Source organism: Pseudomonas sp. NFACC46-3 (genome assembly GCF_900114515.1).
GTDB lineage: Bacteria > Pseudomonadota > Gammaproteobacteria > Pseudomonadales > Pseudomonadaceae > Aquipseudomonas > Aquipseudomonas fluorescens_Q.
This window is the reverse complement of the sequence record NZ_FOTH01000033.1, coordinates 15,448-59,016: the sequence shown is the minus strand read 5'-3', so window position 1 is coordinate 59,016 and position 43,569 is coordinate 15,448. Positions and strand designations below refer to the sequence as shown.

At 61.2% G+C, this 43,569-nt stretch carries 38 protein-coding genes; 20 read left to right on the top strand and 18 right to left on the bottom strand.

Annotation, left to right across the window (positions count from 1 at the left end; all coding sequences use genetic code 11):
• Positions 1 to 233: 233 nt before the first annotated feature.
• Entirely contained in the window at positions 234 to 2,843 is a 2,610-nt protein-coding gene (gene acnB / locus BM300_RS25020) for a bifunctional aconitate hydratase 2/2-methylisocitrate dehydratase (protein ID WP_003202783.1), read from the bottom strand.
• Positions 2,844 to 3,250: 407 nt separating this feature from the next.
• Here acnB and BM300_RS25015 point away from each other — a divergent pair, with 407 nt between their 5' ends.
• A complete protein-coding gene (locus tag BM300_RS25015) occupies positions 3,251 to 3,721 on the top strand; it encodes a DUF1289 domain-containing protein (protein WP_003202781.1) in 471 nt (156 codons plus the stop codon).
• A 186-nt stretch (positions 3,722 to 3,907) separates the two neighbouring features.
• Here BM300_RS25015 and BM300_RS25010 read toward each other — a convergent pair whose 3' ends face one another.
• Positions 3,908 to 4,771 (bottom strand): universal stress protein, encoded by an 864-nt coding sequence (locus BM300_RS25010; protein WP_072341820.1) that lies wholly within the window; start codon positions 4,769 to 4,771, stop codon positions 3,908 to 3,910.
• Between the two features lie 178 nt (positions 4,772 to 4,949).
• Here BM300_RS25010 and BM300_RS25005 point away from each other — a divergent pair, with 178 nt between their 5' ends.
• A complete protein-coding gene (locus tag BM300_RS25005) occupies positions 4,950 to 5,555 on the top strand; it encodes a MiaE family protein (RefSeq protein WP_060741958.1) in 606 nt (201 codons plus the stop codon).
• 148 nt (positions 5,556 to 5,703) lie between these two features.
• Here BM300_RS25005 and BM300_RS25000 read toward each other — a convergent pair whose 3' ends face one another.
• The 3 genes from BM300_RS25000 to BM300_RS24990 all read right to left on the bottom strand — a co-directional run bounded on the left by BM300_RS25000 (position 5,704) and on the right by BM300_RS24990 (position 8,043).
• On the bottom strand, positions 5,704 to 6,192 hold the full coding sequence (locus tag BM300_RS25000) for a GFA family protein (protein ID WP_092145963.1): 489 nt from the start codon (positions 6,190 to 6,192) through the stop codon (positions 5,704 to 5,706).
• Positions 6,193 to 6,319: 127 nt separating this feature from the next.
• On the bottom strand, positions 6,320 to 6,937 hold the full coding sequence (locus BM300_RS24995) for a DNA-3-methyladenine glycosylase family protein (protein ID WP_092464275.1): 618 nt from the start codon (positions 6,935 to 6,937) through the stop codon (positions 6,320 to 6,322).
• A 23-nt stretch (positions 6,938 to 6,960) separates the two neighbouring features.
• Positions 6,961 to 8,043: a bifunctional transcriptional activator/DNA repair enzyme AdaA gene (locus tag BM300_RS24990; RefSeq protein WP_092145961.1), complete on the bottom strand. Its 1,083-nt coding sequence runs from the start codon at positions 8,041 to 8,043 to the stop codon at positions 6,961 to 6,963.
• A 145-nt stretch (positions 8,044 to 8,188) separates the two neighbouring features.
• Here BM300_RS24990 and BM300_RS31095 point away from each other — a divergent pair, with 145 nt between their 5' ends.
• Entirely contained in the window at positions 8,189 to 8,668 is a 480-nt protein-coding gene (locus BM300_RS31095; protein WP_063325047.1) for a hypothetical protein, read from the top strand.
• Positions 8,669 to 8,737: 69 nt separating this feature from the next.
• Here the strand turns inward: BM300_RS31095 and BM300_RS24980 are convergent, their stop codons facing one another.
• Complete coding sequence (locus BM300_RS24980) at positions 8,738 to 10,192, bottom strand: TrkH family potassium uptake protein (RefSeq protein ID WP_092348747.1); 1,455 nt, start codon at positions 10,190 to 10,192, stop codon at positions 8,738 to 8,740.
• A gap of 143 nt (positions 10,193 to 10,335) precedes the next feature.
• On the opposite strand from BM300_RS24980, the gene BM300_RS24975 reads away from it, so the two are divergent.
• The gene (locus tag BM300_RS24975; RefSeq protein ID WP_092464274.1) at positions 10,336 to 10,923 is read left to right on the top strand and encodes a LysE family translocator; all 588 of its coding nucleotides are present in this window, start codon (positions 10,336 to 10,338) and stop codon (positions 10,921 to 10,923) included.
• Positions 10,924 to 11,141: 218 nt separating this feature from the next.
• Here the strand turns inward: BM300_RS24975 and BM300_RS24970 are convergent, their stop codons facing one another.
• Positions 11,142 to 11,966: a helix-turn-helix transcriptional regulator gene (locus tag BM300_RS24970; protein ID WP_072341797.1), complete on the bottom strand. Its 825-nt coding sequence runs from the start codon at positions 11,964 to 11,966 to the stop codon at positions 11,142 to 11,144.
• A gap of 138 nt (positions 11,967 to 12,104) precedes the next feature.
• Between BM300_RS24970 and BM300_RS24965 the strand changes: the two genes are divergently transcribed.
• The gene (locus BM300_RS24965; RefSeq protein WP_063325048.1) at positions 12,105 to 13,067 is read left to right on the top strand and encodes a GGDEF domain-containing protein; all 963 of its coding nucleotides are present in this window, start codon (positions 12,105 to 12,107) and stop codon (positions 13,065 to 13,067) included.
• 733 nt (positions 13,068 to 13,800) lie between these two features.
• On the opposite strand, the gene fabI is transcribed toward BM300_RS24965, so the two are convergent.
• The 8 genes from fabI to gloB form a co-directional block, all read right to left on the bottom strand.
• Positions 13,801 to 14,595, bottom strand: a complete 795-nt coding sequence (gene fabI, locus BM300_RS24955) for an enoyl-ACP reductase FabI (RefSeq protein ID WP_007988438.1) — start codon at positions 14,593 to 14,595, stop codon at positions 13,801 to 13,803.
• Positions 14,596 to 14,614: 19 nt separating this feature from the next.
• On the bottom strand, positions 14,615 to 16,225 hold the full coding sequence (locus BM300_RS24950) for an ABC transporter ATP-binding protein (RefSeq protein ID WP_063320731.1): 1,611 nt from the start codon (positions 16,223 to 16,225) through the stop codon (positions 14,615 to 14,617).
• A gap of 1 nt (position 16,226) precedes the next feature.
• Complete coding sequence (locus BM300_RS24945) at positions 16,227 to 17,246, bottom strand: ABC transporter permease (RefSeq protein ID WP_092145955.1); 1,020 nt, start codon at positions 17,244 to 17,246, stop codon at positions 16,227 to 16,229.
• Position 17,247: 1 nt separating this feature from the next.
• Positions 17,248 to 18,321 carry a microcin C ABC transporter permease YejB gene (locus BM300_RS24940; RefSeq protein WP_063320733.1) on the bottom strand — a complete coding sequence of 358 codons (1,074 nt, stop codon included), beginning with the start codon at positions 18,319 to 18,321 and terminating at the stop codon, positions 17,248 to 17,250.
• Between the two features lie 4 nt (positions 18,322 to 18,325).
• Positions 18,326 to 20,179, bottom strand: a complete 1,854-nt coding sequence (locus BM300_RS24935; protein WP_092464270.1) for an extracellular solute-binding protein — start codon at positions 20,177 to 20,179, stop codon at positions 18,326 to 18,328.
• Positions 20,176 to 22,008, bottom strand: a complete 1,833-nt coding sequence (locus BM300_RS24930; RefSeq protein WP_092145953.1) for an extracellular solute-binding protein — start codon at positions 22,006 to 22,008, stop codon at positions 20,176 to 20,178. The genes BM300_RS24935 and BM300_RS24930 overlap by 4 nt, the downstream gene beginning before the upstream one ends.
• A gap of 275 nt (positions 22,009 to 22,283) precedes the next feature.
• Positions 22,284 to 23,732, bottom strand: a complete 1,449-nt coding sequence (locus BM300_RS24925; protein ID WP_063320736.1) for a transglycosylase SLT domain-containing protein — start codon at positions 23,730 to 23,732, stop codon at positions 22,284 to 22,286.
• Between the two features lie 99 nt (positions 23,733 to 23,831).
• Entirely contained in the window at positions 23,832 to 24,599 is a 768-nt protein-coding gene (gene gloB / locus BM300_RS24920) for a hydroxyacylglutathione hydrolase (RefSeq protein ID WP_092348738.1), read from the bottom strand.
• Between the two features lie 65 nt (positions 24,600 to 24,664).
• On the opposite strand from gloB, the gene BM300_RS24915 reads away from it, so the two are divergent.
• From BM300_RS24915 to BM300_RS24895, 4 genes are all read left to right on the top strand, one after another.
• Positions 24,665 to 25,423: a class I SAM-dependent methyltransferase gene (locus BM300_RS24915; RefSeq protein ID WP_057452232.1), complete on the top strand. Its 759-nt coding sequence runs from the start codon at positions 24,665 to 24,667 to the stop codon at positions 25,421 to 25,423.
• An 89-nt stretch (positions 25,424 to 25,512) separates the two neighbouring features.
• The gene (gene rnhA, locus BM300_RS24910; protein WP_030142629.1) at positions 25,513 to 25,965 is read left to right on the top strand and encodes a ribonuclease HI; all 453 of its coding nucleotides are present in this window, start codon (positions 25,513 to 25,515) and stop codon (positions 25,963 to 25,965) included.
• Positions 25,966 to 26,166: 201 nt separating this feature from the next.
• Positions 26,167 to 26,928: a DNA polymerase III subunit epsilon gene (gene dnaQ, locus BM300_RS24905; protein ID WP_060741972.1), complete on the top strand. Its 762-nt coding sequence runs from the start codon at positions 26,167 to 26,169 to the stop codon at positions 26,926 to 26,928.
• Between the two features lie 326 nt (positions 26,929 to 27,254).
• A complete protein-coding gene (locus tag BM300_RS24895; protein WP_092145943.1) occupies positions 27,255 to 27,869 on the top strand; it encodes a GNAT family N-acetyltransferase in 615 nt (204 codons plus the stop codon).
• Here the strand turns inward: BM300_RS24895 and BM300_RS24890 are convergent.
• Together BM300_RS24890 and BM300_RS24885 are read right to left on the bottom strand one after the other, a co-directional pair.
• Positions 27,835 to 28,728, bottom strand: coding sequence for a LysR family transcriptional regulator (locus tag BM300_RS24890; protein WP_092145941.1), 894 nt, complete (start codon positions 28,726 to 28,728; stop codon positions 27,835 to 27,837). The two genes, BM300_RS24895 and BM300_RS24890, sit on opposite strands and share 35 nt — an antisense overlap.
• A gap of 86 nt (positions 28,729 to 28,814) precedes the next feature.
• Positions 28,815 to 29,078 carry a hypothetical protein gene (locus BM300_RS24885; protein WP_063320740.1) on the bottom strand — a complete coding sequence of 88 codons (264 nt, stop codon included), beginning with the start codon at positions 29,076 to 29,078 and terminating at the stop codon, positions 28,815 to 28,817.
• Positions 29,079 to 29,263: 185 nt separating this feature from the next.
• Here BM300_RS24885 and BM300_RS24880 point away from each other — a divergent pair, with 185 nt between their 5' ends.
• The 3 genes from BM300_RS24880 (at position 29,264) to BM300_RS24870 (ending at position 31,690) form a co-directional block, all read left to right on the top strand.
• Positions 29,264 to 29,821, top strand: coding sequence for an NADPH-dependent FMN reductase (locus tag BM300_RS24880; RefSeq protein ID WP_063320741.1), 558 nt, complete (start codon positions 29,264 to 29,266; stop codon positions 29,819 to 29,821).
• Between the two features lie 197 nt (positions 29,822 to 30,018).
• Complete coding sequence (locus BM300_RS24875; protein WP_063320742.1) at positions 30,019 to 30,369, top strand: metalloregulator ArsR/SmtB family transcription factor; 351 nt, start codon at positions 30,019 to 30,021, stop codon at positions 30,367 to 30,369.
• Between the two features lie 37 nt (positions 30,370 to 30,406).
• Positions 30,407 to 31,690: an arsenic transporter gene (locus BM300_RS24870; protein ID WP_092348732.1), complete on the top strand. Its 1,284-nt coding sequence runs from the start codon at positions 30,407 to 30,409 to the stop codon at positions 31,688 to 31,690.
• A gap of 124 nt (positions 31,691 to 31,814) precedes the next feature.
• On the opposite strand, the gene BM300_RS24865 is transcribed toward BM300_RS24870, so the two are convergent.
• On the bottom strand, positions 31,815 to 32,780 hold the full coding sequence (locus tag BM300_RS24865; protein WP_092464268.1) for a DUF1853 family protein: 966 nt from the start codon (positions 32,778 to 32,780) through the stop codon (positions 31,815 to 31,817).
• Between the two features lie 271 nt (positions 32,781 to 33,051).
• On the opposite strand from BM300_RS24865, the gene BM300_RS24860 reads away from it, so the two are divergent.
• The 8 genes from BM300_RS24860 (at position 33,052) to BM300_RS24825 (ending at position 43,446) form a co-directional block, all read left to right on the top strand.
• Positions 33,052 to 33,942 carry an NAD(+) kinase gene (locus BM300_RS24860; RefSeq protein ID WP_003202709.1) on the top strand — a complete coding sequence of 297 codons (891 nt, stop codon included), beginning with the start codon at positions 33,052 to 33,054 and terminating at the stop codon, positions 33,940 to 33,942.
• The gene (locus tag BM300_RS24855; RefSeq protein WP_170862103.1) at positions 33,939 to 34,913 is read left to right on the top strand and encodes a metallophosphoesterase; all 975 of its coding nucleotides are present in this window, start codon (positions 33,939 to 33,941) and stop codon (positions 34,911 to 34,913) included. The genes BM300_RS24860 and BM300_RS24855 overlap by 4 nt, the downstream gene beginning before the upstream one ends.
• Positions 34,910 to 35,782, top strand: coding sequence for a rhomboid family intramembrane serine protease (locus BM300_RS24850; RefSeq protein ID WP_092145933.1), 873 nt, complete (start codon positions 34,910 to 34,912; stop codon positions 35,780 to 35,782). Before BM300_RS24855 ends, BM300_RS24850 begins: the two co-directional genes overlap by 4 nt.
• A gap of 45 nt (positions 35,783 to 35,827) precedes the next feature.
• Positions 35,828 to 36,088 carry a YeaC family protein gene (locus tag BM300_RS24845; protein WP_063320747.1) on the top strand — a complete coding sequence of 87 codons (261 nt, stop codon included), beginning with the start codon at positions 35,828 to 35,830 and terminating at the stop codon, positions 36,086 to 36,088.
• Positions 36,085 to 36,915: a DUF2797 domain-containing protein gene (locus BM300_RS24840; RefSeq protein ID WP_072341749.1), complete on the top strand. Its 831-nt coding sequence runs from the start codon at positions 36,085 to 36,087 to the stop codon at positions 36,913 to 36,915. Before BM300_RS24845 ends, BM300_RS24840 begins: the two co-directional genes overlap by 4 nt.
• A gap of 13 nt (positions 36,916 to 36,928) precedes the next feature.
• A complete protein-coding gene (gene pepN / locus BM300_RS24835) occupies positions 36,929 to 39,586 on the top strand; it encodes an aminopeptidase N (protein WP_092464266.1) in 2,658 nt (885 codons plus the stop codon).
• A 388-nt stretch (positions 39,587 to 39,974) separates the two neighbouring features.
• Complete coding sequence (locus tag BM300_RS24830) at positions 39,975 to 41,027, top strand: WD40/YVTN/BNR-like repeat-containing protein (protein WP_092145929.1); 1,053 nt, start codon at positions 39,975 to 39,977, stop codon at positions 41,025 to 41,027.
• Between the two features lie 43 nt (positions 41,028 to 41,070).
• On the top strand, positions 41,071 to 43,446 hold the full coding sequence (locus tag BM300_RS24825) for an efflux RND transporter permease subunit (protein ID WP_063320751.1): 2,376 nt from the start codon (positions 41,071 to 41,073) through the stop codon (positions 43,444 to 43,446).
• Positions 43,447 to 43,569 lie beyond the last annotated feature (123 nt).

Sequence of the window (43,569 nt, the reverse complement as noted above, 5' to 3'; positions counted from 1 at the left end):
CTGGGCTGCGCAGCAGCCCCCAACCACTTACCTGACACACCGAGTCGTCAGGACTCAGGGCCGCTTCGCGCCCCAGCGGGAGCAAGCTCCCTCGCCACAGGAGATCGGCCTGTCAGATACACCGACGTTAGTCTGCTCGCGATGGCGGTGATTCGGCTGGCATCGAAATGACAGGCATAAAAAAACGCCGCCCCTCGCAAGAAGGGCGGTGTTTTTTGTCGAGCGTCTAAGCCTTAGGCTTGAACGACCGGGATGTTGGCGTTTGCAGCCGCTTCACGGAACTCGGCGATCTGGTCGAAGCTCAGGTAGCGGTACACGTCCGCTGCCATGCTGTCGATCTTGCCGGCGTATTCCATGTACTCCTCGACGGTCGGCAGGCGACCCAGGATCGAAGCCACGGACGCCAGTTCGGCCGAAGCCAGGTAGACGTTCGCTCCGTCACCCAGGCGGTTCGGGAAGTTACGGGTCGACGTCGACACCACGGTGCTGTTCGGCTCAACGCGTGCCTGGTTACCCATGCACAGCGAGCAGCCTGGCATTTCCATGCGTGCGCCGGCCTTGCCGTAGATGCCGTAGTAGCCTTCTTCGGTGAGCTGGTGAGCGTCCATCTTGGTCGGCGGCGACAGCCACAGACGGGTTGGCAGCTGGCCCTTGACCTGCTCCAGCAACTTGCCGGCAGCGCGGAAGTGACCGATGTTGGTCATGCACGAACCGATGAACACTTCGTCGATCTTCTCGCCAGCCACGCTGGAGAGCAGACGGGCGTCGTCCGGGTCGTTCGGCGCGCAGAGCACCGGCTCGCTGATGTCGGCCAGATCGATTTCGATGACTTCGGCGTATTCGGCGTCGGCATCGGCTTCCATCAGTTGCGGGTTGGCGATCCAGGCTTCCATCGCTTGGGCGCGACGTTCCAGGGTCCGGGCATCACCGTAGCCTTCGCCGATCATCCAGCGCAGCAGGGTGATGTTCGATTGCAGGTACTCGGTGATCGATTCTTTCGACAGCTTGATGGTGCAACCGGCAGCCGAACGTTCGGCCGAGGCGTCGGACAGTTCGAAAGCCTGTTCCAGGGTCAGGCCTTCCAGGCCTTCGATTTCCAGGATGCGGCCGGAGAAGGCGTTTTTCTTGCCTTTCTTCTCGACCGTCAGCAGACCGTTCTGGATGGCGAAGTACGGAATGGCATGAACCAGGTCACGCAGGGTGATGCCAGGTTTCATCTTGCCTTTGAAGCGCACCAGGATCGATTCCGGCATGTCCAGCGGCATGACGCCAGTGGCAGCGGCGAACGCGACCAGGCCAGAACCGGCCGGGAACGAGATGCCCATCGGGAAGCGGGTGTGGGAGTCACCACCGGTACCGACGGTGTCTGGCAGCAGCATGCGGTTCAGCCACGAGTGGATGATGCCGTCGCCCGGACGCAGGGAAACGCCGCCACGGGTCATGATGAAGTCAGGCAGGGTGTGGTGGGTGGTGACGTCGATCGGCTTTGGATAGGCTGCGGTGTGGCAGAAGGACTGCATCACCAGGTCAGCCGAGAAGCCCAGGCACGCCAGGTCTTTCAGTTCGTCACGGGTCATTGGACCGGTGGTGTCCTGGGAGCCCACGGTGGTCATTTTCGGTTCGCAGTAGGTGCCAGGACGTACGCCTTGGCCTTCTGCCAGGCCACAAGCCTTGCCGACCATCTTCTGCGCCAGGGTGAAGCCCTTGGTGCTTTCAGCGGGAGCTTCAGGTTTCTTGAACAGGTCGAACGGTGGCAGGCCCAGCTCGGCGCGAGCCTTCTCGGTCAGGCCACGGCCAATGATCAGCGGAATACGGCCGCCGGCACGGACTTCGTCCAACAGTACGGGGGTCTTCATTTCGAAGGTGGTGATGACTTCGTCGGTACCGTGCTTGCAGACTTTGCCTGCATGTGGGTACAGGTCGATCACGTCGCCCATGTTCATGTTCGAAACGTCGAACTCGATTGGCAGTGCGCCGGCATCTTCCATGGTGTTGTAGAAGATCGGAGCGATTTTGCTGCCGAAGCAGAAACCGCCAGCGCGCTTGTTCGGCACATAAGGAATGTCGTCGCCGAAGAACCACAGCACCGAGTTGGTCGCCGATTTACGCGAGGAACCGGTACCGACCACGTCACCGACGTAGGCGATCGGGAAGCCTTGGCCGCGCATTTCTTCGATCTGCTTCATCGGGCCGGTCTTGCCTTGCTCGTCCGGAACGATGCCGTCACGGGCCATTTTCAGCATGGCCAGGGCGTGCAGCGGGATGTCGGGACGCGACCAGGCGTCTGGAGCAGGGGACAGGTCGTCGGTGTTGGTTTCGCCGGTTACCTTGAACACACGCAGGCTGATCTTGTCGGCCAGCACCGGGCGCTTCTTGAACCATTCGCCGTCAGCCCAGGATTGCAGCACGGCCTTGGCGTGAACGTTGCCGTTCTTGGCTTTTTCAGCCACGTCGTGGAAGGCATCGAACATCAGCAGGGTGTGCTTGAGTTCTTCGGCGGCTACCGGCGCCAGCTCGGCGTCGTCCAGCAGTTCCACCAGGGTCACGATGTTATAGCCGCCCTGCATGGTGCCGAGCAGTTCAACGGCACGCTTCTTGTCCAGCAGAGGGGATTGGGCCTGGCCCTTGGCCAGGGCGGACAGGAAGCCGGCCTTGACGTAGGCAGCCTCGTCGACTCCAGGCGGAACGCGATTGGTGATCAGGTCAACGAGGAAAGCTTCTTCGCCAGCCGGAGGATTTTTCAGCAGCTCGATCAGGCCTGCGGTTTGTTCGGCGTTAAGCGGCTGGGGAACGATACCCAGGGCTGCGCGCTCTTCGATATGTTTGCGGTAGGCTTCAAGCACAGTTATTACCCTCATCAGTGGTCCCAAATGGGTGTCCGGGACGCTCATCCAGGAACCCACGGTACTCATGCGCGTCGACGGCTTTTTGAGCCATCACGCCAGAGTTTCCGCACGTTCCTCACAGAAGCTGCTTTCAAAGTTTTACGCCTGCAGAACGGGAGCTGATGAGGGTTGGCGTTGGGCTTTCCCCGCTGGAAAGACCCTTCGCCAACACCGCTCTGAAGGAACGACTGTGCTCGTGACGCTTTGAAAACAGCTTCTAACGGACATTGGCGCCTTAAAAGGCTGGCTGATTCTACGGGAAAAAAAAATTAAAGGTAAGTTGGGCCTGGAAGTTTGAGGGGTGATCAATCTTAGACAAAGGGCTAACATGCCGGCCTGTCCTGCTTTTGCGTGTGCGTTTCCTTATGCCCAACCAGCTCATCAAGACCCCCTGCGTCGGCCTTTGCTCCACTGTCTACGGTGACCTGGTGTGCCGTGGCTGCAAGCGATTCCACCATGAAGTGATTCACTGGAACGGCTACAACGAGGACGAAAAGCGCGCGGTGTGGATGCGGCTCGAGCAACTGTTGGTGCAGGTGATGGTGGCCAAGTTGGAGGTTTTCGACCCGGTATTGCTGCGCCAGCAACTGGAGTCGCGCAAGATCCGCTTTGTGCCGCACCAGTCGGAATATTGCTGGGCCTATCAGTTGATCGCCAGGGGTGCGCGGGTGATCAACAACCTGGAAGCCTACGGCATGGTGCTGATGCCGGAGTTTCGCGACTGGGACCTGCCAGACCTGCGCGACGCCATTGATCGGGAATTTTTCCTCCTGTCCGAAGCCCACTACCAGCGCTACATCGCGCCGGGGTTCCTGAAGGATGCGATTGGCGGCTGACTCCCCGGCCATTTATGCAAAGGCGCTTTTGTGCCTGGGAGCTTTTGTGGCGAGGGAGCTTGCTCCCGCTCGGCTGCGCAGCAGACGCCTGGATTTTTCAGGCCCGGAAATTTTTAAGATCAAGAGCGAGGGTCGCTTCGCAACCCAGCGGGAGCAAGCTCCCTCGCCACAAAAAGCCCATTCGCTTTATTCCTTGACCGCCAACTCCACCAGATGGTCCTCGACCTCCTGCGGCTTGAGCACCAGCACATCGCTTTCCAGCGTATCGAGCACGGCCTCGGCGGTGTTGCCGATCAGCACCCCGGACAACCCCGAACGGGCCACGGTGCCGATCACCGTCACCGCCGCCTGCAGCTTGCGCGCCATGTACGGAATCAATACGTCCGCTGGGCCTTCTTCGATGTGCAGATGCTGGTCGTCGATGTCGAACTCGGCCTGGAATGCCCGGCATTGTTCGCGATAGCGGGCCTCGATGGTTTCCTTGAGCTGGAACGTCGGGTCGGCGGACGAAAGCATCGGTGTGGGGTGGGCACTGATCACGTGCAAGTGGGCCTTGGCGAGGAGGGCGATGTCATAGCCATGATCGATGATGGTGGAGTGCAGGTGGCGATGCTCGCCGTCGGCATTGCCAACGTCGACGGCGGCCAGGATCACCTTGTCTTTCCAGGAACCGGCGGTTTTCACCAGCAGCACCGGGGTTGGGCAGTGGCGGAGCAGCTTCCAGTCCGCCGGGGTCAGCAGGGCTTTTTTCAGCGGGCTGTCGGGGAAGTGCTGCTTGATCACCAGACCGCAACCTTCCGCCTGCTGCACGTCGATGATGGTGTCGTGGAGGCTTTCGTTCCAGGCCTGCTCGGTGGTGACGCTGTAGCCGTCGGCCAGCAGTGCGGCCTTGAGCACGCTGAGCAGGCCGGCATGGTCATGCTTTTTGTCACACACCAGCAGGTGCAGGTGGGCCTGGGTCACTCCGGCGATCAGTTTGGCGCGCTTGAGCGCCAGGCTTTCCGAATGTTCGGGCTCAATAACCACCAGGATGCTGCGAATGGCTTGCATGATCGGCGTTCTCCTGCAATGAAAAGGCTGGCGTTGCTCAACTATAGTTGTTGTGGGGCAGTCTAGTTGCTGTAGGTGAGTCTTTGACTTGATGCATATCAACGGCGGTGGCTGGTGGTCTGGGGGCAGGCCGGTATAATCGGCGCCCTTCGCTCGACTACCTTTTCCCGTGAGCCCCATGAATCTTCCCGAAATTCACGAATTCCTTGGTTGCCGCACCCCCGATGCCTGGGTCCAGGCCGCGTTGGCTGACCAGGAAACGTTGCTGATCGACCACAAGAATTGCGAGTTCAAGGCGGCCAGCACTGCCCTGAGCCTGATCGCCAAATACCATTCCCACGTCGACCTGATCAATCTGATGTCGCGTCTGGCCCGGGAAGAGCTGGTGCATCACGAGCAGGTCATGCGCTTGATGAAAAAGCGCAAGATCGGTTTGCGTCAGCTCTCCGCCGGGCGTTATGCCTCGGGGCTGCGCAAGGTGGTACGCAGCCACGAACCGGTCAAGCTGGTGGACACCCTGGTGGTTGGCGCCTTCATCGAGGCCCGCAGTTGCGAGCGTTTCGAGGCCTTGGTGCCGCATCTGGATGAAGAACTGGGCAAGTTCTATTTCGGTTTGCTGAAAAGCGAAGCCCGGCATTTCCAGGGCTACCTGAAACTGGCTTACCAGTACGGTGACGCCAAGGACATTGCCCAGGTGATCGACAAGGTTCGTGAGGCCGAGCGGGAGCTGATCGAATCGCCGGATGTGGAGTTTCGTTTCCACAGTGGTGTGCCGGCTCGATAGTTCAAAGGGATAGTTCAGAGGGATAGTGCAGAGAAGATGCCGCTCCTGACGTCCTCGCGAGCAAGCTCGCTCCCACAGGGGATTTGTGAATTTCCCAAGTCCAATGTGGGAGCTTGCTCGCGATGGGGCCTTATGCAGCACTGCATCTCTAAGTGACCAGCCCCAGGCGCTCGTGCCACTGGGCAATGGACTCCTCGGGATAAACCTCGAACTGCCGGTCGTCCGGATGCGCCTCGACTTCCACCCACGACGCCCTGGAACCCAGCATCAGGTGGGTGTGCTCCGGCGGTACCGGCAGCGGTGTGTCGATGGCCGAGGCAAAGGGGTGAACCAGCTCCGGCCATTCGGGGCTGAACAGCCATAGCCCCGAACCGCACAAGGAACAGAAATGCCGTTCGGCACTGCTGCGGTGGGCGCGTTTATCGCCTTCGTCCTTGAGTCGTGCGTGGTAGATCGAGATGTGCTTGCGACCGCGCACCTTCAGGCTCTGGGCATCGCCCCCCAGGTTGATCGCAAAACCGCCGCCGCCCTGGGTCTTGCGGCAGATCGAGCAGTAGCAGCGCTGATAAGGGTAGGGGTGGGCGCTGTCGAGGGTGAACGACACGGCGCCGCAGTGGCAGGATCCTTCGAGCTGCATGGGAACCTCCGATTGGGGACTGTAATGACTCTGGACAGCCTGGGCGGCCCGATGTTCTGGGCAGTGGAACGCATGGCTGACATGCGGACGCTATCGCGAGCAAGCTCGCGATGAACGAAGACACGGTCTAACGACCGGGCACTCGCCACAAATACCACGCCGCCACCGTCCGATAAGGGCTCCACGCCAGGCCGATCTCAATCATCTGCTTGCGGCTGGGCTGTCGTTCCAACCCCTTTAGCCGTCGATAACCTTCGCGTACGCCAAAGTCATCGGCCGGCAGGATGTCGGGGCGTTCCAGGCTGTAGATCAGTAGCATTTCCACGGTCCAACGCCCGACGCCGCGCAAGCTGACCAGGCGTTCGATCAACGCTTCATCCTCCATCGCCCGCGCTGTGGCGTAATCCGGCACGACTCCGTCCAGCGTCGCCTGGGCGATGCCCTGGATCGTCGCGATCTTGCTGGCTGAAAACCCGCAGCCGCGCAACTGCGCAACGTCTGTCGCCAGGATCTGCCCGGGATGGGGGAATGTCTGCGCCGGGAACAACGCCAGCAGCCGACCGAGGATGGCATCGCCTGCCTTGGCGTGCAGTTGCTGGTAGGCAATCGCCCGCACCAAGGCTTCATAGGGATCGCGGGCCGGCTTGGGTTGCAGCAGGCAAGGGCCGATCGCCTCGACGTGACGTCGCCAGTCTTCGTCGAGACTTGCCAGCAACGCGCTGGCGTCGTGGTAGGGCACAGGCATCGGGTATTTGTTCTCCGGGGCGCTCAAAACGCCAGGGGCAGCGAAACCTGCACCGCGGCTTTCTCCAGCCGTAGCAGAAATGCCTTGCGCGGCTGTCCGCCACCATAGCCGGTCAACGAGCCATCCGCACCGATCACTCGATGGCAGGGAATGACGATGGCCAAGCGATTCTGCCCGTTGGCCAGGCCCACGGCGCGGCTGGCGCCCGGGCTGCCCAGCGCCGTGGCGATGCCGCCGTAGCTGCGGGTTTCGCCGTAGGGAATCTTTTGCAGTTCAGCCCAGACCCGTACGGCGAAGGCGCTGCCCGGCATGTGCAGCGGAACGTTGAATGCCGTGAGCTTGCCGGCGAAATATTCGGCCAGTTCGGTTTCGATCTGTTGCAAATGAGCGTTGTGCCCCGGCGCAACCGTGTAGCCGTAGCGTAGCTGCAGCTCTTCCAGCTCCTTGGTCAGGGCCGGGCGGTCGAGGAATTCCAGCAGCACCAGGCCTCGTCGTTCGGCCATGGCCAGCATGGGGCCCAACGGTGTGGTCAGGCGGGTGAACAGCAAAGGTTCGCTGAGGGCTGCGCGGCCCGGCGTGATGTGAAAGGATTTCACGAAGGCGTCACGAAAACCGCTCAATGACTCATAACCGGAGTCGAATGCGGCGTTGTCGATGGAGTTGCCGTCCTTGATGCCGCCCAAGGCGATGCCCAGGCGGCGGGTGCGCAGATAGGCGTGAAAGGTCATGCCGAAATGTTGCTTGAACCAGCGGCGCAATTTCAGTGGCTCGATACCTTGTTCCAGCAACAAGGCATCGGTCCAGCGCAGGTCGGGTTCGGCGTCCACGGTTTTGAGCAGGGCCTGGATCCAGTCTGGCGCGATGGCGGCGGCGTCCAGGGGCTTGCAGCGCAGGCAGGCCCGGTAACCGGCCGACATGGCTTCGTCGGCATGGGCGAAGAACTCCACGTTCTCCGGTTTCGGCTTGCGCGCGGTGCAACTGGGGCGACAGAAAATACCGGTGGTCTTGACCGCAGTGAAGAACACCCCCTCGTAGGCAGTGTCTCGTTCGAGCATGGCGCGGACCATCTCGGCATGGGGCGGGAGCAGCGAGTCGTGTAGGTTCATGGGCCTGAGCATAGAACCGTGCCTGGAACGACTCCACCGAAAAATCGACAGTGAATTTCCGCTCACTTGGTCGGACGGTCACGAACAAAAATTGAACCTGAGAGTCTTAAAGGTTCAACCGTTGTTTTTGTCTTTCGGAGACATCATGTCCAAACATAAGAAATCTCTCATCGCCGTTGCTGTCTGTGCCTTGGCGTTCGGTGCCTCGGCCTTGCTGCCTGCTGAGTTGTCGCCTATCGGTTCGAGCTATGCCGCAGGCAATGGCGGCGGTGGTGGTGGCAATGGTGGGGGTGGCGGTCACGGTGGAGGAAATGGCGGCGGCCACGGTGGTGGCATCGGCGGAGGCCAGGGCCATGACAAGTCTGGTGATTCCAGCGGCCTTGGCAAAGGATTGGCTAGCGACCACACCGGTACCCGTACCCGCGATCATGGTCTGAGCGGCAAGCACACCGGCACCACCCGTACCGATCGCACCAGCAAGTCCTCGCTGACTTCGACCATCGCCAAGGACCGTGATACCCGTGGCCTGACCAAGGCATCGGCGATTTCCACCGCTACACCAGGTACCCACAACACCAAGGGCCTGACCAACGCGACCAGCTCTTCGATCAAGAACGACCGCTGATCGCTTGAAAAAAAAGCCGCGACGCCTGTTCAGGGCATCGCGGTTTTTTTTGTCTTGTGCCCGATGTCTTCAATACTTCCAGAACACCGGCGTGAACAACACCAGTACCGTCAGGATTTCCAGCCGACCTAGCAGCATGCCTATGGTCAGCAGCCACTTCGCCGCATCCGGCAAGGTCGAGAAGTTGCCGGCGGGCCCGATGATCGTGCCCAGCCCGGGCCCCACGTTGCACACGGCGGTGGCCGCGCCGGTCAGGGCGGTGGTCCAGTCCAGACCGATCAGCGCCAGCCCCAGGGCGATAGCGCCAATGGTGATGGTGAAGAAGAACGAGAAGGTCAGCAGCGAGCGGACGATCTCTTCGTCGATGGGGTGATCGTTGTATTTTTTCTGGATCACCGCCCGGGGATGGATCAGTTGTTTCAGGCTGCCCATCAATAACTCGCCGGCTACCTGGAAGCGGAAGATCTTCAGTCCGCCGGCCGTCGATCCCGAGCAACCGCCAACGAACGTCAAATAGAAGAACAGCAGCAAGGCAAAGCTGCCCCATAGGGTGTAGTCGCCCAGCGCCACGCCCGTGGTGGTGACCACCGACGTCACGTTGACGGCCACGATACGGACCGCATCCCACCAGCTGTAGTCGCTGTTCAGGCTCAGCCAGGTCCCCACGATGAGCCAGGTGATGACCAGGAATCCGACGAATCCCTTGACTTGCTGGTCCTTGAGCAACGCGCGTTTGTGGCCGCGCAAGGTGGCGACGTACAAAGTGAAGGGCAGCGCGCCTGCCATCATGACGACCACCGACACCCAGTGAATGGCCGGTTGGGGCCAGTGCGCCAGGGATGAATCCGATGTGGAAAACCCCCCCGTAGAGATCATCGACATTGCATGATTGATCGCCTCGAAAGGCGTCATGCCGGCCAGCCACAAGGCCAGGGCCGCCAGAGCGCTCAATCCTATGTAGATCAACAGGATGTAATTTGCCGCGACATGGGAACGCGGTGTGACTTTTTCCGACCAGTCCGACGACTCGGTCTGGAACAGCCGCATGCCACCGACCCGCAGCAATGGCAGGATCGCCACCGCCATGCCGATGAAGCCGATCCCGCCGAGCCACTGCAACATCGAGCGCCAGATCAACAGGCCGGGAGAGGCCGTGTCCAGGCCGGTAAGGATGGTCGAGCCGGTGGTGGTGATGCCCGACATGGTCTCGAAAAAGGCATCGGTGTAGCTGATGTGCTGGATGAACACCATGGGCAGGGCGGCGAAGCTGCAAACGATGACCCAACTGGCGGTGGTCAACAGGTACATGTCCCGCGGGCGCATCTGGGTGTGTGCTGGCCGACCACGCGCCACTAACGCGATGCCGCAGACGAAGGTGATCAGGCTCGACCACAAAAACGCCGAGAGGTCATCGTTGCGCTCGTATATCACCAGCGTCAAAAGCGGGATTGCCATGCTGGCAGCCAGGGTGATCAGGAAAATACCGAGGATGAAGCCAATAAACCGCACTACCGCAATGGACATAGAACACGCCTGGATGAATGAGCCGCACAGTATTGTTTTTGTGAAGGGCTGATGGGTAGCCCCCTTGGGCAGTTTTGTTCAATACCGCCTGCGATTGGCAATTTACCTTGATCGTCCCCTCACAGATACAAAGAAGGTATGCGATGAGTTTGATTCTTTCCATGGCGGCGTTTGCCCTGGTCGCCTCCATTACACCTGGCCCGGTCAATATCGTCGCCCTCAGCTCCGGGGCGCGGTACGGGTTTCGTACGACGTTGCGCCATGTGGGCGGTGCAACCCTGGGGTTTGTCTTGCTGCTGGTGCTGATGGGGTTGGGATTGCATGAAGTGTTGCAACGCTGGCCTGGCCTCACACGGGTGGTGCAACTGGGCGGTGTGGCGTTCCTGTTGTTCATGGCCTGGAAACTGGTGATGGATAACGGGCACCTGGGAAGCGAGGACGAGGGACGGGCGCCTTCGATGTTCTATGGCGCGTTGATGCAATGGCTCAACCCCAAGGCGTGGCTGGCCTGCGTGGCGGGAATGGGGGCATTCGTGGCCGATGGCGAGGCGCGGCTGGTGTGGCAGTTTGCGGCGATCTACCTGGTGATCTGCTACGTCTCGGTGGGCTGCTGGGCTTACGCCGGGAGTTTTCTGCGCAGCTGGCTGGGTAATCCGGCGACCATGCGCCTGTTCAATCGGACGATGGCGGTGTTATTGGTGGCCAGTGCGGTGTATTTATTGTTGCCGTGAGCAGAAGTGGCGGGCAATCCGGGCTTTTGAGACGAGTGCTATTGTGGCCATAATCCGCATTTTCGAGGCGGGGATGCTGTTGTGGCGAGGGAGCTTGCTCCCGCTCGACTGCGCAGCAGTCGCCCAGAATCGAGGGCTACTGCGTAGCCCAGCGGGAGCAAGCTCCCTCGCCACAGAGGTCCACCTGTTTTTGGTCCAAACAAGGTGGTGGGGCAGTATCAGCCGCGATACTGGCCGGGCGTGGCCGCCAGGTGTTGCTTGAAGGCACGCTGGAAATGCGCCTGGTCGGCAAACCCGCTGTCCAGCGCCACGTCGGCGATCAGCTTGCCTTCGCGCAATTGGCGCCGGGCAAACTGGATTCGGCGGTTGACCAGGAAGGCGTGGGGCGTCATCCCGTAATGGCGCTTGAAGGCTCGGCTCAGGTAGGACGGCGACAGTTGCGCGGCGGTGCAGATGTCTTCCAGCTTCAAGGCTTCACTGCAATGGTCGTGGATAAACTGTGCCGCACGCATCAGGCTCGGATGGCTGCCACGATCCGGGCGACCGGCAGGGTTGAGCCGTTGTTGCAGGTCAATGAAAAATGCCTCGGCGGCGGCGTGCTTGTCGCCAGCGTCGAGTTGCTCGTCTACCAATTGTCCATACAGTTTTTCCAACGCGGTAAACAGTTCCACGTCGCGGCTGTGGGTGGTGGCGAAACCCTGGAAATCCAGGCTTTCGTCAAAGCCGACACGGCGCTGCAAGTCTCTGAGCCATTGGGTGTCGACGTACAACATCACGTAGGACCACGGCTGATCGTCGATTGGGTTGCACGCGTGAACGTCGCCCGGGTTCATCAGCACCACCGTGCCACTTTCCACCTGGAATTTCGATCGTTCGTGAAGGTAGGTGCTGCGCCCAGCGGTGATCGCGCCGATGGAAAAGTGGTCATGGGAGTGGCGCGAATAGCAGACCTTGCGCCCATCGCCGATGGCCCGGGCTTCGATGAAGGGCAGGGCCGCGTCGCGCCAGAAGCGTGGGGCGTCGTCATGGGGGGCGTGCTTCATCGGTCAGCGTCCTCGTCTTGAACTTGAGTGGCAGTGTATTAGTCCTGACCGGCAAATGCCCGTCGGATTTAGCCCGTTCGGTTTGAAGGGCTGAGGTCCTGGGCTAGACTTCATGAAGTCCTGCCAATGGAGTTTCCGATGCTTGCGCCACGCAAACCGGACGACGAAGCCGCTCGCCTCAAAAATCTGCACTCGCTCAAGCTGCTTGATACCGCACCTGAAGAACGGTTTGACCGCCTGACCCGTCTTGCCCGACGTCTGTTTGACGTGCCCATCGCCCTGGTGTCCCTGGTGGACGCCAACCGGCAGTGGTTCAAGTCCAGCGCCGGCCTGGACGCCAGCGAAACCCCGCGGGAAGTTTCCTTTTGCGGGCATGCGATCTTGCAGGATCAGATCCTGGAAATCTGCGACGCGGAGCAGGACGAGCGCTTTCACGACAATCCCTTGGTCACGGACAAGCCTGGCATTCGTTTCTACGCCGGGCATCCGCTGGGGCTGGAGGACGGTAGCAAGCTCGGTACGTTGTGCCTGCTCGACACCCGGCCGCGCAAACTCAATGATGAGGAGCGCGAACTGCTGCGCGACTTGGCGCGCATGGCCGAACAGGAAATGGTCGCGGTGCAGATGGCGAGCATGGACGAGCTCACGCTGCTATCCAATCGACGTGGCTTCAGGACGTTGGCCCAGCATGCGCTGAATGTGTGTGATCGCTTGTCGCGACCGGCGACGTTGCTGTTTTTCGATCTCAACGACTTCAAGCCGATCAACGACCGTTATGGCCACGCCGAGGGCGACAACGCGCTGAAAACCTTCGCCGATGTGCTGCGTATCGCCTTTCGCGAAAGTGACGTGATCGGTCGCCTGGGCGGTGATGAGTTCGTGGCGTTGCTCACCGGTTCTTCCCATGTCGAGATAGCGGCAATCATGGCGCGCCTCAAGGAAATCCTCGATGAGCGCAATGCGATGTTGCAGCGTGGCTATGACATTCGTTTCAGCGTCGGCCAGATCGAGTACGACGCCCAGCGTCATCAGTTGATCGACAATCTATTGGCTGACGCGGACGCGGCGATGTATGCACAGAAACAGGCGCTACGCAGCTAGCACAAGCCAACCCCCGATCACACAGGGATTTATGTTGGTCGAAGAACCGAGACTCACCCCTCATTCAATGGCGAGGGAGCTTGCTCCCGCTGGGGCACGCAGCGGCCCTGGAGCCCGGCGACGCGGTGGATCAGGTTGATTGAGTGAGCTTGAGAGGGGCTGCTGCGCAGCCCAGCGGGAGCAAGCTCCCTCGCCACAAAAAGCTCAAAAGCATCCCGGTCGATCAACCGATTTGCTCTTGAAATTGAAACTGATTCGAGGCATTCCCTTAACCCGCGCCATGCCCAATCCCCCGTGGCGAGGGAGCTTGCTCCCGCTGGGCCGCGCAGCGGCCCTAGAACCCGGCGACGCGGTGGATCAGGTTGATTGGGTGGGCTTGAGAGGGGCTGCTACGCAACCCAGCGGGAGCAAGCTCCCTCGCCACAAAAGCTCAAAAGCTCAAAAGCTCAAAAGCTCAAAAGCTCAAAAGCATCCCGGTCGATCAACCGATTTGCTCTTGAAATTGAAACTGATTCGAGGCATTCCCTTAACCCACGCCATGCCCAATCCCCGGGGTGGGAGCTTGCTCGCGAAGGCGTCGGTACATTCATATCAATGCCAGCAGACTCACCGCCATCGCGAGCAGGCTCGCTCCCACAAGGTATTGCGGTGTAATCCGACAATCGGCAATAAAAAACGCCGCTTGGCCTTTCCAGGACGAGCGGCGTTTTTTTACGCGTGGCGCGGGTGAAGATTACTCTTCGAGGCTACCCATGGCGGTGGTGTTGAAGCCGCCGTCCACGTACATGATTTCACCGCTGATGCCCGACGCCAGGTCCGAGCACAGGAAGGCGCCGGCGTTGCCGACTTCTTCGATGGTGACGTTGCGACGCAGCGGGGTCTGCGCTTCGTTGGCGGCCAGCATCTTGCGGAAGTTCTTGATGCCGGAAGCGGCGAGGGTGCGGATCGGACCGGCCGATACGCAGTTGACGCGGGTGCCGTCCGGGCCCAGGGAGCCGGCCAGGTAACGTACGCCGGCTTCCAGGGAGGCCTTGGCCATGCCCATGACGTTGTAGTTCGGCATGGTGCGCTCGGCGCCCAGGTACGACAGGGTCAGCAGGCTGCCGTTGCGGCCTTTCATCATTTCGCGACCGGCCTTGGCCAGGGCCACGAAGCTGTAGGCGCTGATGTCGTGGGCAATGCGGAAACCTTCGCGGGTGGTGGCTTCGGTGAAGTCGCCGTCCAGTTGGTCGCCCGGGGCGAAGCCCACGGAGTGCACGATGCAGTCCAGGCCATCCCACTTCTTGCTCAGTTCTTCGAAGACCTTGGCGATTTCTTCGTCGCTGGCCACGTCGCACGGGAAGCACAGCTCAGGGCTCGAGCCCCAGCCTTGTGCGAATTCTTCGACACGACCCTTGAGTTTGTCGTTCTGATAAGTGAAGGCAAGCTCAGCGCCCTCGCGATGCATGGCGGCGGCGATGCCGGATGCGATGGACAGCTTGCTGGCGACACCGACGATCAGTACGCGCTTACCGGCGAGAAAACCCATGTGTTGCTCCTCTTTCAGGTTATTCGGCAGTTGTTGGGGCCAGGAAGGCGGCCTCCAGCAACTGCTGTGTATAGGGGTGCTGCGGCGCGGCGAATATGCTGCGGGCATCACCTTGTTCGACCACTTGGCCATGCTTGACCACCATCAACTGGTGGCTCAGCGCTTTGACGACAGCCAGGTCATGGCTGATAAACAGGTACGTCAGGTTGTACTTGGTTTGCAACGACCGCAACAGCTCCACCACTTGGCGTTGCACGGTACGGTCCAGGGCCGACGTCGGTTCATCCAGCAGAATCAACGCCGGCTTGAGCACCAGGGCCCGGGCAATGGCGATACGCTGCCGTTGCCCTCCGGAAAATTCATGGGGGTAGCGGTTCCGGGTTTCCGGGTCCAGGCCTACCTCCTTCAATGCCGCGATTATCGCTTGTTCCTGTTCGGCTTCGGTGCCGATCTTGTGGATCCGCAGGCCTTCGCCGACGATCTGGCTTACACACATCCGTGGGCTCAGGCTGCCAAACGGGTCCTGAAACACCACTTGCATCTCCCGGCGTAGCGGCCGGACTTGTTGCTGCGTCAGGCTGTCCAGCTGCTTGCCTTCGAAGCGGATCCCGCCCTGGCTGCCGATCAATCGCAGGATTGCCAGCCCCAGGGTGGATTTGCCGGAACCGCTTTCGCCGACGATACCCAGGGTCTGGCCCTGAGGCAGGCTGAAGCGGATACCGTCCACGGCCTTGATGTAGTCTACCGTGCGCTTGAACAGGCCTTTCTTGATCGGGAACCAGACTTTCAGGTCCTCGACCTGCAACAGCGGCGGGCCGACGACGTTACTCGCCGGGGTGCCGCTGGGTTCGGCGCCCAGCAGTTCCCGAGTGTACGGATGCTGCGGTGCGCGGAACAACTCTTCGCACGATGCCTGTTCGACGATGCAACCGCGCTGCATGACACATACGCGATGCGCAATTCTTCGCACCAGGTTCAAATCGTGGCTGATCAGCAGCAGCGACATGCCCAATCGCGCCTGCAATTGCTTGAGTAATTCGAGGATTTTCAGCTGGACGGTGACATCCAGCGCGGTGGTCGGCTCGTCGGCGATCAGCAGTTCCGGCTCGTTGGCCAGGGCCATGGCGATCATCACCCGCTGGCGCTGGCCGCCGGACAGCTCGTGGGGCAGGGCTTTGAGGCGCTTGTGGGGCTCGGGAATGCCGACCAGTTCCAGCAACTCGAGGGTCCGGCGGGTCGCGACCTTGCCGCTCAGGCCCTTGTGGATGCCGAGCACTTCATTGATCTGTTTTTCAATGGAGTGCAGCGGGTTGAGGGATGTCATCGGCTCCTGGAAAATCATCGCGATCCGGTTGCCGCGGATATGACGGATGGTTTTTTCCTTCAAGCCCAGCAAATTCTGGCCGGCATACTGGATGGTCCCGGTGGGGTGATGGGCCAGCGGGTAGGGCAGCAACCGCAGGATCGAGTGGGCGGTGACTGATTTGCCCGAGCCGCTTTCACCCACCAGGGCCAGGGTTTCGCCGCGCTTGATATCGAAACTGACCCCCTCGACCACACGTTGGCGGCGTTCGCCAACAATGAACTCCACCGCCAGGTCACGCACTTCGATCAGATTATCCTGGTTCATTTCATTTCCTCGGATCGAAGGCATCGCGAGCGGACTCGCCGATGAACACCAGCAGGCTCAGCATCACGGCCAGCACGGCGAACGCGCTGATGCCCAGCCAGGGCGCCTGGAGGTTGGATTTGCCCTGGGCCACCAGCTCCCCCAGGGACGGTGCGCCGGGCGGCAGGCCAAAGCCGAGGAAATCCAGGGCGGTGAGGGTGCCAATGGCGCCGGTGAGGATGAACGGCATGAACGTCATGGTCGAGACCATGGCGTTGGGCAGGATGTGACGGAACATGATCGCGCCGTTCTGCATGCCCAGTGCCCGCGCCGCGCGGACGTATTCCAGGTTGCGCCCGCGCAGGAATTCGGCACGGACCACATCCACCAGGCTCATCCAGGAAAACAGCAGCATGATGCCCAGCAGCCACCAGAAGTTGGGCTGGACGAAACTGGCCAGGATGATCAGCAGGTACAGCACCGGCAGCCCGGACCAGATTTCCAGGAAGCGTTGGCCAGCCAGGTCCACCCAGCCGCCATAGAAGCCCTGCAGGGCGCCGGCGATCACGCCGATGATCGAGCTGAGCACGGTCAGCGTCAGGGCAAACAGTACCGAGATGCGGAAGCCATAGATGACCCGGGCCAGGACATCGCGGCCCTGGTCATCGGTGCCCAGCCAGTTCACGGAAGAGGGCGGTGCCGGGGCCGGGACCTTCAGGTCGTAGTTGATGCTCTGGTAGCTGAACGGAATCGGTGCCCACAGCACCCAGGCGTTCTTGGCCGCCAGCAGTTCACGGATGTACGGGCTCTTGTAGTTGGCTTCCAGCGGGAATTCGCCGCCGAACGTGGTTTCCGGGTAGCGCTTGACGGCCGGGAAGTACCAGCCGTCGTCGTAATGCACCACCAGCGGCTTGTCGTTGGCGATCAACTCGGCGCCCAGGCTCAGCCCGAACAGGATCAGGAACAGCCACAGCGACCACCAGCCACGCTTGTTGGCCTTGAACAGTTCGAAGCGCCGGCGATTGAGAGGGGACAGGTTCATCTCAATGCTCCCGGCTTTCGAAGTCGATGCGCGGATCGACAAAGGTGTAGGTCAAATCGCCGATCAGTTTCACCACCAGTCCCAGCAAGGTGAAGATGAATAGGGTGCCGAACACCACCGGGTAGTCGCGGTTGATCGCCGCTTCGAAACTCATCAGGCCCAGGCCGTCGAGGGAGAAGATCACTTCCACCAGCAGGGAGCCGGTAAAGAAGATCCCGATGAATGCCGAAGGGAAACCGGCGATCACCAGCAGCATGGCGTTGCGAAAGACGTGGCCATAGAGCACCCGGTGGCGGGTCAGGCCCTTGGCCTTGGCGGTGACCACGTATTGCTTGTTGATTTCGTCGAGGAAACTGTTCTTGGTCAGCAGGGTCATGGTGGCGAAGTTACCGATCACCAGGGCGGTCACGGGCAAGGCCAGGTGCCAGAAGTAATCGAGGATCTTGCCGCCCATGCTCAACTCGTCGAAGTTGTTGGAGGTCAGTCCGCGCAAGGGGAACCAGTCGAAATAGCTGCCGCCGGCAAACACCACGATCAGCAGGATGGCGAACAGGAACGACGGGATCGCGTAGCCGACGATGATGGCCGAGCTGGTCCAGACGTCGAAATGGCTGCCGTGCCGCGTGGCCTTGGCGATCCCCAGCGGGATCGACACCAGGTACATGATCAGCGTGCTCCACAACCCGAGGGAGATGGACACCGGCATCTTTTCCTTGATCAGGTCGATGACCTTGGCATCGCGAAAAAAACTGTCGCCGAAGTCCAGGTGGGCGTAGTTCTTGATCATGATCCACAGGCGTTCGGGTGCCGACTTGTCAAAGCCGTACATACGCTCGATTTCCTTGACCAGCGCCGGGTCCAGGCCTTGGGCGCCGCGGTAGGAGGAACCGGCCACCGACACTTCGGCACCGCCGCCGGCAATGCGGCTGGTGGCGCCTTCGAAACCTTCGAGCTTGGCGATCATCTGCTCCACCGGCCCGCCGGGCGCGGCCTGGATGATGACGAAGTTGATCAGCAGAATGCCGAACAGGGTCGGGATGATCAGCAGCAGTCGCCGAAAAATGTAAGCCAGCATTTTGTTACTCCACGCTCGCAGGGGCGGCGATTTGCTGCTCGATGACCTGCTTCTCTACTTCATCGGCCGGCTTGACCTCCGGCTTGACCCACCAGGTGGTGGTGCCGATGTCATAGGTCGGCGTGATTTTCGGATGGCCGATGTGGTTCCAGTAGGCCACGCGCCAGGTCTTGATGTGCCAGTTCGGGATCACGTAGTAGCCCCATTGCAAAACCCGATCCAGCGCCCGGGCGTGAGCTACCAGGCTCTTGCGCGAATCGGCGTTGATCAGTTGTTCCACCAACTGGTCAACGGCTGGATCCTTAAGGCCCATGGTGTTGCGGCTGCCGGGTTTGTCGGCGGCGGCCGACATCCAGAACTCGCGCTGTTCGTTACCCGGTGAGCTGGATTGCGGGAAGCTGCCCACCACCAGGTCAAAGTCCCGGGAGCGTACGCGGTTGACGAATTGGGAGACGTCGACCCGACGGATGATCAGCTCGATGCCCAGGTCGCTCAGGTTGCGCTTGAACGGCAGCAGTATCCGTTCGAACTCGGTCTGGGCCAGCAAAAACTCCAGCACCACCGGTTTGCCTTGGGCATCGACCATCTTGTCGTCGACGATGCGCCAGCCGGCCTCTTGCAGCAATTGGTAGGCCTTGCGCTGCTGGTCGCGGATCATGCCGCTGCCGTCACACATCGACGGCTGGAAGGCGTCGGTGAAGACCTGTTCGGGAATCTTGTCGCGCAGGGGTTCGAGGATCTTCAACTCGTCTTCGCCGGGCAGCCCGGTGGCGGCCATCTCCGAATTCTCGAAATAGCTGCGGGTGCGGGCGTAGGCGCCGTTGAATAGCTGCTTGTTGGTCCACTCGAAGTCCAACAACAGGCTCAAGGCCTTGCGCACCCGTACGTCCTGGAAGATCGGCCGGCGCAGGTTGTAGACAAAACCCTGCATGCCGGTGGGGTTGCCGTTGGGGATCTGTTCCTTGATCAATCGGCCTTCGGTCACGGCCGGGATGTTGTAGGCGTTGGCCCAGTTCTTGGCGGTCATTTCCAGCCAGAAATCAAACTGCCCGGCTTTCAAGGCCTCGACCGCGACGGTGTTGTCGCGGTAGTAGTCGGTCGCCAGTACGTCGAAATTATAAAAGCCGCGATTGACCGGCAGGTCCTTGCCCCAATAGTCCTTCACTCGCTCATAACGGATCGAGCGTCCGGCCTTCACTTCAGCGACTTTGTAGGGGCCGCTGCCCAGGGGGATCTCCAGATTGCCCTTGCTGAAGTCGCGCTCGGCCCACCAGTGTTTCGGCAATACCGGCAGTTGGCCGAGAATCAACGGCAGTTCACGATTATTGGTGTGCTTGAACTTGAACAAAACCTTGAGCGGGTCTTCGGCGATGACGTCGGCGACGTCGTTGTAATAGCCGCGAAACATCGGCGCGCCGTCCTTGGTCAGGGTCTGGAAGCTGAAGACCACGTCTTCGGCGCGTACCGGATGGCCGTCGTTGAAACGGGCTTCGGGGCGCAGGTAAAAGCGCACCCAGCCATTGTCCGGGGCTTTCTCGATTTTTTCGGCGATCAGGCCATATTCAGTGAACGGTTCGTCCAGGCCCTGCTTGGCCAGGGTGTCGTAGATCAAGCCGATGTCATCGGCCGGCACGCCTTTGCTGATGAACGGGTTGAGGCTGTCGAAGCCCCCAAAACCGCCCTGGCGGAAGATTCCGCCTTTGGGCGCGTCCGGGTTGACGTAGTCGAAATGCTTGAAGTTGGCCGGGTACTTCGGCGGCTCGTTGTACAAGGTCACGGCATGCTGCGGCGCGGCGCAGGCCAGCCCGGTGAATAACAGGCTGCTGGCCTGCAGGAGCAGGGCGCGTAAAGGCTTCATTGATCTTTCTCCGAAGATTTCAGCCACCATGCGCTCAGGCCCAGGGTGTAGGGCGGCGTGGTGACGAAGGCGAACCGGTTTCGATAAGCCAGGCGATGATAATTGAGATACCAGTTGGGAATGCAGTAATGCTGCCACAGCAGCACGCGATCCAGCGCCTTGCCGGCGGCGACCTGTTCGTCGCGGGTCTGGGCGGCGAGCAGCTTTTCCAGCAGATGGTCGACCACTGGGTTGGCGATCCCGGAGTAGTTCTTGCTGCCCTTGACCCCGACCTGGCTGGAGTGGAAGTACTGCCATTGCTCGAGACCCGGGCTGAGGGTCTGGCTCAAGGTCAACAGGATCATGTCGAAGTCGAACTGGTCAAGACGCTGCTTGTATTGGGCACGGTCCACCGTGCGCAGCCGGGCCTGGATGCCGATGCTGGCGAGGTTCTCGACGTAGGGTTGCAGGATGCGCTCCAGGTTCGGGTTCACCAGCAGGATTTCGAAGCTCAGGGGCTGGCTGTCGGCGTTCAGCAGGCGTTGGCCGTTGAGGTTCCAACCGGCTTGCTTCAATAACCCCAGGGCTTTACGCAGGGTTTCCCGGGGAATGCCGCGACCGTCGGTCTTGGGCAAGCTGAAGGGTTCGGTGAGCAGTTTGGCCGGCAATTGTTCCCGGTACGGCTTGAGCAGCAGCCATTCATGGCCCACCGGCAGGCCAGTGGCGGAAAACTCGCTGTTGGGGTAATAACTGAGGGTGCGCTTGTAGGCGCCGCTGAACAGGGTGCGGTTGGTCCACTCGAAATCAAACATCAGCCCCAGGGCTTCACGTACCTTGACTTCGGCAAACGTGCCGCGCCGGGTGTTCATGAACAGGCCTTGGGTCTGGGTCGGGATCTGGTGGGGAATCTGCGCCTTGATTATGTCGCCGCGCTTGATCGCCGGAAAGTCATAGCCATTGGCCCAGTTCTTGGCCTGGTGTTCGATGTAGATATCGAACTCGCCAGCCTTGAAGGCTTCGAAGGCAACTTCGCTGTCACGATAGAACTCCACGTCCATGCGGTCGTAGTTGTACTTGCCGCGATTGACCGGCAGTTCCTTGCCCCAGTAATCCTTGACTCGTTCGAACACCAGCTGGCGGCCTGGTTGCACTTTGGTGATGCGATACGGCCCGCTGCCCAGGGGCGGTTCGAAGGTCGTCGCCTTGAAATCGCGGTCTTTCCAGTAATGTTGGGGCAACACCGGCAGTTCCCCCAGGCGCAGGATCAGCAGCGGATTGCCCGCGCGCTTGAAGACAAAGCGGATTCTCCGTGGGTTGAGAATGTCGACCCGTAGCACTTCCTGCAGGTTGGTACGGTATTGCGGGTGCCCATCCTTGAGCAGGGTCCTGTAGGAGAACGCCACGTCATAGGCGGTGATGGGCACGCCATCGTGGAAGCGCGCTTCGGGGCGCAGGTTGAACACCACCCAGCTGCGGTCCTCGCTGTACTCCACCGACTGGGCGATCAGGCCGTAGCTCGACGTCGGTTCATCACCGGACGGTGCGTACTGGCCTGTGCCGACCATCAGTGGTTCGTTCAGCTCATTGATGCCGTATTGCAGGAAATTGGGCGTGGAAACCGGGCTGCTGCCCTTGAACGTGTAGGGATTGAGCGTATCGAAGGTGCCGAATGCCATGACTCGCAAGACACCGCCCTTGGGCGCTTGCGGGTTGACCCAGTCGAAGTGGGTGAATCTGGCCGGGTACTTGAGCGTGCCGAACTGCGCATAGCCATGGCTTTCGCTGATGGTTGCGCTGGCGGGAGAGCTCAAGGCCAGGCTGATCAGGAGCAAGAGGAGGGGACGTATCAAGTCTGAGATCCGATCCAGGCGGCTTGGGCTTTTATGGCCTGTACAGTAACAGCTTGTATCGGCAGGAAAAAGGCGGGGTTCAGCGGGTAGTGTCAGTAAGGTGGTGGATATCGGTAGAGCTCCGAACTTGTGGCGAGGGGATTCATCCCCGCTGGGTTGCGAAGCGACCCCATCCAAACTTCCTTAAACGCCGTGGTGCCTGGCTTTAGGGCTGCTTCGCAGCCCAACGGGGATAAATCCCCTCACCACAAAAAGCTCCTCGGCCACCGCGAGGCTTAGTGCGGGGAGTAGACCGTCAGCATCTGCCCAGGCTTGAGTGCCTTGCCCATCCGCGGGTTCCAGCGCTTGAGGTGCTGCATTTCCACGTTGAAGCGCTTGGCGACGACGTACAGCGAATCACCTTGCTTGACCTTGTATTGGGTCTGCTTCTTCTGGTCCTTGCTGTTGGCGGCCACCACGGTGCTGATGCGCTTGCCACGGGCCTTGCTGGCCTTGGCGTCCTGCATCACCAGGGTCTGGCCGACCTTGAGCTTGTTGCCACTGAGCTTGTTCCAGCGTTGCAGGTCCTTGGTCTGGACGTTGTTGGCCTTGGCGATCTGAGCCAGGTTGTCGCCGCGTTTGACGCGGTAGGTGCGCCTGGCACCTTCGACTTCGCTGTCGTCGGCGGATTCGAAAACCGGCTTGAGCGCGCGCTGGCTGATCAGCTCTTCCGGGCGCATGGTCGACAGGCTGGCGGTCAGCAGCTGGGCCTTGGACGTGGGCACCAACAGGTGCTGGGGGCCGTCGATGGTGGTGCGTTGCTTGAAGGCCGGGTTGAGCTGGAACAGCTCGTCTTCGTCGATGTTGGCCACCGCCGCGACCTTGGACAGGTCCATGCGCTGGTTGATCTCGACGACCTGGAAATAGGGTTCGTTGGCGATCGGGTTGAGGTTCACGCCATAGGCATCGGGCGAGAGCACCACCTGGGACAGCGCCAGCAACTTTGGCACATAGGCCTGGGTCTCGCTGGGCAGCGGCAGGTTCCAGTAGTCGGTGGGCAGGCCAAGCTTCTCGTTGCGCTCGATGGCGCGGCTGACCGTACCCTCGCCGGCGTTGTAGGCCGCCAGCGCCAGCAACCAGTCGCCGTTGAACATGTCGTGCAGGCGCGTCAGGTAGTCCAGGGCGGCCGTGGTGGAGGCGGTGATGTCGCGACGTCCGTCATAGAAGCGGGTCTGACGCAAGTTGAAGTAACGCCCCGTGGACGGGATGAATTGCCACAGGCCCACTGCGTTGGCCCGGGAATAGGCCATGGGGTTGTAGGCACTCTCGATCACCGGCAGCAACGCCAGTTCCAGCGGCATGTTGCGCTCTTCGAGGCGTTCGACGATGTAGTGGATGTACAGGCTGCCGCGCTCACCGGCGTTTTCCATGAAGGAAGGGTTGCTGGCGAACCACAGGCGCTGTTGCTCGATACGCGGGTTGACGCCGGCCGTTTCCTGCAACTGGAAGCCCTGGCGCATGCGCTCCCAGACGTCCTGGGGGACTTGAGGGCTGGGTTTCTCGGTGAGCCATACCGGCTTCTGTTTGGCGCGAGCGGCGATATTCGGTGTGTGTGCCGCGTCGGTCTGCGGCAGCTGGCTCGTGCTCTGGCAGCCCGCCAAGGTGGCGGACACAGCCACCGCGATGGCTTGAGCCAAGCGGGTCAATGTGTCTGACTGGACGGACCTGCGTATGGATGACGACATTGGCTGGAAGTAAGTTCCGGGCAAAAATGTCGGCCGATTCTAGGAAGCGCACCCCAACAGGTCAACCTTTCAGAATTTTTGTATCAATCGATAGCTGCCTTAGAACGTATCTTTCCAAGCCCTCAAGGCCGCAAAAACCTCACTCGGCGTCTGGTTTCGCTGGCCGTTCCGTTCGTCTGCTTTTTGTTTAACGGATGTTTCAGTCGTGCGCAGGAACGGATTGGTGAGTTTTTCCAGGGCCAGGGTCGAGGGCAGGGTCATGATGCCTTCGTTGCGTTGCCGGCTGACTTTTTCCAGGCGGGCAGCGACGTCCGGATTGCCGGGCTCCACGGCGGCCGCGAACTTCAGGTTGCTGAGGGTATATTCATGGGTGCAGTAGACCAGCGTATCTTCAGGCAGGGCGGCGAGGCGACTGAGCGAATGGTGCATTTGCGCAGGCGTGCCTTCGAAGAGCCGGCCGCAACCGGCGGCGAACAGGGTGTCGCCACAGAACAACAGGCCATGGTGGTAGTAGGCAATGTGCCCGAGGGTGTGGCCAGGCACGGCGTAGACATCGAAGTCCCAGCCGAGCACGCTGACCTTGTCGTTGTCATGCAGGGCCTTGTCCCGCGCCGGGATGTTTTCGCTGGCCGGGCCGTAGACGGTGGCGTTCGTCGCATTCTTCAGCGCCTGGACGCCGCCGACATGATCATGGTGATGGTGGGTGATCAAGATGTCGCTCAGGACCCAGCCCGGATGGGTCTCGAGCCAGGCCTGCACCGGAGCGGCGTCACCCGGGTCGACCACGGCGCAGCGCAGGGTGGCGTGGTCCTGTAACAACCAGATGTAGTTATCGGTGAATGCGGGCAGGGCACTGATCTGTATCATCGCGGAATTCGCCAAGCGGAAAACAAAGGCGCATCTTAGAACTTCCTGACGCGTTGGAGAATGCAATGACCGATGAAGCGTTCGCTCAGGCTGATCCTGACTGGCTGGCGTTGATCAGCGCCGCCCGTGAATGGCTGTCCGGCCCTGTCGGGCAATTTTTGCTGGAAGAAGAACGGCGCATGCTCGAAGACGAGTTGGGCCGGTTCTTCGGCGGCTATCTGGTGCACTACGGCCCTTCGGCGCAAACGCCGCCGTCGGCACCGCAAGTCCAGCGCAACGTGCGCCTGGGGGCGCCGTTGCCCGGGGTGGAAATCGTCTGCGAGGAGCAGGCCTGGCCGTTGAGCGAACATGCCGCCGACGTGGTGGTCATGCAGCACGGCCTGGATTTCTGCCTGTCGCCCCACGGTCTGTTGCGTGAGGCCGCCAGCAGCGTGCGTCCCGGCGGCCATCTGTTGATCATCGGCATCAACCCCTGGAGCGCTTGGGGCTTGCGTCATGTGTTTGCCCACGATGCCTTGCGCCAGGCCCGCTGCATCTCGGCGTCGAGGGTCGGCGACTGGCTCAACCTGCTGGGCTTTGCGCTGGAGAAACGCCGCTTCGGGTGCTATCGTCCGCCGCTCGCGTCGCCCAAGTGGCAGGCGCGCCTGGCCGGCTGGGAGCGCAAGGCCGGTGATTGGCAGCTCTCCGGTGGTGGTTTCTACCTGCTGGTGGCACGCAAGATCGCGGTCGGTCTGCGCCCGGTGCGCCAGGCGCGACGCGAGCCGATGGGCAAGCTGATTCCTTTGCCAATGGCCAAGGTCAATCGTCGCCACATCGAGCCGTAACCTTTTTCAATGGTGCTTGCCGGCATTGGGCTGCGGGTGTTGTCGGGCCTGATCGGCGGGCCTTTGCATTTTTTCCTGGATAGATTGGCATGAGCGATAGCGTAGAACTCTTCACTGATGGCGCCTGCAAGGGCAACCCCGGTCCGGGCGGCTGGGGCGCGTTGCTGGTGTGCAAGGGCGTGGAGAAGGAGCTCTGGGGCGGCGAAGCCAATACCACCAACAATCGCATGGAGCTGATGGGCGCCATCCGTGGCCTGGAGGAGCTCAAGCGGCCCTGCGATGTGCTGTTGGTGACCGACTCTCAGTACGTCATGAAAGGCATCAACGAATGGATGGCGAACTGGAAGAAACGCGGCTGGAAGACGGCGGCAAAGGAACCGGTAAAAAACGCCGATCTCTGGAAGCTGCTGGATGAACAGGTCAACCGCCACAACGTCACCTGGAAATGGGTGCGCGGCCACATCGGCCACCACGGCAACGAACGGGCGGACCAGTTGGCCAATCGTGGGGTGGATGAGGTGCGGGGCTACAAGCAGGCTTGATAGAGACGTTGTCATGATCTGGAGAGGATGACACCTGTGGCGAGGGAGCTTGCTCCCGCTCGGTTGCGCAGCGACCGCCCGAAGGGGCCTGCTTCGCAGTCCAGCGGGAGCAAGCTCCCTCGCCACAGGTGCGGCACCGCGTTCCGTGAGCGTGTTAAGATCCGCGCTTTTGCAAGACTGCCCGCTGAGAGCTGAACACTGATGGCCAACAGATCTGTAGTACTGGATACCGAAACCACCGGCATGCCGGTGACCGATGGTCACCGGATTATTGAAATCGGTTGTGTCGAGCTGATCGGCCGGCGCCTGACCGGTCGCCATTTCCACGTTTACCTGCAACCGGACCGCGAAAGCGACGAAGGCGCCATTGGCGTGCACGGCATCACCAACGAATTTCTGGTGGGCAAGCCGCGTTTCGCCGAAGTGGCCGACGAGTTCTTCGAATTCATCCAGGGCGCGCAGTTGATCATCCACAACGCGGCGTTCGACGTCGGGTTCATCAACAACGAATTCGCCCTGATGGGCCAGCACGACCGGGCTGACATTACCCAGCATTGCACCATCCTCGACACCTTGATGATGGCCAGGGAACGTCACCCCGGGCAGCGCAACAGCCTCGATGCCTTGTGCAAGCGCTATGGCGTCGACAACTCCGGTCGTGAACTGCACGGCGCCTTGCTCGACTCCGAGATCCTGGCCGACGTCTACCTGACCATGACCGGCGGCCAGACCAGCCTGTCCCTGGCCGGTAACGCCTCGGACGGCAATGGTACCGGCGAAGGCTCCGGCAACCAGGCCACGGAGATCCGGCGTTTGCCCGCTGACCGCCAGCCATCGCGGATTATCCGCGCCAGCGAAAGCGACCTGGCCGAACATGCCGCGCGTCTGGAAGCCATCGCCAAGTCTGCAGGCGCTCCGGCATTGTGGACGCAGTTGGCCGAGGCACAGGCCGCCACGCACTGATGAAACCCTATGAGAGCCATGCTGTTCATTCAAGGTAAGTAAAGAGCCTGTGGCGAGGGAGCTTGCTCCCGCTGGGCTGCGTAGCAGCCCATTTTGTGAGCGCTTCGCACTCAAGCGGGAGCAAGCTCCCTCGCCACAATGATCCAGGCAATCCTTGTGTGAGCTACTGCATCCATCGTTCATTTCTCGCCACAATCGCCACGACCTTCTACCCTGAGGTAACGGGCAGGCTACGGATCCCGCTTGATGTGTGAAGATTTGAAAGGCAAGGGCAATGGATGGCACCACGCCGTTGGTTGTCTCAAGGAATGAGGACCTTCCCCAGTATGCAACCGGTCATGAATCCCAAGCACCCCGGGTTGTCGGTGCGCGTCGTCGATGACGGCTTTGCCGCTTATATCTGGGGCAGTGACTTCAGCTTCGAAGTCAGCGACTACGCGACGGCGCAGATCGGCCGGCCCGTCAGCCAATGGCCGGTGACGCCCATTGTTCCCTATCGCAAGTGCTATGGCATCGATCCCGAGGAATTCAGCAGCTTCCGCAATGCCCCGGACAGCGAGATTTTCATGGCCTATCTCGACGACCAGCCCGTGGGGCATCTGGTCGTCAGTACCAACTGGAACGGCTACGCCCACATCGACGAGTTGGCGGTGCACGCCCCGGCCCGTCGCCACGGGGTGGCCAAGGCATTGCTCGATGTCGCCCAGTTCTGGAGCCGCAAGAAAAAACTGCCGGGCATCATGCTCGAAACCCAGAACAACAATCTGGGTGCATGCCGGCTCTATGAACGTTGCGGCTACGTGCTCGGTGGTATCGATCACCTGCGCTATCGCGGCATTGACCGACATACCGCCGAAGTGGCGTTGTTCTGGTACCGGCTGTTCGACGATCCGCTGGGCATGTCGATCAGTGGCTCAGCAACGCCTCGGCTTGTTCCGTAACCCGTTCCAGCAGCGATTGGACAGCGGGTGAGGGCGGCGTGCCGTTCAGGCTCAAGGCATAGAGGCTAATCGCAATGGCGGGCGATACCGGGCAGACGTCCAGGCCACTGCCCTTGGCACCCGAGGCAGTGAACGGGTCGACGATGGCAAGGCCTTCGCCGGCCTCGACCATCGCGCGCATCATCTGATGGGTCTGGACGCGGATCTGGATCATCGGCGCCGGACGCAGCGCCGCCAGTTTATGCTCGAACGCCGGGCTCAGCGGGTCATGGCCATCCAGGCCTACCAACGGCTGGCCTGCCAGGTCCTGGAGCGAAATGTATTTCTGTCGTGGTTGCAGCCAGCCGTGAGGTGCCAGCAATTGCAGTTTGCCCTGGGCGATCATCTGGCAATGGATGTCGGGGTGTTCGGGGTCGTGCAAGCTCAGGCCCAGGTCACTTTCACGCAACAGCAGGCTGTGGACGATGTCGCGAGTCGGTTGGCTGAGCAGGGTGCAGGGCGCATCCGGATGGCGGCGACGCAGGGCGGCGATGCTCTGGGGCAACAACTGCTGGGCCAGCGGCGGGGTGCAGATAATGCGCAAGGGTGGCGCCTGATAGTGTTTCAGGCTGCTGGCCAGGCGCTGCACCGGTTCGAGGGTGTCGTACACCCGCGTGATGCCGTCGCGCAGTTCAAGGGTTTCCCGGGTGGCCTGCAGGCGCCCGCGCACGCTGGCAAACAGCATGAAGCCCAACTGGGCCTCGGCATCGCGCAGGATCGCCTCGACCTCCGCCACCGGCAGTTGCAGCCATTCGGCCGCCGTGCCGAGGTGACCGGTCTGCAGCAGCGCCTGGATCACTTCGATGTGGCGTAAACGCATGCAAGAAGTCCATGTTCGGCGGGTGAGCCATTGAGTGGCTGAATCCTAACCCAAGTCCGGGCACGACTTCTGCTCATAACTGCCGGTTATGAAGCTATTTGCGTTTCAGTGGGTGTTTGAGCTTGCAGTGGCGTTTCCGGTTCGCGCGTCAGTTCGATTTGAGATTGCACTAGAATAAATTTTCCGTCTTCGAGTTTGTTGACTCGATCACCGATAGCCAACTTATAGGTGGTGACAGGCTCCTTGCCGTTTCCGTCGGGCGACGGGGTCGATTCCTGAAACTCATGCACCGAATAGACGCGACCTTCGGCGTCCCGCGCATGAAATTGTCCGACAAGTACTGCTGCCATCGCTTAGAACCTCTGGAAATAAATCACTCGATTTGCGGTTCTGTAGACCCTGGTCAAGCGCGGTAAGTTTTCCTACATGAAAAAAATAGTCCAGCCGCCAGGTTTTCGTCGCTCCACTGGTCCAATTGTCACCCCGATCATCTATAACTACAGGCTCCTTTGAGCCGATAGTCGAGAAGCCTCTCATGAGTAATGTCTACACAGTGGCCGTTTTGGTGGGCAGCCTGCGCAAGGCATCGATCAACCGCAAGGTGGCGCTGGCACTGGCTGACCTGGCGCCAGCGAACCTCAAGCTGAACATCGTCGAGATCGGCGAGCTACCACTTTATAACGAAGACATTGATGTAGCGCCGCCGGCAGCCTACACCACATTCCGCCAGCAGGTGGGCGCGGCCGACGCCTTGTTGTTCGTCACGCCAGAGTACAACCGCTCGGTACCGGCACCGCTGAAAAATGCCATCGATGTCGGCTCGCGTCCCTATGGCCAGAGTTGCCTGAGTGGCAAGCCGGGCGCGGTGATCAGTGCATCGCCGGGCGCCATCGGTGGTTTTGGTGCCAACCATCATTTGCGCCAGTCCCTGGTGTTCCTCAATGTGCCTTGCATGCAGCAACCGGAAGCCTACCTGAGCGGCGCCGGGACGGCGTTCGACGAGGCGGGCAATCTCTCGGAGTCCGTGCGGCCGTTCCTGCAGACATTCATCGATGCCTATGGCAAGTGGGTCGAGCAGCACAAGAAGGCCTGATGTTCCGAGGCTCCAGATAACCCCGTGGCGAGGGAGCTTGCTCCCGCTCGGTTGCGCAGCAACCGCCCGAAGGGGCCTGCTTCGCAGTCCAGCGGGAGCAAGCTCCCTCGCCACAGGTGCAACTTCAAATCCCCGCTTTACTGGATATTCGAATTTCCATATATTCGCCCCTTCGTACCTCCAGGCCGTCCTTAGCCATGTCTGATTCCCACAATCCCGTCGATGTCTTCAAGGCGCTGGCCGACGACACCCGTACGCGCATTGCGCTGCTGGTGGCCCGTGAAGGCGAGTTGTGTGTCTGTGAGCTCACCGCCGCGCTGGACCTGAGCCAGCCGAAGATCTCCCGGCACCTGGCGCAGTTGCGTAACGCCAGCCTGCTCAGCGATCGGCGCCAGGGGCAATGGGTCTACTACCGTCTGCATCCGCAGTTGCCGGCCTGGGTCAGCAATTTGCTGGAGCAGGCGTTGGCAGCCAACACGGCGTGGCTGATGGCGGATGTCGAGCGTTTGGGTGCCATGGCTGATCGTCCGGTGGCGCGTTGCTGCTGATTTCGTCTTTTCAATCCTCCTTCCAAGGCTGTTGCGCATGCTGATCGCGTCATTGATTTTCCTGCTGACCATTACGTTGGTGATCTGGCAGCCCAAGGGGCTTGGCGTCGGCTGGAGCGCGACGCTCGGCGCGCTGCTGGCGTTGTTGAGCGGGGTGGTGCAGGTCGGTGACATTGCACTGGTCTGGCAGATTATCTGGAACGCCACCGGTACGTTTGTCGCGCTGATCATCATCAGCCTGCTGCTGGACGAGGCGGGCTTCTTTGCCTGGGCGGCCTTGCATGTGGCCCGTTGGGGAAAGGGCAGCGGGCGCAAGCTGTTTGCCTTCATGGTGCTACTGGGGGCGCTGGTGTCGGCGTTGTTCGCCAATGACGGGGCGGCGTTGATCCTGACGCCGATCGTGATTTCGATGCTGCTGGCGCTGCGTTTTTCCCCGGCGGCGACCCTGGCATTCGTGATGGGCGCCGGTTTCATTGCCGACAGCGCGAGCCTGCCGCTGGTGGTGTCGAACCTGGTGAACATCGTCTCGGCGGACTTCTTCGGCATTGGCTTCAACCGCTACGCGGCGGTCATGGTGCCGGTGAACCTGATCAGCGTGGCGGCCAGCCTGGCGATCTTGCTGTGGTTCTTTCGTCGCGATATCCCGGGTGACTACGACCCCGATCAACTGGACGATCCGGTAACGGCGATCCACGACAAGGCAACGTTTTATGCCGGCTGGGTGGTGTTGGTGATCCTGCTGCTGGGCTGCTTTGCGCTGGAACCACTGGGGATTCCCATCAGCGCGATCTCAGCGGTCTGCGCTGCGTTGCTGCTGGCGGTCGCGGCCCGCGGTCACAAGATTTCCACCCGCAAGGCGATGAAGGAAGCGCCCTGGCAGATCGTGATCTTCTCCCTCGGCATGTACCTGGTGGTCTATGGCCTGCGCAATGCCGGGCTGACCGGCTACCTGGCCCATTGGCTCGACGGCTTTGCCGAATATGGCGTGTGGGGGGCGGCCATGGGCACCGGCGTGCTGACGGCGTTGCTCTCGTCGGCCATGAACAATTTGCCGACGGTGCTGGTCGGCGCCTTGTCCATCGATGCCAGCCAGGCCACCGGGGTGGTGAAGGAGGCGATGATCTACGCCAACGTCATCGGCAGCGACCTGGGCCCGAAAATCACCCCGATCGGCAGCCTGGCGACTTTGCTGTGGTTGCATGTGCTGGAGCGCAAGAACATCCGGATCGGCTGGGGGTACTACTTCAAGGTCGGGATCGTGCTGACGGTGCCGGTGTTGCTGGTGACGTTGGCGGCGCTGGCGGTGCGGTTGTCCTTCTAGACCAGACCGAATTGACGTCGAGCAAGCTCGCTCCCACATTGGAGTGCAACTTCCTCTAGGAATGTGACCCCTTGTGGGACAAGCGAGCTTGCTCGCGATGAGGCCCTGACAGGCAGCACAAGGCTCAGCTGTTACCCGGCACATCCGGCCAAAGATCGGCCACCAGGAATAGCCGCTCAGCTTCTTCCCACTCGCCCTCGGCATTTTCAGTCAGGCGCACCATCAGTTGCGCCGGCGCCATCGGGTCGAGGGCCATTCGCCAGGCCTCCAGTTGCTCGGTGCTCCAGGTCTGCTCCGCCGGATAATGGGCCGGGGCCAACCAGGCGGCGCGGGGCAGGGGTTGCCAGCGCCCAGGTGGACGCTGGGCGATGAATGCAGGCCAATCCCGCTGATGCAGCCAACTGCCCCGCAAATGCCGGGGGTGCGCACCGGTCGGCGGGTCGGCGTGGCCCGGCCAGGGGTAGAGCAGGTAGCCGCCGAGCCAGAGCTCGGAGCGGAATACCTCGAGGCCGGTCGGCTCAATACCCAGTGCCGCCAGGGCCTCACGGCTTTCCGGGCGGGCCGAGATCGGCAACTGGTGTTCGCGCAGATGGGCCAGCTTGCGGTCAAGCCGGTCATGGCAACCCGGACCCAGCCATTGCGCGGCGTCCCGCCCGTTACCTTGTTGCGGGCCGAGGTACAACTTGATCGCCAACTCCAGATGATGGATGCCGTCACGATCGCGTAGCAGCAGGTCCAGTTCGCCCAGGGTATGGCCTTCGTGGCGGATCGGCAGGTTCGCGGCAATCAGCTCGATGCCGGGAGCGTGCTGCACGGCGAACTGCCACAGCCTTTCGTAATACAGGCCCAGGCGTCGCGTCCGTCCCAGGGACAGGCAGTGCAGCAGCGGGTAGCTGTCGCGGTCCAGTTGTCGCAGCCAGTGTTCCAGTCGATGGGGATCCTGCACCCAGTCACTGCCGGCCAGGGGATGGCGCTGGGGCCAGGGCGTGTCGATGAGCATCGGCGGGGCGATGATCGCCCACGCGAGGTCGCGCACTTCGGGATGGTGCAGGCGGCGGGGCAAGTCCAGCAATTCAGGGAACAGGATCATTTTGCGAGCATAGCCGCTATGCGGCCAATGCTGTCAATTCAGGAAGGTAAAGACCCTGTGGCAAGGGAGCTTGCTCCCGCTGGACTGCGAAGCAGGCCCCTTGGGGCGGTTGCTGCGCAACCGAGCGGGAGCAAGCTCCCTCGCCACGGTGATTCAGGTACCCCTTGAATAACAGCATTGCGCCACGGTGAAGGCTTAAAGAATTTTGTCTATGGAGCGCTTTCGCCCATAATCGTGTTTTTCGCCCGCCGCAGACCCTCGCAGGAGCCTCATGGAGCAATTTCGCAATATCGGCATCATCGGTCGCCTGGGCAGTTCGCAGGTGTTGGACACCGTTCGCCGTCTCAAACGTTTCCTCCTGGAGCGACACCTGCATGTGATCCTCGAAGACACCATCGCCGAAGTCTTGCCGGGCCATGGCCTGCAGACGTCGTCGCGCAAGATGCTGGGCGAGGTCTGCGACATGGTCATCGTGGTCGGCGGCGACGGCAGCCTGCTGGGGGCTGCCCGGGCCCTGGCGCGGCACAACATCCCGGTGCTGGGGATCAACCGGGGCAGCCTGGGGTTCCTCACCGATATCCGCCCTGACGAGCTGGAAACCAAGGTCGCCGAGGTGCTGGACGGCCACTACCTGGTGGAAAACCGTTTCCTGCTGCAAGCCGAGGTCCGTCGTCACGCCGAGGCCATCGGCCAGGGCGATGCCCTCAATGACGTGGTGCTGCACCCCGGCAAGTCCACGCGCATGATCGAATTCGAGCTGTACATCGACGGCCAGTTCGTCTGCAGCCAGAAGGCCGACGGCCTGATCGTCGCGACCCCGACCGGTTCCACGGCCTACGCACTGTCGGCCGGCGGACCGATCATGCACCCCAAGCTCGACGCTATTGTGATTGTGCCCATGTACCCCCATACCTTGTCTGGGCGACCGATTGTGGTCGATGGCAACAGTGAGCTGAAAATCGTCGTGTCCAAGGATATGCAGATCTACCCGCAAGTGTCCTGTGACGGCCAGAACCATTTCACCTGCGCGCCGGGTGACACCATCACCGTCAGCAAAAAAGCGCAGAAGCTGCGCCTGATCCATCCGCTGGATCACAATTACTATGAAGTCTGCCGGACCAAGCTCGGCTGGGGAAGTCGGTTGGGGGGTGGAGGCGACTGATGCTCGATCCTGCGCGCAGTTACGATTTGATCGGTGACGTGCACGGATGCGCCCTGACCCTGGAACACCTGCTGGACCGACTCGGTTACCACAAGCAGGGCGGGGTCTGGCGGCATCCGTCGCGCATGGCTGTGTTCCTGGGGGACATCATCGACCGTGGCCCGCGGATCCGCGAGGCGCTGCACATCGTCCACGACATGGTCGTGGCCGGCCAGGCGCTGTGCATCATGGGCAACCACGAGTTCAATGCCCTGGGCTGGAGCACACCGGCATTGCCGGGCAGTGGCCAGCGCTACGTGCGCGAACACACGCCACGCCATGCCCGCCTGCTCAACGAGACCCTGACTCAGTTCGAGCAGCATCCCGGCGACTGGCATGACTTTCTCAAGTGGTTCTATGAGCTGCCGCTGTTTGTCGACGCCGGCCGGTTCCGGGTGGTGCATGCCTGTTGGGACTCCGGCCTGATCGAACCGCTGCGTGGCCTGTTCCCGGATGGTTGTGTCGACGAACATTTCCTCCAGGCCTCGGCGCAACCGGGCAGTTTTGCCTGCACGGTATTCGATCGTTTGCTGCGCGGCACCGACATGCGCCTGCCCCATGGCCTGACGCTGACCGGTGGCGATGGCCTGACCCGTTCGTTTTTCCGCACCAAGTTCTGGGAAGACAACCCGCAGACCTACGGCGACATCGTCTTCCAGCCCGACGCCTTGCCGGAACCGGTGGCCCGTACGCCGCTGTCGCCGGATGAAAAAAACAACCTGCTGCGCTATGGCGTCCACGAACCGCTGTTGTTCGTCGGCCACTACTGGCGCAGCGGCAAACCCGCGCCGATCCGCCCGAACCTGGCCTGCCTGGATTACAGCGCGGTGCTCTACGGCAAGCTGGTCGCCTATCGCCTCGACCAGGAAACCCGCCTGGATCCGCACAAGTTCGTCTGGGTCGATGTCGAGCGGCCGGAGGTGCTGCAATGAGTGTCGTCGCGGTATTGCGCCTGCCCCTGGCAGCGGACTTGAGTGGCTTCGTCAAGCTGCTGCAACGCATGCAGGTACCCCATCGTGTCAGCGAAGAGGCCGGCGAGCAGGTGCTTTGGGTGCCGGATGAAATCAGTGAGGATGTGCGTTCGTTGTACGCACGTTTTCCCGCCGGCGATCCCGATCAGCAGTTGGAACTGCCCAACACGGGTGGCACTTCCCGGCGAGCGGGGTTCGTCCAGCAACTGACGCGCAGTCCAGTGACGGCCGTGGTGTTGTTGCTGAGCCTGAGCGTCAGCGCGGTCACCCTGCTGGGGGAGAATCTTGAGATCCTGCGCTGGCTGACCTTCCTCGAGTTCCGCGTCGTTGGCGACTACATCCAGTTCACGCCGTTGGCCGATAGCCTGGCGGCGGGGCAGTGGTGGCGCCTGGTGACGCCGATGCTGATTCACTTTGGCTTTCTGCACATCGCCATGAATGGCATGTGGTACTGGGAACTGGGACGGCGGATCGAAGCGCGCCAGGGCGGCATCAACTTGTTGGGGCTGACGCTGCTGTTCAGCCTCGTCTCCAATTTTGCCCAGTACTTTTTCAGCGGCCCGACACTGTTCGGTGGGTTGTCGGGGGTGTTGTACGGCTTGCTGGGCCATTGCTGGATCTACCAACTGCTTGCACCGAACCCGGCCTATCACTTGCCCCGCGGGGTGTTGGTGATGATGCTGGTGTGGTTGCTGCTGTGCCTGTCCGGGCTGGTTTCGCTGATCGGTTTCGGTGAAATCGCCAATGCGGCTCACGTCGGCGGGCTGCTCGTCGGGTGCTTCACGGGGTTGTTGGGCGGGCTGTTCGCTCGCCGTAAAATGGCCCTTTGACCGGCACCTGTGCCTTTTGAGAATGCGCAATTGCGCGGAGAACCCATGGCTTCCTTCAACGAAATGATCCAGAACATCACTCCCGACATCTACCGGAGCCTGAAACTGGCGGTGGAAATCGGTAAATGGGCCGATGGCAACAAGCTCACCGCCGAGCAGCGCGAGCTGTCGCTGCAGGCGATGATCGCCTGGGAAATCCAGAACCTGCCCGAAGACGAGCGCACCGGTTACATGGGGGCGCAGGAATGCCATTCGAAGTCCACTGAAGTGCCGAATATCCTGTTCAAGTCGGACGCCATCCATTGATCGAGATTGGCCGCGGTGCAATCAGCAAGATGTCGGCGCGCCTTGACGGGCCGACCGTTCAATACGCCTTTCGCCTGGGCGATGTCGAGGTGCCGGTCAACCCGTTGATCGGCAGCACGGTGCGCCTGGAGTACCTCGGTGCGATCCACTGCACCCACTGTGGACGCCGGACCAAGACCAGCTTCAGCCAGGGATATTGTTACCCCTGCATGACCAAGCTGGCCCAGTGCGACCTGTGCATCATGAGCCCCGAGCGTTGCCATTACGAGGCGGGCACCTGCCGTGATCCGGCTTGGGGCGAGCAGTTCTGCATGACCGATCATGTGGTCTACCTGGCCAATTCCTCGGGCGTGAAGGTCGGCATCACCCGTGCCACGCAATTGCCGACCCGCTGGTTGGACCAGGGGGCAAGCCAGGCGCTGCCGATCCTGCGGGTCGCCACCCGTCAGCAGTCGGGGTTTGTCGAGGACCTGTTCCGCAGCCAGGTGGCGGACAAGACCAACTGGCGCGCCTTGCTCAAGGGTGACGCCGCGGCGGTGGACCTGCCTGCGATCCGCGACGCGCTGTTCGAAAGCTGCGCCCAGGGATTGCAGGGCTTGCAGGAACGATTTGGCTTGCAAGCGATCCAGACCATAGCGGACGTCGAACCCATCGAGATCCGTTATCCGGTGGAGCAATACCCGGCCAAGATCGTCAGCTTCAACCTGGACAAGAACCCGATTGCCGAAGGCACGCTGCTGGGAATCAAGGGCCAGTACCTGATTTTTGACACCGGCGTGATCAATATTCGTAAATACACGGCCTACCAGCTCGCCGTGCATCAGTAGAAGGATTCGACCCATGCGCACCGAACAGCCGAAGATGATTTACCTGAAGGACTATCAGGCCCCTGAATACCTGATCGATGAGACGCACCTGACCTTCGAGTTGTTCGAGGACCACAGCCTGGTCCATGCGCAACTGGTGATGCGCCGCAACCCCGAGCGTGGTGCCGGGCTGCCGCCGCTGGTGCTTGATGGCCAGCACCTGGAACTGCTCTCGCTCAAGCTCGACGACGCCGACCTGGGGCAGGGCGACTATCAGTTGGACGACAGCCACCTGACCCTGCACCCCAAGGCCCAGGCCTTCACGGTCGACACCTCCGTCCGGATCCACCCGGAAACCAACACCGCCCTGGAAGGTTTGTACAAATCCGGCAGCATGTTCTGCACCCAGTGCGAGGCCGAGGGTTTCCGCAAGATCACCTATTACCTGGACCGCCCGGATGTGATGAGCAAGTTCACCACCACCGTGGTGGCCGAGCACCACAGCTATCCGGTGCTGCTGTCCAACGGCAACCCGATTGCCAGCGGCCCGGGCGAAGACGGTCGGCACTGGGCGACCTGGGAAGACCCGTTCAAGAAGCCGGCCTACCTGTTTGCCCTGGTGGCCGGCGACCTGTGGTGCGTCGAGGACACCTTCACCACCATGACCGAGCGCACCGTGGCGCTGCGTATCTATGTCGAGCCGGAAAACATCGACAAATGCCAGCACGCCATGACCAGCCTGAAGAAGTCGATGCGCTGGGACGAAGAGGTATACGGGCGTGAGTACGACCTGGACATCTTCATGATTGTCGCGGTCAACGACTTCAACATGGGCGCCATGGAGAACAAGGGCCTCAATATCTTCAACTCCAGCGCCGTGCTGGCCCGCGCCGAAACCGCCACCGATGCTGCGCACCAGCGGGTCGAGGCGATCGTGGCCCACGAATATTTCCACAACTGGTCGGGCAACCGCGTGACCTGCCGCGACTGGTTCCAACTGTCGCTCAAGGAAGGCTTCACGGTGTTCCGCGACGCCGGGTTCTCGGCCGACATGAACTCTGCCACGGTCAAGCGCATCCAGGACGTGGCATACCTGCGCACCCACCAGTTCGCCGAAGACGCCGGTCCCATGGCCCACCCGGTGCGTCCGGACAGTTTTATCGAAATTTCCAACTTCTACACCCTGACCGTGTACGAAAAGGGCTCGGAAGTGGTTGGCATGATCCACACCCTGTTGGGGCCTGAAGGTTTCCGCAAGGGCAGTGACCTGTACTTCGAACGCCACGACGGCCAGGCCGTGACCTGTGACGACTTCATCAAGGCCATGGAAGATGCCAACGGCGTCGACCTGGCCCAGTTCAAGCGCTGGTACAGCCAGGCCGGTACACCACGGCTGGCGGTGAGCGAGTCTTATGACGCCGCCGCCAAGACCTACAGCCTGACCTTCAGCCAGAGTTGCCCGCCGACCCCGGACAAGATGGAAAAGCTGCCGTTCGTGATTCCCGTGGAGCTCGGCCTGCTGGACAGCAAGGGGGCTGAAATCCCTCTGCGCCTGGTCGGTGAAGCCGCGGCAGACGGCACGTCCCGAGTGATCTCGGTGACCGAAGCCCAGCAGACCTTCACTTTCCTCGATGTCGCCGAACAGCCGCTGCCTTCGTTGCTGCGTGGTTTCTCGGCGCCAGTGAAGCTGAGCTTCCCGTACAACCGCGACCAGTTGATGTTCCTCATGCAGCACGACAGCGACGGCTTCAACCGCTGGGATGCCGGCCAGCAGTTGTCGGTGCAGGTGTTGCAGGAATTGATTGCCCAGCATCAGCAGGGTGCCAGCCTGGCACTGGATCCACGTCTGGTCAGTGCACTGCGCAGCGTGCTGTCGGACGAATCCCTGGACCAGGCCATGGTCGCCGAAATGCTCTCGCTACCAAGCGAGGCCTACCTGACGGAAATTAGCGAAGTGGCTGACGTCGAGGCGATCCATGCCGCCCGTGACTTCGCCCGTCAGCAGTTGGCCGAGAACCTGTTTGAAGCCCTGTGGCTGCGTTACGCAGCCAACCGCGACCTGTCGAAGAAAACGCCTTACGTGGCTGAGGCCGAGCATTTCGCCCGTCGCGCGTTGCAGAACATCGCGCTGTCGTACCTGATGCTCACCGGCAAGCCTGAGGTGCTGAGTGCGACTTTGGAGCAGTTCGACACCGCCGACAACATGACCGAGCGCCTGACTGCGCTGGCGGTGCTGGTCAACTCGCCATTCGAAGTCGAGAAGGCCAAGGCCCTGGAAGTCTTTGCGGAAAACTTCAAGGGCAATCCGCTGGTCATGGACCAATGGTTCAGCGTCCAGGCTGGCAGCCCGTTGCCGGGTGGCCTGGCGCGGGTCAAGGCCTTGATGGAGCACCCGGCGTTCAATATCAAGAACCCGAACAAGGTGCGGGCGCTGGTCGGCGCGTTTGCCGGGCAGAACCTGATCAACTTCCACGCCGCCGACGGTTCGGGTTATCGCTTCCTGGCGGACCTGGTCATTCAGCTCAATGGCCTCAACCCGCAAATCGCTTCGCGGCAACTGGCACCGTTGACCCGCTGGCGCAAATACGACAGCGCCCGCCAGGCGTTGATGAAAGGCGAACTGGAACGCATCCTGGCGTCCGGCGGGCTGTCGGCCGATGTGTTCGAAGTGGTGAGCAAGAGCCTGGCATAAACCGGCACTGCCTTACCTTTGTGGCGAGGGAGCTTGCTCCCGCTGGCCTGCGAAGCAGGCCTGATCCTGGTTCACTTTTGCTGCGAATGGCGGGTGGACCAAGCTCAGGGAGTCCTTCGGCCTCCAGCGGGAGCAAGCTCCCTCGCCACATTCATCACCCTCACGAATGTCTTCTTATTCGCCGTTGGCCTATATCCCCCTGGTTAACAAAAGATAACGCGGCGTCGATTGTCAGACCTTTCGAAAGCCCGATAGGATAGGTCAGCTTCCGAAGTGGCTCTAGATTGCAGGTTTCAGGACTATGCTCCAGGACTGGCAACCATCCAGAGCCTGCTTACGGCGCCCTGAAAGGTTGAATGACCTAACAATAATAATGGGGGAAAGGTCTATGAATGAGCCTGTCATGGCTGTGGGCCGCAGCCGGCCGCCGATGCTGCGCAGAGTGGCGTTGCTGGCTTCGGCGCTCTCGCTGCTGGGCTCTGCGGTGTTGTCGGCACCGGTGATGGCTGTTGCGGCGTCGACGTCCGATGTCATCTATTCCGTCGAATCGGCCAAGGCCAGCAAAACCCTGATGCTCGATGTGGTCCACGCCGGCCAGCGCCTGGTGGCGGTCGGTGATCGGGGGCACATTGTCTATTCAGACGACCAGGGCAAGTCCTGGACCCAGGCCAAGGTGCCGACTCGTCAACTGCTCACGGCGGTATTTTTCGTCGATGACAAACACGGCTGGGCCGTGGGGCACGACGCGCAGATCCTCGCCAGCGATGACGGTGGCAGCACCTGGACCAAGCAATTCGAAGACCTTACCCGCGAAGCACCGCTGCTGGACGTCTGGTTCAAGGATGCCAGCAACGGTTTCGCCGTGGGTGCCTACGGCGCATTGCTGGAAACCACCGACGGCGGCAAGCACTGGGAAGACGCCAGCGACCGCCTCGAAAACGAAGACCAGTTCCACCTCAATGCGATAGCCGCCGTGAAAGATGCCGGGCTGTTCATTGTCGGCGAGGCTGGCAGCATGTTCCGCTCCGCCGACTGGGGCCAGACCTGGGAAAAGGTCGAAGGCCCTTATGAAGGCTCGCTGTTCGGGGTCATCGGCACCGCCCAGCCTTCGACGCTGCTGGCCTATGGCTTGCGCGGCAACCTTTATCGTTCCACTGATTTCGGCGGCACTTGGGATCAGATCGAGCTCAAGGCCGCGCGCGGTGCCCTGGAGTTCGGCCTGTCAGGCGCCACGCTGCTGGCGGACGGTTCCATCGTGATTGTCGGCAACGGCGGCAGCGTCGTGCGCAGTACCGACGACGGCGAGACCTTCAGCGTGTTCAATCGCCCGGATCGAATTTCCGTGGCAGCCGTCACGACCGCCGGCAACGGCAACCTGATCCTGGCGGGGCAAGGCGGCGTACGCGCCACCACGTCCACCGGCGCCGAACTGAGCAAATGAGTCACGCCTGCAAGACGGGCACAAAAACAAGAAGGCGGACCCCATGAGCAGTCATCACCAAGACAAGGCGACGTTCCTCGAGCGCCTGATTTTCAACAACCGCCCGGCAGTGATCATCATTTGCCTGCTGGTCAGCATTTTCCTGTTTTGGCAGGCCACGCTGATTCGGCCGTCCACCAGTTTCGAAAAAATGATCCCCCTCGAGCACCCCTTCATCCAGAAGATGCTCGAGCACCGCAATGACCTGGCGAACCTGGGCAACACGGTGCGCATTTCCGTGGAGGCCACCAACGGCGATATTTTCTCCAAGGAATACATGGAGACCCTGCGCCAGATCCATGACGAAGTCTTCTACATCTCCGGCGTCGACCGTTCCGGACTGAAGTCGTTGTGGAGCCCGAGCGTGCGCTGGACCGAAGTGACGGAGGAGGGCTTCGCTGGCGGTGAGGTGATTCCCCAGAGCTATAACGGTTCGGCCGACAGCCTCGACCTGCTGCGCAACAATGTGCTCAAGTCCGGTCAGGTCGGGCGCCTGGTGGCCAACGATTTCAAGTCGAGCATCATCGACATCCCGCTGCTGGAGTCCTATCCCGACCCGCAGGACCAAGGCAAATTGCTCGCCCTCGACTACCGGAAATTTTCCCACGAGCTTGAAGACAAGATCCGCAACAAGTTCGAAGCCCAGAACCCCAACGTGCAGATCCATATCGTCGGTTTCGCCAAGAAAGTCGGCGACCTGATCGACGGCCTGGTCATGGTGGTGCTGTTCTTCGGCGTGGCCTTCGTCATCACCCTGATCCTGCTTTACTGGTTCACCAACTGCATGCGCAGTACCGTTGCGGTGTTGACCACCACCCTGGTGGCCGTGGTCTGGCAACTGGGGCTGATGCATGCGGCCGGTTTCGGCCTTGATCCGTACTCGATGCTGGTGCCGTTCCTGATCTTCGCCATCGGCATTTCCCATGGTGTGCAGAAAATCAACGGCATCGCCTTGCAGTCCAGCGAGGCGGACAACGCCCTGACAGCGGCGCGGCGCACCTTCCGGCAATTGTTCCTGCCGGGAATGATCGCGATCCTGGCGGACGCCGTCGGCTTCATCACCTTGCTGATCATCGACATCGGCGTGATCCGCGAACTGGCCATTGGCGCCTCTATCGGCGTGGCGGTGATTGTGTTCACCAACCTGATCCTGCTGCCGGTGGCGATCTCCTACGCCGGCATCAGCAAGCGTGCGGTCGAGCGCAGCAAGAAAGACGCGACCCGTGAGCATCCGTTCTGGCGCCTGTTGTCGAATTTCGCCAGCGCCAAAGTCGCCCCGGTGTCCATTGCCCTGGCCGTGATCGCCTTTGGCGGTGGCCTCTGGTACAGCCAGAACCTGAAGATCGGCGACCTGGACCAGGGGGCGCCGGAACTGCGTCCGGACTCGCGCTATAACCAGGACAACAACTTCATCATCAGCAATTACTCCACCAGCTCCGACGTACTGGTGGTGATGGTCAAGACCAAGGCCGAAGGCTGCTCGCGCTATGAAGCCATGGCCCCCATCGATGAGCTGATGTGGAAGATGCAGAACACCGAGGGCGTGCAGTCGGCGATTTCCCTGGTGACCGTGTCCAAGCAAATGATCAAGGGCATGAACGAGGGCAACCTGAAATGGGAGACCTTGTCGCGCAACCCTGACGTGCTGAACAACTCCATTGCCCGGGCCGATGGCCTGTACAACAACAGCTGCTCCCTGGCGCCGGTGCTGGTGTTCCTCAACGACCACAAGGCCGAGACGTTGGACCGGGCGGTGAAGGCGGTGCAGGACTTCGCCAAGGAAAACAACCGCGACGGCCTGGAGTTCATCCTTGCCGCCGGTAACGCGGGTATTGAAGCGGCCACCAATGAAGTGATCAAGGCGTCGGAACTGACTATCCTGGTCCTGGTGTACATCTGCGTGGCGACCATGTGCATGATCACCTTCCGTTCCTGGGCGGCGACGTTGTGCATCGTGCTGCCGCTGGTGCTGACCTCGGTGCTGGGCAACGCCCTGATGGCATTCATGGGCATCGGTGTGAAGGTCGCGACCTTGCCAGTGGTGGCACTGGGCGTGGGCATCGGCGTGGACTACGGCATCTACATCTACAGCCGCCTGGAAAGTTTCCTGCGGGCCGGGTTGCCGTTGCAGGAGGCTTACTACCAGACACTGAAATCCACCGGCAAGGCGGTGCTGTTCACCGGTTTGTGCCTGGCCATCGGTGTGTGCACCTGGATCTTCTCGGCCATCAAGTTCCAGGCGGACATGGGGTTGATGCTGACGTTCATGTTGCTGTGGAACATGTTCGGTGCACTGTGGCTGCTGCCGGCGCTGGCACGCTTCCTGATCAAGCCGGAGAAACTGGCGGGGCAGAAGGGCAATTCGTTGTTTGCGCACTGACTGCCGGCTGAATGGCAATGCTGCAACCTTGAGACTATCCGCTCAAGGGGTTTGGAATGATCTGTGGCGAGGGAGCTTGCTCCCGCTGGGCTGCGAAGCAGCCCCCAAACCAGGCGCCTCGGT

Excerpts from the sequence above, each read along its gene's own strand:
- BM300_RS24945 (WP_092145955.1), bottom strand. The coding sequence starts at position 17,246 with ATGAACCTGTCCCCTCTCAATCGCCGGCGCTTCGAACTGTTCAAGGCC.
- BM300_RS24890 (WP_092145941.1), bottom strand. The coding sequence starts at position 28,728 with ATGCGTTTACGCCACATCGAAGTGATCCAGGCGCTGCTGCAGACCGGT.
- BM300_RS24830 (WP_092145929.1), top strand. The coding sequence starts at position 39,975 with ATGAATGAGCCTGTCATGGCTGTGGGCCGCAGCCGGCCGCCGATGCTG.
- BM300_RS24860 (WP_003202709.1), top strand. The coding sequence starts at position 33,052 with ATGGAGCAATTTCGCAATATCGGCATCATCGGTCGCCTGGGCAGTTCG.
- BM300_RS31095 (WP_063325047.1), top strand. The coding sequence starts at position 8,189 with ATGTCCAAACATAAGAAATCTCTCATCGCCGTTGCTGTCTGTGCCTTG.
- BM300_RS24970 (WP_072341797.1), bottom strand. The coding sequence starts at position 11,966 with ATGAAGCACGCCCCCCATGACGACGCCCCACGCTTCTGGCGCGACGCG.
- BM300_RS24990 (WP_092145961.1), bottom strand. The coding sequence starts at position 8,043 with ATGAACCTACACGACTCGCTGCTCCCGCCCCATGCCGAGATGGTCCGC.
- BM300_RS24825 (WP_063320751.1), top strand. The coding sequence starts at position 41,071 with ATGAGCAGTCATCACCAAGACAAGGCGACGTTCCTCGAGCGCCTGATT.
- gloB (WP_092348738.1), bottom strand. The coding sequence starts at position 24,599 with ATGATACAGATCAGTGCCCTGCCCGCATTCACCGATAACTACATCTGG.
- BM300_RS24880 (WP_063320741.1), top strand. The coding sequence starts at position 29,264 with ATGAGTAATGTCTACACAGTGGCCGTTTTGGTGGGCAGCCTGCGCAAG.
- BM300_RS24940 (WP_063320733.1), bottom strand. The coding sequence starts at position 18,321 with ATGCTGGCTTACATTTTTCGGCGACTGCTGCTGATCATCCCGACCCTG.
- BM300_RS25010 (WP_072341820.1), bottom strand. The coding sequence starts at position 4,771 with ATGCAAGCCATTCGCAGCATCCTGGTGGTTATTGAGCCCGAACATTCG.
- pepN (WP_092464266.1), top strand. The coding sequence starts at position 36,929 with ATGCGCACCGAACAGCCGAAGATGATTTACCTGAAGGACTATCAGGCC.
- BM300_RS24875 (WP_063320742.1), top strand. The coding sequence starts at position 30,019 with ATGTCTGATTCCCACAATCCCGTCGATGTCTTCAAGGCGCTGGCCGAC.
- BM300_RS24935 (WP_092464270.1), bottom strand. The coding sequence starts at position 20,179 with ATGAAGCCTTTACGCGCCCTGCTCCTGCAGGCCAGCAGCCTGTTATTC.
- fabI (WP_007988438.1), bottom strand. The coding sequence starts at position 14,595 with ATGGGTTTTCTCGCCGGTAAGCGCGTACTGATCGTCGGTGTCGCCAGC.
- BM300_RS24895 (WP_092145943.1), top strand. The coding sequence starts at position 27,255 with ATGCAACCGGTCATGAATCCCAAGCACCCCGGGTTGTCGGTGCGCGTC.
- BM300_RS24870 (WP_092348732.1), top strand. The coding sequence starts at position 30,407 with ATGCTGATCGCGTCATTGATTTTCCTGCTGACCATTACGTTGGTGATC.
- BM300_RS24980 (WP_092348747.1), bottom strand. The coding sequence starts at position 10,192 with ATGTCCATTGCGGTAGTGCGGTTTATTGGCTTCATCCTCGGTATTTTC.
- BM300_RS24845 (WP_063320747.1), top strand. The coding sequence starts at position 35,828 with ATGGCTTCCTTCAACGAAATGATCCAGAACATCACTCCCGACATCTAC.
- BM300_RS24965 (WP_063325048.1), top strand. The coding sequence starts at position 12,105 with ATGCTTGCGCCACGCAAACCGGACGACGAAGCCGCTCGCCTCAAAAAT.
- rnhA (WP_030142629.1), top strand. The coding sequence starts at position 25,513 with ATGAGCGATAGCGTAGAACTCTTCACTGATGGCGCCTGCAAGGGCAAC.
- BM300_RS25015 (WP_003202781.1), top strand. The coding sequence starts at position 3,251 with ATGCCCAACCAGCTCATCAAGACCCCCTGCGTCGGCCTTTGCTCCACT.
- BM300_RS24975 (WP_092464274.1), top strand. The coding sequence starts at position 10,336 with ATGAGTTTGATTCTTTCCATGGCGGCGTTTGCCCTGGTCGCCTCCATT.
- BM300_RS25000 (WP_092145963.1), bottom strand. The coding sequence starts at position 6,192 with ATGCAGCTCGAAGGATCCTGCCACTGCGGCGCCGTGTCGTTCACCCTC.
- BM300_RS25005 (WP_060741958.1), top strand. The coding sequence starts at position 4,950 with ATGAATCTTCCCGAAATTCACGAATTCCTTGGTTGCCGCACCCCCGAT.
- BM300_RS24850 (WP_092145933.1), top strand. The coding sequence starts at position 34,910 with ATGAGTGTCGTCGCGGTATTGCGCCTGCCCCTGGCAGCGGACTTGAGT.
- BM300_RS24995 (WP_092464275.1), bottom strand. The coding sequence starts at position 6,937 with ATGCCTGTGCCCTACCACGACGCCAGCGCGTTGCTGGCAAGTCTCGAC.
- BM300_RS24885 (WP_063320740.1), bottom strand. The coding sequence starts at position 29,078 with ATGGCAGCAGTACTTGTCGGACAATTTCATGCGCGGGACGCCGAAGGT.
- BM300_RS24950 (WP_063320731.1), bottom strand. The coding sequence starts at position 16,225 with ATGAACCAGGATAATCTGATCGAAGTGCGTGACCTGGCGGTGGAGTTC.
- BM300_RS24925 (WP_063320736.1), bottom strand. The coding sequence starts at position 23,732 with ATGTCGTCATCCATACGCAGGTCCGTCCAGTCAGACACATTGACCCGC.
- dnaQ (WP_060741972.1), top strand. The coding sequence starts at position 26,167 with ATGGCCAACAGATCTGTAGTACTGGATACCGAAACCACCGGCATGCCG.
- BM300_RS24865 (WP_092464268.1), bottom strand. The coding sequence starts at position 32,780 with ATGATCCTGTTCCCTGAATTGCTGGACTTGCCCCGCCGCCTGCACCAT.
- BM300_RS24915 (WP_057452232.1), top strand. The coding sequence starts at position 24,665 with ATGACCGATGAAGCGTTCGCTCAGGCTGATCCTGACTGGCTGGCGTTG.